General features: G+C 71.6%; 29 protein-coding genes. 14 read left to right on the top strand and 15 right to left on the bottom strand.

The features are described from left to right. Positions 1-123: 123 nt before the first annotated feature. The 6 genes from AB0I89_RS32610 to AB0I89_RS32585 all read right to left on the bottom strand — a co-directional run bounded on the left by AB0I89_RS32610 (position 124) and on the right by AB0I89_RS32585 (position 16,313). Positions 124-1,944: a hypothetical protein gene (locus AB0I89_RS32610; protein ID WP_357134581.1), complete on the bottom strand. Its 1,821-nt coding sequence runs from the start codon at positions 1,942-1,944 to the stop codon at positions 124-126. 55 nt (positions 1,945-1,999) lie between these two features. Then, entirely contained in the window at positions 2,000-2,962 is a 963-nt protein-coding gene (locus AB0I89_RS32605) for a sulfotransferase domain-containing protein (protein ID WP_357134580.1), read from the bottom strand. 26 nt (positions 2,963-2,988) lie between these two features. Continuing rightward, positions 2,989-3,825, bottom strand: a complete 837-nt coding sequence (locus AB0I89_RS32600) for an alpha/beta hydrolase (RefSeq protein WP_357134578.1) — start codon at positions 3,823-3,825, stop codon at positions 2,989-2,991. A gap of 2 nt (positions 3,826-3,827) precedes the next feature. Next, positions 3,828-4,139: an acyl carrier protein gene (locus AB0I89_RS32595; RefSeq protein ID WP_357134577.1), complete on the bottom strand. Its 312-nt coding sequence runs from the start codon at positions 4,137-4,139 to the stop codon at positions 3,828-3,830. 38 nt (positions 4,140-4,177) lie between these two features. After that, a complete protein-coding gene (locus tag AB0I89_RS32590; protein ID WP_357134576.1) occupies positions 4,178-8,980 on the bottom strand; it encodes a beta-ketoacyl synthase N-terminal-like domain-containing protein in 4,803 nt (1,600 codons plus the stop codon). A gap of 73 nt (positions 8,981-9,053) precedes the next feature. Beyond that, positions 9,054-16,313: an SDR family NAD(P)-dependent oxidoreductase gene (locus tag AB0I89_RS32585; RefSeq protein ID WP_357134574.1), complete on the bottom strand. Its 7,260-nt coding sequence runs from the start codon at positions 16,311-16,313 to the stop codon at positions 9,054-9,056. A gap of 918 nt (positions 16,314-17,231) precedes the next feature. On the opposite strand from AB0I89_RS32585, the gene AB0I89_RS32580 reads away from it, so the two are divergent. After that, a complete protein-coding gene (locus AB0I89_RS32580; protein ID WP_357134572.1) occupies positions 17,232-18,125 on the top strand; it encodes a sulfite exporter TauE/SafE family protein in 894 nt (297 codons plus the stop codon). Between the two features lie 254 nt (positions 18,126-18,379). Here the strand turns inward: AB0I89_RS32580 and AB0I89_RS32575 are convergent, their stop codons facing one another. After that, complete coding sequence (locus tag AB0I89_RS32575) at positions 18,380-19,072, bottom strand: WYL domain-containing protein (RefSeq protein WP_357134570.1); 693 nt, start codon at positions 19,070-19,072, stop codon at positions 18,380-18,382. Further along, positions 19,021-21,825, bottom strand: a complete 2,805-nt coding sequence (locus tag AB0I89_RS32570) for a tetratricopeptide repeat protein (protein WP_357134568.1) — start codon at positions 21,823-21,825, stop codon at positions 19,021-19,023. Before AB0I89_RS32570 ends, AB0I89_RS32575 begins: the two co-directional genes overlap by 52 nt. Positions 21,826-22,123: 298 nt before the next feature. On the opposite strand from AB0I89_RS32570, the gene AB0I89_RS32565 reads away from it, so the two are divergent. Beyond that, complete coding sequence (locus AB0I89_RS32565) at positions 22,124-23,242, top strand: ThiF family adenylyltransferase (RefSeq protein ID WP_357134566.1); 1,119 nt, start codon at positions 22,124-22,126, stop codon at positions 23,240-23,242. After that, complete coding sequence (locus AB0I89_RS32560) at positions 23,239-24,414, top strand: hypothetical protein (protein ID WP_357134565.1); 1,176 nt, start codon at positions 23,239-23,241, stop codon at positions 24,412-24,414. The genes AB0I89_RS32565 and AB0I89_RS32560 overlap by 4 nt, the downstream gene beginning before the upstream one ends. A 48-nt stretch (positions 24,415-24,462) precedes the next feature. Here the strand turns inward: AB0I89_RS32560 and AB0I89_RS32555 are convergent, their stop codons facing one another. The 5 genes from AB0I89_RS32555 to AB0I89_RS32535 are packed head-to-tail and all read right to left on the bottom strand — an operon-like array spanning position 24,463 to position 31,235. Further along, entirely contained in the window at positions 24,463-25,854 is a 1,392-nt protein-coding gene (locus AB0I89_RS32555) for a nitrate/nitrite transporter (protein ID WP_357134564.1), read from the bottom strand. Positions 25,855-25,908: 54 nt separating this feature from the next. After that, positions 25,909-26,238 carry a Rieske (2Fe-2S) protein gene (locus AB0I89_RS32550; protein ID WP_357134562.1) on the bottom strand — a complete coding sequence of 110 codons (330 nt, stop codon included), beginning with the start codon at positions 26,236-26,238 and terminating at the stop codon, positions 25,909-25,911. Beyond that, the gene (nirB, locus tag AB0I89_RS32545; RefSeq protein WP_357134560.1) at positions 26,238-28,745 is read right to left on the bottom strand and encodes a nitrite reductase large subunit NirB; all 2,508 of its coding nucleotides are present in this window, start codon (positions 28,743-28,745) and stop codon (positions 26,238-26,240) included. Before nirB ends, AB0I89_RS32550 begins: the two co-directional genes overlap by 1 nt. Further along, a complete protein-coding gene (locus AB0I89_RS32540) occupies positions 28,745-29,092 on the bottom strand; it encodes a molybdopterin oxidoreductase (protein ID WP_357134558.1) in 348 nt (115 codons plus the stop codon). The genes nirB and AB0I89_RS32540 overlap by 1 nt, the downstream gene beginning before the upstream one ends. 16 nt (positions 29,093-29,108) lie before the next feature. Next, on the bottom strand, positions 29,109-31,235 hold the full coding sequence (locus tag AB0I89_RS32535) for a molybdopterin oxidoreductase family protein (protein ID WP_357134582.1): 2,127 nt from the start codon (positions 31,233-31,235) through the stop codon (positions 29,109-29,111). Positions 31,236-31,570: 335 nt separating this feature from the next. On the opposite strand from AB0I89_RS32535, the gene AB0I89_RS32530 reads away from it, so the two are divergent. The 11 genes from AB0I89_RS32530 (at position 31,571) to AB0I89_RS32480 (ending at position 42,393) form a co-directional block, all read left to right on the top strand. Continuing rightward, entirely contained in the window at positions 31,571-32,143 is a 573-nt protein-coding gene (locus tag AB0I89_RS32530; protein ID WP_357134557.1) for a sigma-70 family RNA polymerase sigma factor, read from the top strand. After that, on the top strand, positions 32,140-33,282 hold the full coding sequence (locus AB0I89_RS32525) for a hypothetical protein (protein WP_357134556.1): 1,143 nt from the start codon (positions 32,140-32,142) through the stop codon (positions 33,280-33,282). Before AB0I89_RS32530 ends, AB0I89_RS32525 begins: the two co-directional genes overlap by 4 nt. A 140-nt stretch (positions 33,283-33,422) precedes the next feature. Further along, positions 33,423-33,857 carry a hypothetical protein gene (locus AB0I89_RS32520; RefSeq protein WP_357134555.1) on the top strand — a complete coding sequence of 145 codons (435 nt, stop codon included), beginning with the start codon at positions 33,423-33,425 and terminating at the stop codon, positions 33,855-33,857. A 310-nt stretch (positions 33,858-34,167) separates the two neighbouring features. Continuing rightward, a complete protein-coding gene (locus tag AB0I89_RS32515) occupies positions 34,168-35,337 on the top strand; it encodes a S8/S53 family peptidase (RefSeq protein ID WP_357134554.1) in 1,170 nt (389 codons plus the stop codon). Between the two features lie 4 nt (positions 35,338-35,341). After that, a complete protein-coding gene (locus AB0I89_RS32510) occupies positions 35,342-35,953 on the top strand; it encodes a sigma-70 family RNA polymerase sigma factor (protein WP_357134551.1) in 612 nt (203 codons plus the stop codon). Further along, positions 35,950-36,438 carry a hypothetical protein gene (locus AB0I89_RS32505; RefSeq protein ID WP_357134549.1) on the top strand — a complete coding sequence of 163 codons (489 nt, stop codon included), beginning with the start codon at positions 35,950-35,952 and terminating at the stop codon, positions 36,436-36,438. Before AB0I89_RS32510 ends, AB0I89_RS32505 begins: the two co-directional genes overlap by 4 nt. 1 nt (position 36,439) lies before the next feature. Further along, complete coding sequence (locus tag AB0I89_RS32500) at positions 36,440-38,971, top strand: CHAT domain-containing protein (protein ID WP_357134548.1); 2,532 nt, start codon at positions 36,440-36,442, stop codon at positions 38,969-38,971. A 65-nt stretch (positions 38,972-39,036) separates the two neighbouring features. Further along, positions 39,037-39,993: a hypothetical protein gene (locus tag AB0I89_RS32495; RefSeq protein WP_357134546.1), complete on the top strand. Its 957-nt coding sequence runs from the start codon at positions 39,037-39,039 to the stop codon at positions 39,991-39,993. Between the two features lie 203 nt (positions 39,994-40,196). After that, the gene (locus tag AB0I89_RS32490) at positions 40,197-40,427 is read left to right on the top strand and encodes a hypothetical protein (protein WP_355047752.1); all 231 of its coding nucleotides are present in this window, start codon (positions 40,197-40,199) and stop codon (positions 40,425-40,427) included. A gap of 93 nt (positions 40,428-40,520) precedes the next feature. Continuing rightward, positions 40,521-41,705 carry a radical SAM protein gene (locus AB0I89_RS32485; RefSeq protein WP_357134544.1) on the top strand — a complete coding sequence of 395 codons (1,185 nt, stop codon included), beginning with the start codon at positions 40,521-40,523 and terminating at the stop codon, positions 41,703-41,705. Positions 41,706-41,829: 124 nt separating this feature from the next. Next, on the top strand, positions 41,830-42,393 hold the full coding sequence (locus AB0I89_RS32480) for an RICIN domain-containing protein (RefSeq protein WP_357134543.1): 564 nt from the start codon (positions 41,830-41,832) through the stop codon (positions 42,391-42,393). 146 nt (positions 42,394-42,539) lie between these two features. Here the strand turns inward: AB0I89_RS32480 and AB0I89_RS32475 are convergent, their stop codons facing one another. Then, positions 42,540-43,718: a GDSL-type esterase/lipase family protein gene (locus AB0I89_RS32475; RefSeq protein WP_357134541.1), complete on the bottom strand. Its 1,179-nt coding sequence runs from the start codon at positions 43,716-43,718 to the stop codon at positions 42,540-42,542. 84 nt (positions 43,719-43,802) lie between these two features. Beyond that, a complete protein-coding gene (locus AB0I89_RS32470; protein WP_357134539.1) occupies positions 43,803-44,372 on the bottom strand; it encodes a WHG domain-containing protein in 570 nt (189 codons plus the stop codon). Between the last annotated feature and the right edge of the window lie 366 nt (positions 44,373-44,738).

Here is a 44,738-nt window from a genome sequence, read left to right as displayed (position 1 = left end):
CGCCCGCCGCCGGGGGGCGGGGCGGTGGCGCCCGTAACCCCCCCCGTCCCCCGCCCCCCACCGCGCCCTGCCGGATCGCCGCCCGGACTCCGCCTCGGCTCGACCGCCCTCATGAAACAGGCCCTAACAGTGCTGCACGCTGAGTCGGATCAGTTCCCAGCCGCCCTCGGGAACATCGTCGTCCGGGTCCGTACGCAGGTTCATCGGATTGGCCATGCCCAGGTAGAGGGTCGACCCGTCGGCGATCATGTTGCGGATCCCGTAGTTCAGGTAGTTGCCGAGCCCACTGTTGTCCACCACCGTGGCCGGCCTGCTGGTCGAGTCGAAGACGAACAGGTCGCCGCCGTAGACCGGGGCCGGCGGGGGGTCGTCGGCCAGTACCGAGGCCTTGCCGAACTCGGCCGCGGCGGGGCCGGTGACACCCAACAGCCGGGCGGTGTCCTGGCCCAGGTCCTTGGAGATGTAGCTCCAGTCCATGGTGCCCACGTACAGTTTCCCGCCCGCCACCGCCATCTTCCAGGTGTAGTTGTTGTAGGGGTTGCCCATGCCCGACGGGCCGTACAACGGGGTGTATCCGGTCGAGGCGGCGGCCCAGAGGCCCGCTCCGCCGTTGCCCGCCGGGTCGTAGGCGGGCAACTGGGATGCGCCGTACAGCAGGTCCACCCGCTGGTGACGGTCGCCGAAGCTCTTACCTCGGAAGATGCTGATCGCCCGCTGCGTGCTGCGGACCGTGGACCGCAGCGCGGCCTCGTCCGCCGGTGGGTAGGTCGCGATGTGCACCGTGGTCGCCTTCATCGGCACGTGCATCGTGCCCCAGTACAGGTAGCCGTTGAAGGAGGCGAGCCCACCCAGGGCGTAGGTGCGGGCCACGACCGGGTCGGGCTCGTACCCGTCGACCGACCAGACCTGGGTCCAGTTGTCGGCGTCGGCCGGCGTGAGGCCGCGTTCCCCCTGCGACAGCTTCGGGCTCATCCACACCCCGGCGACCCCGGACAGCGGCTCGTCGGTCGTGCCGGGCACGGCCGCTGCCAGGGCGTCGTCACCGGAACCCGTCCAGGTCGTCACGAAGATCCGCCCCTCGTGCACGGTGAGATCCGCCGCCTGGGCCGGTAGGTTCGCGACCTCGACGAAGCTGAACGGATTGCTCTTGGAGCCGGTCCAGCGCAGCACGTGCCCCCGGTTGCCGCCGTTCGCGCCCACCCCGACACCCGCGTAGAGCGCGCCGTCGGCCACCACGAAGTGGCGGATGTTGCCGTACGCCGGCAGGTTGATCGAGCCGAGGAAGGCGCCGGTGTCGGTGTCGAAGGCGAACAGGTTGATGCTCTCGCCCAGGGCGGGCCCGCCCAGGAACGCCACCCCCTGATGGGTGCCGGCGGCCCGGATTCCGGCGGTCGTGCTCAGCCGGTTGGCGTCGGTGGTGGAGGCGGCCTTCACCGCCTCGGTCTTCTCCGTCAATCGCCCCGAACGTTTGTCGTACGTGTACAGGCGGGGCGGGCGATGGTCGCCCAGGGTGGGAGGCAGAGTCGGGTTACGTTTCGCGATCTGGCTCTCGCCGTACTCGCACACCCAGTCGTCGTTCAGGTTCGGTGTCGTGTTGCGCAGGTTGCGCCCGCTGGTCATGCAGTTGACGTTCGCTCCGGTCCCGAACCACAGGCTCTGCGCGGTCTGGGTCATGCCCCACAGGTAGGACTGGTTCACCTTCGGCTGGCCGGTGGCGCATGGCGGACCGGGTGGATAGGCCACACCGATACCGGCGAAGCACTCGTCCGGGGTGCCCTTCCCGATCAGCTTCCGCTCGTATTTTGGCTGATGTCCGGCCGTACCCGGCGCATCCGCCCCGATCGGGGTGGCGGCGGCTGACGCCGGCGCCGCGAGGACGTACAACAGTCCCAGTACGGCGGCCGCGGCGAGCGGTCGCCGGCCCGACATCCGGAGTGGTTTCACGAATGGTTCCTCTCGTTCGACGGAGTCCTGCGGGTCGGTGGGGCACGATCGCGGGTCAGGCCGCGGCGACCTCGCGGGACCGGGCGGGGCTGACCACCCGTGGGGCGACCCGCCGTGCCCAGTCCTCCCAGTCCTCGAACTCCAGGAACCGGGCCAGCAGGCCGAGCTGCCCGATCGGGTCGGCGACCAGGTCCTCGTAGCTCATCCGGTGCAGGTGGCGCGGCGGCAGGTCGGTGAGCGCCTGCTCGGCCTGGCTGGTCAGGAACGCGCTCAGACCGAGGTAGCGGCGCAGGTCCTGGCCCCGATCCCGGAGCAGGTCGGCGCTGAGCCGGTCCGGCAGGTAACGCTCCAGGTCCTCGGGCACCGACTGGCCGGGCTCGATCCGGAACGGATCCAGCCCGCACCGGCCGAGGAACTCCACCCGCAGCTGAATCAGCTGGAACGACGAGTGCTGGCTCATCGAGCGGGCGGTCGCCTCCCGGTCGCGGGTCAGATACACCACCTTCGCCTCGGGAAATGCCCGCAGAAGGTACGGAGCGACGTGGCTGGACCCGCCGGAACGCTCGACCCAGCGCCGCTTGCCGGTCATCACGGCCAGCAGGTCGAGGAACATCCGGTGGTGGTCGCCGACCGACTGCGTCGGGAAGTCCGGCACCCGCTCGGCGAGCTGGTCGAAGAGGCGGTCCGGGTCGGGGGTCAGCTTCGACAGGGTGATGGCGAGGATCCGCGGCAACTCGGTCATCCGGTCGGCCCACCTCCCGGTCGCGGGATACCGCACCTCCTTCGGCGGCAACCCGATCCGGAAGAGAGTGGCGAGTTCCGCCTTGGGGCTGCTCAGCACCGCCCAGTACGCGGCCCCGGTCAGCACCTCGGAACTGCGTGCCCAGGGTGCGACCGACATGAAGAACTCCTGCGCCGAGAGAGTCTCGGGCTGCTCCGCGATCAGGTCCGAGAGCAGCGTCGAGCCGCACCGGCCGTTACTGATGATGATCGACCTGCCGGTGACCGGGGTGTCCATCCGAGGACCTCCTGCACGTTGGGTTGTCACGGGGCGGTGGCCACCTCGGCCACCTCGACGGAGCACTCCTCGCGGAGCCACGCCAGGACGAGCCGGCGGACCGCCTCCGGCCGGTCGACCAGGACTGTGTGTTTCTCGCCGGGTAGGACCACGGTCCGCGTCTGCGGCAGCAGCCGGACCACCGCCGGTGCCAGCTCGACGACCGCGGAGTTCGCGCCGTAGAGGCAGAGCACCGGTACGTCGATCGCGCTGATCTGCGCGGCACTGGGCAGGGCACTCGCCGGTAGGTCCCGGGCCAGCGTGGTCGCCATGAGCAGCTCGCCGGTATCCCGGGCCCGGCGGGCCACCCGGGCCCCCCGGCCGGCGACGATCTGCGCCAGCGCCTCCGGTCGGGGCAGAAGGTCGGCGGCCCGGTCCAGCCGGCGCGCGACCCGGGCCATCCACGCCGGGGTCGGCGGCGAGGATTCGACCGCCGCGACGGAGGCGACCCGGTCGGGGTGCCGGGCCGCGTAGGCGAACGCGATGGTGCCGCCGAACGAGTTGCCGAGCAGGTGCACCGGAGCGGTGACGTCAAGTGCGGTCAGCATCGCCGACAGGTCGTCGACGAAGTCGTCGAGGGTGTAGCCGGTGGGCGGGCGCTCGCTGTGGCCGTGCCCCCGCAGGTCGTACATCACCACCCGCAGCCCGGCGTCGGCGAAGGGCTTGGCCAGGGTGAAGTACCAGCTCGCGAGGCTGTCGGAGGCCATTCCGTGGATCATCACGAGGGTCGGCCCCGCACCCCGGTCAGCGCCGACCTCGTCCGGCTCACCGGCCGGTGGTTCGAGGTGTTCGACGTGCACGTCGATCCCGTTGGCCCGGATCATCGTCACGAGTGGACCGCCTCGACGACGGTGGGGCTCGCGTCGAGGGAGCGTGCGATGTGCTCAACCAGCTGCCCGACCCGCAGCTCGCCCACGGTCTCCAGATCGAGTTTGGCGACGAAGTGCGCGAAGTTGACGGTGTTGCCGTACCGGGCCTGCAGCCGGCCGGCGAGGGAGACGACGTCGATGCTCTCCATGCCGAGGTCGTCGCGGAAGGTGGTGTCCACGGTGATGGGTTCGTCGGCGGCGAAGTCGCCGAGGACCGCGTGGATGATCCCGGTGAGCTCGGCGAGGATGTCGGCGTGCGTGGCGGCCATGGGAGGTGCTCCTTCGGATGGTCGGGAGTGGATGCCGGTCACGGCTGATCGGTCCCGGTCCGCGGGCCCCAGGTCCAGGCGACCACGTACCGTCGAGGTGGTAGGTCTTCGGGATTTCTGACCTCGCGGTACTGGACCGGGTAGCTCCGGTCGTCGACGTGGACCGTCAGCACCGTGTCCGTGGCGCCGGTCACCACGAACCGGCGCGGGCGGCCGTCGAGTCCGGTCCCCTCCGCCTTGCCGACGGCCTCCTTGGCGGCCCAGAACCGGGTGAACCACTGCCGCCGGTCCTCGGCGTCGCCGCCGAGCGAGTCCAACAGGGCGGTCTCCCCGTCGGTCAGGGCGAAGCGCAGGGTGCTCTCCGGATGGTCGGTGATCTCGGCGACGTCGATGCCGACGCCGGGCGCGTCGGACGGCGACGCCGGCCCGCGGGGTTTCGCGATCGCGACGCCGATCTCCGCGCAGTGCGCCAGCGAGACATCGCACTCACGCAGGTCACGGCCCGGACGTCCGTGCACCCGGGGTCGCCCGTCCGGATCGTTGCCGACCGTCAGTTCGATGGGGTAGATGTCGCGGTGCCCGTCCTCCCACAACCGGAACCGGACGGCGTCCTTCACCGCGATCCGGCCCAACAGCCACTGTTTGCGGGATCTGGCGGGCTGCCGCTCGTAGTCCTGGTACGCGGCCGAGCCCAGGATGCCGCGGGCGGCCATGCCCTGGGTGACCAGGTCGGTCCAGCAGTCGAAGGCCATCGTCCAGCCCTCGGGTTGGATCAGCGACATCGGATGCCGCTCGGGGAACCGTTCCGCCGGCCGGGCCTGCGGATGGCTGTCGAAGCGCCGGTCCACCGCGCCCTCGATCTGTGCCCACACCCGGCCGTCGACCACCAGTTGGGTGTCCGCGACGAGTTGTGCGTCGTCGATCGAGCGCACCCGGGCGACACACTCGAAGTCCGTACCGGGTGCCGGCGGGGGGCCGAAGTAGCGGATGTGGCCGAGGCCCACGGGCAACGCGACAGTACGGAACGGCTGTGTGGTGATGAGCCAGTTGCCGATCAGCTGCAGCGCGTTGTCCAGCAGGGCGCCCGGCGGCACGGGTGCGCGGACCACCCCCCGTACGTGCATGTCGCCGAGGGCGTGTACGGCGGTGATGCCCTGGAACTGGGGGCCGTGGAACATCAGCCGCTCGGCGTACATCTCCTCGGCGCTGATCCGTGGCGGCCGTTCGGTCGCGGGATCGTGCCGCCACACCTCGGGCGGGTCGGCCGGATAGTCCGCGGCGAGTTCCACGGTCGACCGGGCGTACGGGCCGAAGGTGACCGAGACCAGGCCGTCACCGGTCGGCTTCACCGCGATCTCGACGTCCTGACCCGGCTCGGCTATCAGCCAACGGTTGAACCGGGCGTCGCGTACGGCCACCGCCCGCATGCCCGGCATGGCCTGCTCCGCCGCGTCGACCATGTGCTGCACCAGGGTGGTGGCCGGCACCACCGGCCACCGGTCCTCCATCTTCGGCCAGTCCGGTGGCTGGACGAAGAAGCAGTGGTCTTTCAGGTACGGCATGTTCTCGACGGAGACCCGCAACGTGATCCGCCGAACCGGACCCGGGTCGCCGTTGCTGGCGCTGGCGCTGACCGCCTTGCCGGTGTCGACCCCGTTGGCCGAACCGACCCCGTTGCCCGCGACGCCGTTGCCACGGCCTCCGGGCGCGGCGGTTCGGGAGGGTCCGGCAGGCGGGGCGACCGGGGGTTGTCCGACAACCGGGCGCGGCGGTACCGGCGGAGCCGGTCGGGCGGCCGCGTCCAGAACGTTGACCGCGTCCCGAGCCGTGTCCTGCAACAGCGCGGCGAGTTCCGCGGCCGCGCTGGACCGTCCGGTCAACCTGTGCAGGGCGGCAAGCGCCGCCGCCGGGTTGGTGCCGTTACCCGCCGGCTCGGGCTGCCGCCCCGCTCCGACTGCCGGCGAGGCGCCGACCGGAACGGCCGAACCGTGCTTTGGCGGACCCGCGGCCAGGTGGTTCGGCGCAGTGCCGCCCGCTGACACGCCGAGCAGACCGGCGGCGCCCGCCCCGAGCCGGACCAGTGGTCCACCGAGATCCAGCGGAATCGACGGGCCACGGCGTACCGGTTTCGCGGCTGCCTTCGCCAACGGCGGATCGAGCGCGGTCAGGTTCGGGCTGCCGCCCTCCACCCAGATCGCGGTGGCGACCCGGCGGAGCTGGTCCAGCCCGCTGCGGTGCTTCACGTTCACCGGCATCGCGAGATGCTCACGCCCGCGCAGGTTGTCGCTGATCAGCGAGGCGAGCTGTCCCGCACCGACCTGGAGGAAGACCCGTACCCCGGCGTCGTACATCGCCGCGACGGTCTGACGGAACCAGACCGGCTCCATCATGTGTCTGACGAACAGGGCGTTGACCTGCGCCTCGTCAGCGGGGAACGGTGCCGCCAGGGTCGCCGACCAGACCGGTATCCGGGTCGGGTGTACCTCCCACCGCCGCAGCGCCGCGCCGATCGACTGCAGGCCGTCGACGAACACGGGAGTGTGGAAGGCCGACCGGAACGGCAACTTCTGACACAGCACGTTCTCCGTACGCAGGGCCTCGACCAGCCGGTCCACCTGGGGTTCGGGGCCGTTCACCACCGACTGCCCCGGGGCGTTGTCGTGCGAGAGCACCACCCCCGGAAAGTCACCCAGCATCGGGGTGACCCGGTCCGCGCCAGCTCCCACGGCGGCGAACACGTATCCGGAGACCTCGACCGAGTCGGCGTGGAACAGTTCCAGAAAGTCGTCCATCGCCGCCGTGCTGATCTGCCCGCTGGTCGCCGCCGCAGTCCACTCGCCGATGCTGTGTCCGGCGACCGCGTCCGGTAGCACGCCGAGGTGGCGCAGCGCCCTGTCGAGGAGTTTGCCGACCTCGATCAGCCCGGCGCCGTGCCGGCCCAGGTCCGAGGCGGACCACTGCCGGTCCGGCAGTCCGAGGTGCGCGGCGATGTCCGCGGTACGGGGCGCGAACTCCGCCTCCAGGCCGGGGAAGACGAAGGCGAGGCGTCCGGTGCCGGCGGCCAGCAGCGGTGACGGGCTGAACCAGATGTCCCGTCCGCCCCGCCAGGCCTGACCGCGGGCGACCGTCTTGCGGGCGACGGCCAGCAGCTTGTCGGTCGGGCTGACGATGCCGAGTCGGCACGCCTCGGCCCCGTTGGCGGGCCGGTTGCTCCGGGCCCGTTCGACGCCGAAGGCCCGCACCTCGTGGTCGCTGCGGGCCAGCAGGCCGGCCAACTGGGCGGGGTCCGGCGCGGCGAGCCAGAGCACCTGGTCCGGTTCGGTCACCGCAACCGTCGAGCTGCCCGTGGTCGGCGCGGTGTCTCGTCCGACACTCGCTCCACCCACCGCCAACGGCTGCCCGGCGGTCGGCCGCTGCCGTACACCGGCGGGTTCGGGCGCCTGCTCGATGATGACGTGTGCGTTGATGCCGCCGAAGCCGAAGGCGTTCACCCCGGCCCGACGCGGCCCGTCGCTCTCCCACGGGCGGGCGGTGGGGATCGGGGCGAACCGGGTCGCGGCCATCTCCGAGCGTGGATCGTCGCAGTGCAGCGTGGGCGGCAGGACTCCCCGGTACACCGCGAGCGTCGCCTTGATCAGGCCGGCGATGCCGGCGGCCGGCATGGTGTGCCCGATCATCGACTTGACCGATCCGATCACCGGGCGTGGCCCGTCGCCCGAATGCGGTCCGAAGACCTCGGCGACCGAGACCAGTTCGGCCGCGTCGCCGGTGGGTGTGCCGGTGCCGTGCGCCTCCAGCAACCCCAGCGCGTCCGGCGCGGTCGGGTCCAGCCCCGCCGCCTCCCAGGCCCGCCGGATGGCCAGCACCTGTCCGGAGGAGGCCGGGTTGAACATGCTCGCCGAGCGGCCGTCGCTGGACATCCCGCTGCCCCGGATGACGGAGTACACCCGGTCGCCGTCCCGGACAGCGTCGGACCACCGCTTGAGTACGACCACACCCGTGCCCTCGCCGATCAGCAGGCCGTCGGACTCCCGGTGGAAGGGCCGGCTCTCACCGCGCCTGGACAGCGCCCGCAACTGGTTGAACACCGACCAGAAGCTGATGTCGTGCACGTGGTGCACTCCACCGGCCAGGACGGCGTCCAACCGTCCGCTGCGCAGCTCGGTGATCGCCTGGTCGACCGCGATCAGCGACGAGGCGCAGGCCGCGTCCAGGGTGTACGCCGGACCGCGTAGGTTGAGCCGGTTGGCCACCCGGGACGCGGCCAGGTTCGGCACCAGTCCGATCGTCCCCTCCGGCTGGTACGGGCCGAGCCGCTCGTCGAACTTCTCGCGCACCAGGTCGAGCCGGCTCTGGTCCAGCTCCGGAATCAGCTCCCGCAGCACCTGGATGACCTGGCTCGACATCCGCACCCGTTGGGCGTAGCGGGCCTGAGCCGGACTGAGGATGCCGCCCCGCCCGAGGATCACTCCGACCCGGTCGCCGCCGGGCAGTCGGTCCGCGCCGCCGGCATCGTCGATCGCGGCGGCGGCCACGTTCAGGGCGATGAGCTGGTCCGGTTCGATGTCCGCGACCGAGGCGGGCATGATGCCGAACCGCAGCGGCTCGAAGGTCGCGAACTCGTCGACGAATCCGCCGCGCCGGCAGTACATCCGGTCCGGCCGGTGGGCCTGCTCCGGGTCGTAGAACTCCTCGTCCCACCGGTTCGCCGGCACGTCGGTGATCGCGTCCACCCCGTCGACGAGATTGCGCCAGTAGCTCTCCAGGTTGCCGGCGCCGGGCATCACCGCCGCCATCCCGACGATCGCGATCGGGTCGCTCCGATCGGTACTCGTGTTCATTTTCGGCCTCTCGCTCCACCGTCGACGGGCGTACCGGGTGTGCGGCGCGGGTGCCGCCGCATCCGCTGGACGATCACCAGCCGGAGGCGGTGTAGACCACGGAATTGATCTTCGGGTCGCCCCACGCCAACTCGCTCAGCAGGCTGAAGGCACCCGCTTCGGGGTCGATCAGATCGATGCCGCGGCGCGCGTACTCCCGACTCAGCTCGTCGCTGACCATCCCGCCATGCCCGGCGCCAGGTGCCCACGGCCCCCAGTGCACGGTCAGACAGCGGTTGCCGGTGCTGGCCGCCCAGCGGGCGCCGATCGCGTCGACCGCGTCGTTCGCCGCGGCGTAGTCGCTCTGACCTCGATTGCCGTATGCCGCGGCGATGCTGCCGAACAGCACCACGAACCGAGGCGGCGAGTTCAGCTCGTCCAGGCCGCCCAGTACCGAACGGGCACCGTCGACCTTGGTGCCGAACACCCGGGCGAACGACTGTGGGTCCTTCTGCGCGATCAGCTTGTCCTCGATCACGCCGGCCGCGTAGACCACGCCGTCGACCCGACCGTGCGTACGCTCGACGTCCAGCAGCAGGCGGCGGATCGCCGACGCGTCCCGTACGTCGAGGGCGTGGTAGCGCACCTCGCTGCCCAGTTCCCGCAGTTCGGCGAGGGTCGTCCCGACCTCGCGGGCGGCCAGGATCGCCTGCGCGGTGTGTTCGATCTGCGCCGGTGACCGCAGACCCCGGCCGGCGAGCGCGGCACGCAACGACGCCTTGTCCCGGGCCGACACCAGGTCCGGATCCTCCGGCCCGGTCGGCAGCGGTGTGCGGCCGACCAGCTCGATCCGGCAGCGGCTCGCCATGGCCACCGCGCGGGCGAACCAGGGCGTGATCCCGCGAGCCCCGCCGACCAGCACCACCACCGAATCCCGGTCGAGGCCGATCGCGGCGGCCTCGGAGGCGCCGTCACCGGCCGGCCCGGCACCGCTGGTCGCCACCGCGCCCAGCGCCACCGGGGTGAGGGAGACAGTTGTCCGCTCGGTCTCGCGCCGCACGACGGCCGGGGTCTCCCCGGGGACCAGCAGCTCGTCGATCAGGTGTCGGGCGATCTGCTGCGGTTCGGCGGCACCGTCCACCTGGACGTACCTGGCCGCCACCTGTGGGTACTCCCTGGAAATGGTACGGAACAGGCCGGCCAGGCCGTCGCTACGTTCGGTGCCGCCGACCGGTCCTGCCGCGAGCAGCCAGCGGGGACCGGCGGCGAGCGCCTGCTTGAGGAACGGGAAGACGTCGGGCAGCAGGGGTGCTCCGGCGCCGTCCAGACCGTCCAGCAGGATCAGCCCGTCGAAGCCGGCGAGCTGGTCGGCCTGCCTCTCGTCCAGCACACCCGTCTGCCCGGCCGCGCCCTGCTTCTGGAGCAGTTCGGCGAGGTACGGCAGCGCCGGGCTGGCGCCGGTGATGAGGAAACGCGTTCCGGCGAGCACGTCGGCCGGCTGCCCGGCCGGTGGGGCGCCGGTGTCCGCGCCGGAAGGTCCCGCGACCACCGTCGCCAGGGGCAGCAGCCGCTTCGGTGTGATCCCGGCCGGACCGCTGGCGGTGACCGACACGGTGGGGACCGGCGCGGGTGCGATGGCCGGGCTCATGGTGGCCAGGGCCGAGGGCGCTCCGGCGGGTGGTGCCACCATCGGTGTCGGTGCGGTGAGGGCCAGCGCGCCGTTACTCGGCGACGGCGCCGGGGCGGTCACCTCCTGCGTCTTCTGGTTGAGCCAGTCGACCATGGTGCGTACGGTGCGGGCCTTGACGAGGTCTTCGAGTTCGGCTTCGTCGCCGTCGACGGCGAGGCCGAGTCGTGCGGCGACCTCGCCGGCGACTTCGGCGCGTTTGATGGAGTCGATGCTGAGGTCGGCTTCGAGGTCCAGGTCGAGTTCGATCAGGTCCACCGGGTAGCCGGTGCGTTCGCTGATCACGTCGAGGATCGCGCTCTGGAAGTCGGGACGGGTCATCACGGCAGTGCCGGTCGTGACGACAGTGGTGGAGTGCGCCACCCCGTTCGCCGGGCCGAGTACGGAGGTCGCGTGGATCACGGTCGTACCCGTCGTCGACCGGATCTTCTGGTTGAGCCAGTCGACCATGGTGCGTACGGTGCGGGCCTTGACGAGGTCTTCGAGTTCGGCTTCGTCGCCGTCGACGGCGAGGCCGAGTCGTGCGGCGACCTCGCCGGCGACTTCGGCGCGTTTGATGGAGTCGATGCTGAGGTCGGCTTCGAGGTCGAGGTCGAGTTCGATGAGGTCCACCGGGTAGCCGGTGCGTTCGCTGATCACGTCGAGGATCGCGGTCTGGAAATCAGGACCGGACGAGGTGACCGCCACAGCGGCCACCTCGACCCCGCCCGTCGGTGCGGCCGGGGGAGCGGCCACCACCACCGCCGTCGTCGTCGCGACCGCGTCGACCTCGGTCCCGTGACCCGGCAGCACCACCGGCGGGTACGCCTGCGAGGGCTGCCACACGAGTCGCCCACCCGCGCCGTCGCCGAAGTACGCGAGCATCACGTCCCGCTGCGAGGCGATCATGTCCCGGCTGGTGCGGAGGAACTCGCTCAGCAACTCGTCGCGGCCGTCCCGACCACTGAAGGCGGTCCCGTTCGAAGCGGTCATCGACAACTCCTTGATCCGTCGTGGGGGCGTCATTCCGCCGGGCAGGCTGTTCCCGGACTGATCTCGTACGAGCTGGCCGTCCACGGTCCAGAACGGACGCTGGCCCGTCTTGACCGCCCCGACGTCCGCCGTGTCGCGGCCCTGGAACAACCAGCCGGTCCGAACCGGGACGCCGGCACAGGCCAGTTGCGCGACAGTGACGAGGAAGCCGCGCAGCCCCTCGTCGGGACGCGGCTCGGTGGCGACCGCGAGGTGCGGCCGGTCGCCGAGGATGGCCCGGACCAGCTTGGTGAGGACCTGACCGGGGCCGGCCTCCACGAAGGTCCGAGCGCCGCTGGCGTACATCGCCTCGATCTGTTCGACGAACCGCACGGGCGCGCCGATCTGCGCGGCGAGCCGGTCACGTACCCGGTCGGCGTCCCCGTCGTACGGGGCTGCCGTGTGGTTCGACCAGACCTGGATGGCCGGCTCCCGTACCGTGCTGGACGCCAGCGCCTCGGCGAAACGTGTGGTGCCGCCGGCCACCACCGGGCTGTGGAACGCGCACGCGACGGAGAGCTGACGGGCCGACAGCCCGCCCTCGCGCAGCGCCGCCACCGCCGACCCGACCGCGGGAGTCGGCCCGGAGATCACGACCTGCGTCGGGGTGTTCCGGTTGGCCAGCACGATGTCGCCAGCCAGCCCCGATGCGGTGAGCACCTGGCTCACCTGCTCGGCGGTGCCGGTGACCGCCGCCATGGTGCCCGGGTCGTCGCCGGTGGCGGTCAGGATCGCCTCGGCCCGTTGCCGGCTCAGCGCGAGCAGGGTCTCGGGGTCGAACGCGTCGGCTACGCAGAGCGCGACGAGCTCCCCGTAGCTGTGTCCGCCGGTCAGGTCGGGCCGGACGCCCAGCCGACGTAGCAGGTGGTCGACCGCGAGGCCGCCGATGCCCAGGACGGGTTGGGCGACCCGAGTGTCGCGTACCCGGTCCTCCTGCTCGCGGGCCGTCTCCGGGTCGAACGCCGACGGCGGGAAGAGGAGGTCCGCCCACTCGGCGCCGAGGCGCAGGTAGTGCCGCAGCTCGGGGAACGCGACGAACAGTTCGGCGAGCGCACCCGGCCGCTGGCTGCCCTGACCGGGGAAGAGGAAGGCCACCTTGCCCGGCTCCGGGTCGTTCGGCGGTTGGACCAGCCCGCGTGCCGGGTCGTGCTCGCCGGCGACGGCCCGGCCCAACAGCTCGGCGAGTTCGTTCCGGTTACGGGCGACGATGGCAATCTGGACCGCGCCGGCCCGGTGGTCGGCCTCGTCGGACAGCGACGCGGCCAGGTCCCGCAACGACCACGGTCGGCCCAGCTCGTCGCGGTTCGACAGCATCTCCTGCAGCCGGCGTACCCGCAGCTGTGCCGCGGGCCGATCGGCGCCGCGGAAGCAGAACAGCTCCGCCGGCCAGGACTGCCGGGTGTGCCGTGGCTCGGGGCTGTTCGCATACGCGCCGAGCACGGTGTGGAAATTCGTCCCGCCAAACCCGAACGCGCTCACCCCGGCCAGCCGCTCGGCCGCCGGCGCGATCCACGGGCGAACGCCGGTGTAGAACGCGAAGGGACTGCGGGCCGGATTCCACGCGGGGTTGGGGCGGGTCAGGTGGATCGTGGGTGGCTTGACTCCGGTGTAGAGCGCGAGGCTCGCCTTGATCACGCCGGCCAGGCCGGCCGCGCACTTGGTGTGCCCGATCTGCGACTTCACCGAGCCCAGCGTGCAACTACCGGGCTCCGCGCCGGCCTCGTCGAAGAACCGGGTCAGGGTCTCCAATTCGGTACGGTCGCCCACCACCGTGCCGGTGCCGTGCGCCTCGACCAGACCGACCTGTCGGGGCGAGACCCCGGTGCGGTGGTAGGCCCGGTCGAGGGCGCGTCGCTGCCCGCTCGCCCTCGGGGCGGTGAGCCCGAGCGCACGTCCGTCGCTGGAGCTTCCGATGCCCTTGATCACGGCGTAGATCCGGTCGCCGTCGCGCTCGGCGTCGGCCAACCGCTTCAGTACGACGCACGCCACCCCCTCGCCGAGGGCGATACCGTCGCCGGTGCTGTCGAACGTGCGGCACCGTCCGGTGGGGGAGAGGGCGTGCGCGGAGGTGAACATCAGGTAGTCGTTGATGCCGTTGTGCAGGTCGGCGCCGCCGCAGATCATCAGGTCGCTGCTGCCGGCGCTGAGTTCCTTGCAGGCGGCGTCCATCGCGGCGAGCGACGAGGCGCAGGCGGCGTCGATGGTGTAGTTGGGACCGCCGAGGTCGAGACGGTTGGCGATCCGGCCGGCGATGACGTTGGCCAACACGCCGGGGAAGCTGTCCTCGGTGACCGTGGGGAGTTGGTCCTCCAACTCGGGCGGCACGTCCCCGAGGTAGGCCGGGAGCATGGTCCGCAGCGTCTGGGCGTGACCCATGTCGCTGCCGGCCTCGGCCCCGAACACCACCCCGGTCGAACGGTGGTCCGCGCCGGCCGCGTCGTACGGATATCCGGCGTCGACGAGCGCCCGATGCGCCACCTCGAGCGCGAGCAACTGGGTCGGGTCGATGCTGCTCAGCGCCGCCGGGGGTATCCCGTACCGGATCGCGTCGAACGGGACCGGCTCGATGAACCCACCCCACCGGGAGACGCTGATCCGACCGGCCTGACCCGGCTCCACCTCGGGCGCGTAGTACGTGTCGACGTCCCACCGGTCGGCAGGCACCTCGGTGACCGCGTCGGTGCCGCTGAGTACGGTCTGCCAGAAACTGTGCAGGTCGGGGGAGCCGGGCAGCACGCAGGACATGCCGACGATGGCGATGTCCAGCGGCGCGACCGGCTCGTCCACCGGCGCGGTCGGCGGGACGAGTTCGGCGCGCAGCGCGGCGGTCCGTACCGCGAGGAACTCCTGTGCCTCGGTGGTGACCTGCGCGTGCAGCTCCGCGACCGTGGTCGGTGCGTGGCGCAGCACCGCGACCTGGCCGGCCATGAACATCCCCTCGACGGCCTGCACCGCCTCGTCGACCTCCACCAGGCCGTCGTTCTCCCGGCGTACGCCCTTGCTGGCGATCCGCAGCCGACCGACGTTCAACAGCTCCAGGTGCTCCCAGACCTGGCGGTTCTCCACCCCGGCCGACTCCAGCTCCTCCCGTACGCTGTGGAAGTCGTCCACGAACGGGCTGGGCAGGCAGCGGGTCGCGTGTCCGGGGGCGGTCTCCAGCAGCGACGTGCTGGTGGCGGCGATGGCCGTACGGTGGAACAGGGGCTGGATGGCGCCCTCCTGCACCGCTTCGCTGGTGAAGAGGTAGGCGGTCCCCATCAGCAGCCCGATCTGCGCCCCCCGGCCGGTCAGCGGGGCCGCCATCGCGGCGACCATCGCCGCCGACCGGGCGTCGTGGATGCCGCCCGCGAACAGCAGTTGCAGCCGCCCGGCGTCGTCCGGCGTCTCCGCCAGGAACTCCTCGAGCACCAGCAGCTGCGCCTCCCACAGGGGAAAGCTGGCCCGTGGCCCCACATGCCCGCCGCACTCCGCGCCCTCGAAGACGAACTTGCGCGCGCCCGCCCGCAGGAACTGCCGAAGCAACCCCGGTGACGGTACGTGCAGGAAGGTGGTGATCCCGTCCTGCTCCAACGCCGTGGCCTGGGACGGACGGCCGCCCGCGATGATCGCGCACGCGGGTCTGATCTCCCGGATCGCCTCAAGTTGTGCCGCACGCAGCTCGTCGGGCGCGAAGCCGAGCACCCCGACGCCCCAGGGCCGCTCGCCCAGTCGATCGGCGGTCTCCCGGAGCACCCGGCGGGACTGTTCCGCGCCGGCCAACGCGAGCGCGACGAAGGGCAGCGCGCCGTCGGCGGCGACCGCGGCCGCGAACGGGGCCTCGTCGCTGACCCTGGTCATCGGGCCCTGTACCACCGGTATCCGGACGTTGAGGGCGTCGGCGAGAGCGGCGCCCGGCGCCAGGGCGTCCCCGGCAGACGATTCGGCGAGCGCTTCGAGAAGGTGGGCACGGATTCCGCGTACGGCGGCGGCGGTGTCGGGCCAGCGCCGGGCGAAGACGGCGGCGAGCCAACCGTCCTGGCCGATCGGCAGCAGTTGTGAGGCGCTGTCGTGCGGACCGCCCCGGCGGATCCCGCGTACTCCGTCGACCAGGACCGTCTCGGATCCGTCCAGCCGACGGACCGCGCCCCGCGCGTCCGCCGGGAGCTCCGACTCCGGCATGAGGGTGAGCTGGCTGTCCAGGACGACGCCGGCCGCGCCGCCGATGACACAGGCGACGGCGGTGCGGGGGCCGATGCCGCCGGCGACCCAGATCGGCAGGTCGATGTCGTCGGCAGCGGCCAGTTGCTGGAGCAGGACGAACGAGCTGAGCTCGCTGACTGTGCCGCCACCCTCCATGCCGCGCGCGATGAGCCCGTGCGCTCCGGCGGCGGCGGCGTACCGGGCGTCGTCGAGGCTGGTCACCTCGACGAGCACTCGGTACCTGTCGACCACGTCGGCCAGTGGCCAGGGCGTATCCGGCGGTAGGACCAGGAGATCGACCCGGCCGTGGCCCGCCCGCTCCACGTCGGCCGGCGTGGCGGTGCAGCCGGCCGGTACGCGTACGCCGATCGGTCCGCTCGACCCGGCGGCGGCCTGGGCCAGGGCGGTGAGTGTCCAGCTGTCGCCGGAGGCGAGGTCCAGGACGCCGTGACCGCCGCCGTGGCGGGCGGCGGTCACGATCCCGGGACTGGGTTCGAGGGGGCTACCGACGCTGATCACGATTACGAGATCGCGCGTGTTCGGTGCAGGACTCATCGGACTCCCACTTCATTGGGCGCCCGGGTCTCGAGCGCGACCGAATGAATCAGATGATCAACCGAGGTTGCCGCCCGCAGCTTATTGTCGCCTATCGATCTCGGGCTCCGATTAAGTTAGGCCAGCTTAGTTACGGCTCAGTTAACTTTCCCAAAATAGCCCGCTGGCCTGCGGTTCTTCCGATCGCATCGATGAGACGCGGGACATCTTCCGTCCGCCAAGCCGTGACGGCCTGACCTCGGTTGGGCGGCCGGCGGCTTCGCTCCGGCCGCGAGGCGCGGTGTTAACTATCGACGTACTTTGAATTCAGAAGTGTTACTAGCCCGGCAGAGAAAGTGATGTCTATCACTATCGTCTTGCAGATCCGGCTTATAAAAGCACTCTTATCTGGTCGGTTTGGTGGGGCCGGAACCATTCCTATCTCCTGAGTATGGAATTGGTCCCGGTCGGCCCTCGCTTAATGTTCGTAATGCCTATCGGAGAGGGGGAGAATCAACCGGCAAAATGCCATGTCATCGAGCGGGGCAACCCGCTCGTCGCTCAACCGACCACCGCCGGGGAGGCCCCGGTCAGCCGCACCGGGTCGCGCCGGTTCGAGCCGGGCGCGGCGTGCTTCGCGAGCCCTCCACGGCGGTGGCTCCACGCCACCCCTCCGTACGTCCGTTCCTCGACACCCGCGGGGTCGACGGGTCGCCACGCCCGCTGTGCCCGGCGGCACCGCCGGATGCCCGCCGGCCAACCCGGACCGGCAGGACCTCGCCCACGGGCCGCCCACCCGCCCGTCCAACCCGAGCGGTCCGCTTCCCCTTCCACCTGCCCCCAACGAACTGGTGGTCCCTCATGCGCAAGATTCTCCTGCTGGCCCTGGTCGGTCTCGGCGCCCAACTGGTCGACGGCAGTCTCGGCATGGCCTACGGCGTGACCTCGACGACCCTGCTGCTCGCCGTCGGCGTCCATGCCGCCGCCGCCTCCGCCACCGTGCACCTCGCCGAGATCGGCACGACCCTCGCCTCGGGTGCCGCCCACTGGCGATTCGGCAACGTCGACGCGAAGGTCGTCGCGCGGATCGGCATTCCGGGGGCGGTCGGCGCCTTCGCCGGCGCGACCTTCCTGTCCAGCCTCTCCACCGATGCGGCGGCACCGATCATGTCGCTGATCCTGCTCACCCTCGGTAGCTACCTCCTGGTCCGCTTCACCACCTTCGGGTTGGCGAAGGGCAACATGGGCAAGCCGCTGCGCAAGCGATTCCTCGGTCCACTGGGCCTGCTCGCCGGCTTCGTCGACGCCACCGGTGGCGGCGGCTGGGGACCCATCGGCACCCCGGCGATCCTGGCCAGCGGCAGGCTCGAACCACGCAAGGTCATTGGGTCGATCGACACCAGTGAGTTCCTGGTCGCCGTCGCGGCGAGCCTCGGCTTCCTCGTCGGTATCGGTGCGGAGAACATCAACGTCGGCTGGGTCATCGCGCTGCTCGTCGGCGGGGTGGTCGCCGCGCCGGTGGCGGCCTGGCTCGTACGCCTGGTCCCGCCCCGGGTGCTCGGCTCGGCGGTCGGCGGCATGATCGTGCTGACCAACAGCCGAACCCTGCTCCGCAGTGACTGGTTCGATGCCTCGGCCACCCTGCGTTATGGCTGCTACGCGGTCGTCTGCGGGATCTGGGCGGCCGCCGTGACGTACTCGATCCGTCAACACCGGAGGGAGCAGCACCAAATCGTCCCGATCGGTAACAGCTGACCGGCCCCGATCCAGGTGACCAACAATGCCGGCACCTCCCGGCCGTGCTCCGAGAGGTGCCGGCGGGCGACCGCGCAGCGCCGCTGGGCTAAGTTGTCGGGTTGCGGCGCGCCGCCTTCGACGCCGGCGGTTCGGCGGACTCGGGCGCCTCGTCGGCCGCGCCGCGACGCCGGACCTGGCGGTCACCCTCGCGGCGACCCGCACGGGCGGAGGTCGCAAGCCGGTCGGCGAGCGCGATGACGAGACCGCGGAGGTCATCCGGTTGCTCGATGACAAATGGCCTGTCGAGTGACGCGAGCACCGGAGGCAACCAGTCGAGGCGCTCCGCCCACAGCTCGACGCGGAGCCAGCGCTCGGTCTCCGGATCTGCGTCTTGCCCGGCCGGCGGCTCCTGCGACGCTGGCGACGCTGGCGACGCTGGCGGGAAGTCGGGCGCGGATCTGCTCGACCGTCCCCTGGATCCACAGTGTCACCTGATGCTGGTACGGAGCCTTGGCGAGCCCGGAGAGGACGCGCTGCGCCGGATCGAGTCCGGCGGGCGGCTCGAACGCGCCGGGCAGGGTCCTCGCGTCTGCGATGCGATCCAACCGGAACGTCCGGTCTTCGCCGATCTCGGGATCCACGCCCGTGACGTACCACCGGCCCGAATGGGCGACGAGCCCGTATGGGTGCAGCGTGCGTTCGCTGTGCCGCCCGTCGGCGGCGGTGTACCTGATCGAGACCGGCCGGCGGTGGTGCACGGCATCGGCGAGAGTGAGCAGGAGCCCGGCCTCCGGGACGGCGAACTCGCCGGGCGGCGCCGTGAAGGTGAGGGATTCGAGCACCGTGTCGAGCCGGTGGGCGAGCCGCTCGGGCAGTACCCGCCGGATCTTCGCCGCCGCCGTCGGCGCACGGACTACGCCGAGGAAGGCAGGGCGTCGAGGCGGGCGCGGACCGACTCGCTCCATGGATGGTCGAGGTCGGTGAGGATGCTCAGGGCCTGCTGCCACACCGCCCGCGCGGCGCCCGTGTCGCCCGCGGCGAGGTGGGTGTCGCCGAGGTGGGTGAGGGTGTCCGCCTCGTGGGCGCGGTAGCCGAGTTCTCGGAACAGTCCGAGGGCCTGCCGGTAACAGTCGACGGCCCGACCGTGCTGGCCGAGGTGGTGTCGGGCGTGGCCGAGGCTGTCCCAGGTGGCGGCCGTACCGCCGCGGTCGCCCACCCGCCGCAGGAGGCTGAGCGCGTGTTCGCAGTATTCGACGGCCGTGGCGTGGTCGCCGAGCAGCGTGTGGCACCAGCCGACAGCGTTGAGCGCGAACGCCTCCCCGCGTTCGTGCCCGGCCGTGCGGTAGAGCAGGACGGCGCGGCGGGCGTGCTCCAGGGCGCTGGGCAAGTCCTTCCGGTGCTCGTGCAGGTAGGCGAAGAGGCGGTGGATGAACGCCTGCCCGGCCGTGTCGTCGCTGCCCACATAGAGGTCGAGGGCGCGGTGCAGGTGCTCCTGCGCGTCGTCGAGCCGCTGCAACCGCAGGTCGGTGTGGGCGAGGCTGAGGTGGGCGCCGGCACGCGCGGCCGGGACGCCGAGCCGGTCCGTGCACTCGAGCGCGGTCCGCCAGGCGACGGCGCGGTCGTACCAGTACCCACGGCGTTCCAGGTACGTGTCGAGGGCCCAGGCGAGCTGCCAGGCCTCCCGGTCGAGGCCGGACTCGGCGGCGAGGCGCAGCGTGGCGAGCAGGGCGGCGCGCTCGGCGTGGAACCACGCCGTCGCCTGGCGCGAATCCGCCAGGTGCTCCGGCGTGTCGGCGGCCGGCGGCGGGTCGAGCGGGAGCGCAATGGGGTCCCGCTGGGCGTGTACGAGCCGGTTCGCGGCGTGCGCGGCGTGCGTGTAGTGGCCGACCAGGCGCGACCGCGCGGCCCGCCGGTCGTCGGGGGCGACCTCCTCGGCGGCGTACGCGCGCAGGAGGTCGTGCAGGGCGTACCGGCCGGGCGCCGGTTCGGCGACCAGGTTGGCGCGGACCAGTTCGGCCAGCAGACCGCGGGTGGGGGACAGCGGTTGCCCGGCGAGGCTCGCCACGGCGTGCGCGCCGACGTCCGGGCCCGGGTGCAGGCTGATCAGGTGGAACAGCCGCCGCGCGTCGGCGCTCAGCGCGGCCTCGGACCAGGAGAAGACGGCGCGTACCCGGGTGGTCGGATCGCCGGCGTCGAGGGCGTCGAGGCGGCCGTGCACGTCGGCGAGTTCGGCGGCGATCGCGGTCAGCGGGAACGCGGTCTGCTGTGCGCGGGCGCAGACGATGGCGAGGGCGAGCGGCAGCCGCGCGCAGGCGGCGATGATCTGTTGCACGGCGGCTGGCTCGGCGACCACCCGGTCGACGCCCAGGCGGCGGGCCAGCAGGAGCCGGGCCTCGTCGGGATCGAGGACGCCGACGGCGAGCGGGTGGGCGCCGTGCGCGGTCACCAGGGGAGCGAGCCGGTCGCGGCTGGTGACCACGGTGGCCGACGTGGGTGCGCCGGGCAGCAGGAGCCGGACCTGGTCGGCGTCGCGGGCGTTGTCGAGCACGACGAGGATCCGCTTGCCGGCCAGCAGGCTGCGGTAGCGCGCCGCCTGCACGTCCGGGTCGGCGGGAATCCGCTCGGGCGGTAGGCCGAGGGATTCGAGCAGGCCGCGCAGCGCGGTGGCCGGCCGGACCGGCACCCCGCCGGGGTCGAAGCCGCGCAGGTCGGCGTAGAGCTGGCCGTCGGGAAACCGGTGGGCCACCTGGTGCGCCCAGTGCACGGCCAGGGTGGTCTTGCCGACCCCGGCGGTGCCGGAGACCACCGCGATCACGCCGCCGGTCGCCACCCCGGTGGGCTCGGCCAGCAGCTTGTCGAGGCCGGCCAGGGCGTCGGTGCGCCCCACGAAGCCGCGGACGTCGGTGGGCAGCTCCGCCGGCACCGGGGCCGGCGTACCGGCGGCCGGCGCGGCCCGGGGTTGCGGGGGTGCGCCCTGCAACAGCGCCTGGTGGAGCATCTGGAGGTTCGGTTCCGGGTCGACTCCGAGCGCTTCGGCCAGCCGGGTCCGCAGTGCGGCGTACTCCCGCAACGCGTCGGCGGTGCGCCCGAGCGCGTGCTGGGCCCGCATCAGCGCGGCGGTGAGCGACTCCACGAGCGGGTGTTCCGCCGTCAGCTCGGCCAGCGGCCCGATGGTGACGGCCGGGTTGTGCGCACCCAGCTCGGCGTCCGCCCACGCCACCACGGCGTCCAGGTGCTCCCGGGTCCAGCTCTCCCGCATCCGGGCGGCCCAGTCCCCGGCGATGCCGGCCAGCGGTACGCCCTGCCGCAGCCCGATCGCCGCGCGCAGGGTGGCCAGCCGTTCCCGGTCGTCAGCGATGTCCCCGGCGCGCAGCAGCAACCGACGGAACCGGTGCAGGTCGACCAGTTCCTCGTCGATCTCCAGCAGGTACCCGCCGGAGCGGTGTACGAGCGGCGGCGGGTCGGCGTCACCGGCCGCCTCGCGCAACACCTGCCGGATCCGGGTGACGTGCGCCCGCAGGCTGCCCCGTGCGTCGGCGGGGGCGTGCTCGCCCCACACCCGGTCGACCAGCGCGGCCTGTTCGACGACCCGGCCCGCGTCGACCAGCAACGCCGCCAACACCGCCCGCTGTCGCGGTGGCCCCGGGTCGACCGGTCGTGCCCCGGCGAGGACCTGCACCGGGCCGAGCAGACGGTATCCGACCGGTTTGGCGCGCACGTTCACCACGAGACCCGCACAGCATCAGCCACCTTCGGCATCGCAACGATTCCACAACGTACCGGCCCATCGTCGGTTGCCATTCTCTTCGTGCCCGACCGCAACGGCACCCCCGGGGGTCCGGAGGTGGTCGGTCGAGCCGAGAGGGGAGGGAGGCAGCCATGAAGATCGTCGTTCGCGCCGTGGAGTCGGTGAAGACCACGCAGTACCCCGATTCCTGATCAAGCCGGGTGGTCGGCCGTCGCTCGCCGGCGGCCGCCCACCCCGGTGAAACCATCCTCGGACCCGGAGGTTTGTCATGCGCGTCGGCCTCAAGCCCTGCGAGTGGGAGCGTGTCGGCGACGGTCTGGTCGTCGTCTGCGACCCGAGCCGCTCGGTGCAGCTCGACGACCCGGACGGCCAGGTGGAACGGCTGCTCACCGTACTGTCCAATCAGCCCGGAACGGTCGCCGAGCTACGTGCCGCCCTCGCCGCCGACGGGGTCGAGGTGAGCACCGACGACCTCAGTGGCGCCCTGGCGGCGCTCGACGGCCTTCGGTTGCTGCGGGACCTCGACCGGCACGTCGACCGCGCCCGGGTCGGCCGAGACTTCAGCAACCTCGCCTTCTTCGAGCTGTACGCGACCCTGGAGACCAGCGAGGCCGACCTGCAGCGGCGGGTGCGCGACGCCCACGTCCTGCAACTGGGCACCGGCGGGCTCGGCTCCAACGTGCTGCAGAACCTGGCCGGCCTCGGCGTCGGCCGGCTCACCCTGGTCGACGCCGACGAGGTGGAGCCGCGCAACCTCGCCCGGCAGTTCCTGTACCGGGAGGCGGACCTCGGCGCCACCAAGGTCGACCGCGCCGCCGACTGGGTGCGCGCCTTCCACTCCGGCATCACCGTCGAGGCGGTACGCCGCTGGATCGGCGGCCCCGACGACATCGCGGACCTGCTGCCCGGCGTCGACCTGGTGGTGTCCGGCGTCGACCAGGGCGAACGGATCGACAACTGGGTCAACGAGGCGTGCCTGCGCGCCGGGGTGCCCTGGATCCGGGGCGGCATGGTCGGCTCCCAGCTCATCTACTTCTCCGTCGATCCGGGCCGCAGTGCCTGCTACGAATGCCGGGTCCGCGCCTACGGCGATGGCCGGGACGTCCCGGCGTCGGTGCTGGAGCCGGCCGCCATGACCGCGCAACGGCTCAGCGCCCGCATCTCCCGCCTCAACCGGGCCAACGGGCCGTCGGCCGCGCTGGTCGGGTCCCTCGTGGCGTTCGAGGCGCTGCGCTACCTGACCGGCTACGAACCGCCGTACGCGGCGGGCGCCGAGGTGCTGGTGGACCTCTCGGCGGGCTGCCGACCCAGCCGCGAGCCGTGGCCACGCGACGCGGACTGCGCGATGTGCGCGACGGCCGGCGCCCGCACCGCCGCCGCGTCATGACCGACACCACGAGCACGGTACGGCTGCGCCCGCTGACGGTCGTCGAGGAGGGCACTGACGTCCTCGTCGGCGACCCGGAGCGGGGCACCTACGTCGCGATGCCCGCGGTGGGTGGCGTCGTCATCCGGGCGCTGCTGGAGGGGGCCACGCTCGCCGAGGCCGCCGAACGGGGCGAGGCGTTCGCGGGCGAGCCGGTGGACGTGGACGACTTCGTCGCCGTCCTGACCGAGCTGGGGTTCGTGGACAGCGACCAGGCGCCCGTGCCGGTGCCGACCGCCGCCGTGCAGCAACGCTCCTGGACCGGCGGCCCTCCGGCGGCACTGGTTCGGCCGCTGTTCTCCCGGGTGGCGTGGGTGGTCTACGCCGCCGCCGCGATCGGGGTGGTGGCGTGCCTCCTGGTACGCCCGGACCTCTGGCCCCGACCGGCCGATCTCCTGCTCACCGGTGACGTCGGCACCAGCCTGCTGATCATGCTGCCGGTCACGTACGCCCTGGTCGCCGTGCACGAGGCGTGGCACTGGCTGGCCGCGCGCGCCCTGGACCTGCGGACCCGCTTCGGCATCGACCGGCGGTTGTTCTTCCTGGTCTTCGAGACCGACCTGTCGCAACTGTGGAGCGTGCCGCGCCGCCAACGCTACGGCCCACAGCTCGCCGGGCTGGCCGTCGACATGGTCCTGCTCGCGGCGTTACTGGTCGGGCAGCTCGTCCTCGGGCCGGTACGCCCGCTCCCGGCGCTGGTCTTCGTCCTGGTGGCCAGCACGCTCTGGCAGTGCATGATCTTCCTGCGCACCGACCTGTACGCCGTCCTGGTCACCGCGATCGGCTGCCGTGACCTGTGGCGGGTCAAGTCCCTGCTGCTGCGGCGGGCCTTCGGCCGGCTCGACGAGCGGCAGCGCGCCGAGCTGGACCGGGCCGACCCGCACGACGTGCGGGTGGGCACCTGGTTCCGCTGGGTCTGGCTCGCCGGGTGCCTGCTCGCCGCCGGCTACTTCGTGCTGTTCTACCTGCCGCTGCTGCGCTACGTCGCCACCTGGGCGGCCGACGGGTTCGCCGCCGGGGTGGGCAGCGCGAGGCTGTGGTGGGGTCTGGTGACGGCCCTGCTGGTCTACGCGCCGATCGTGGCGACGCTGGTGCTGGCCGTCCGGGCGGTACGCACCCGAGCGGGTCGGTGAACCGACCGACAGCTCCGGTCAGGGCGACGACCGCCCGGGTCGTCGCCGTCAGACGCCCTGGAGCCGAGCGGACGACGGGCGCAGGTACACGAACCAGGTGATGACGAAGCAGATCGCGTAGAAGGCGATGAAGGCGATGTAGGCCGCATCCGCGGTCTGGTAGGTCAGGAACGACTGCCGGAAGGCAAGATTGACGAGGACTCCGCCGAACGCGCCGATGGCACCGGCGACGCCGATGAGCGCGCCGGAGAGGCGCCGCGCCTCGTGCTCCGCCACCCGGTCGTGCGGGTCGGCCGCGCCGGCGGCGGTCAACTGCACACCGCACCTGGCCCGGAAGATCGCCGGGATCATCTTGTACGTCGAGCCGTTGCCGACGCCGCTGAACACGAAGAGTGCGATGAAACCGACCAGGTACAACGGCAGCGAGTGTCGCTGGGAGGCGAGCAGGACGATCGACGCGCCGACCGCCATCGCCACGAAGTTCACGAAGGTGACCCGGGCCCCGCCGAGCCGGTCGGCCAGGACACCGCCCACGGGACGGATGAGCGAGCCGAGCAGCGGTCCGAGGAACGTCAGGTACGCGGCCTTCACCGGGGTGTCGAAGGTGTCGGCGAACTGCACCTGAAGCACCTGGCCGAAGGCGAACCCGAAGCCGATGAACGACCCGAACGTGCCGATGTAGAGCAGGGACATGATCCAGGTGTGCGGTTCGCGGGTGACGTCGCGCATGGCCCGTTTCTCGTTGCGGGCATGGCTGAGGTTGTCCATGAACATCGCGGATCCGAGTGCGGCCAGCACGATCGCCGGAAGGTAGATGCCGGCGACGATGCCGGGACTGCCCGCCCCCAGGACCGCCAGCACGAACAGGCCGACGAGTTGGACCGCGGCGACGCCGAGGTTGCCGCCGCCGGCGTTGACGCCGAGCGCCCAGCCCTTGAGCCGGTCCGGGTAGAACGCGTTGATGTTCGCCATCGAGCTGGCGAAGTTCCCGCCGCCGACGCCGGCCAGCGCGGCGATGAGCAGCAGCGTCGAGTACGAGACGCCGGGCTGGATCAGGAGAGCGCCGAGCAGGCTCGGGATCAGCAGCAGCGACGCGCTGATGATCGTCCAGTTGCGGCCGCCGAACCGGGCCACGGCAAGGGTGTACGGGATCCGCAGCACCGACCCGACCAGCGCGGGCACGGCGGTGAGCAGGAATTTCCCGGCCGGGTCGATGCCGTACTGCGGCCCAAGGAAGAGCACCAGCACCGACCACATGGTCCAGATGGAGAAGCCGATGTGTTCCGAGTAGATCGAGAAGATCAGGTTGCGTCGGGCGATGCGGGATCCCCGGCGCTCCCAGAAGACGGGATCCTCGGGCCGCCAGTCGTCGATCCAGTGTCCGCGAAGGGTCAGGCTGCGCCGGTCCTGCTCGATGCTGCCGGGAACGGTCGTGGTCATGGTTCCTCCCGGTGAAGGTCGTCGGTCGGCTCGACACCCTGGTCGATCGGTCGCTCAGGTGGGCGGCAGGCCCACCACCAGGCGTCCGTCGGGGTCGGCACGGACCGGGTACACGGTGAGTGGGGACTGCCCGGTGGTTGAACAGCCGGTCGCCAGGTCGAAGCTGTTCTGATGCAGAGGGCAGACGACGACCTTCGTATCCACCAGGCCGTCCGCGAGCGGTCCGCCGGCGTGCGGGCAGACCGCCGACACCGCGCGGAGGCTGCCGTCACGCAGCCGGAAGACGGCGATCATGTCGGCCCCCACGGCGTAGGCGCGCCCCTCCCCGTGGGGGATCTCGTCCACCGGCCCGAGCCGGTGTTCCACGGCGACGAGCTTGGCCATCACGCCCGCCTCGCGGATGCCGGACCGGCGCCGTTGACCGGCACCTGGGGCAGGACCGCCAATGGCAGGGAGGTACGGAACTGCCCGGGAGTGACCGGGTCGCGCCGCTCCAGCCACGGGTCGCGGTAGGCGGCCACGGCGGCGTCCATGGTCGCGTCGAGCCGCGCCGCGATGCCGTCGCTGTCGTCGACGACCACGGCCCGGATGTGGTCGATGCCGAGCCGGGGAACCCACGCGTACGTGCGTTCCAACCAGTTCGCGCTCTCCCGGTAGTACTGCAGGAACCGGCCGGTCAGCGTGATGACCTCGGCGGGCGAGTCGACGACGGCGAGCAGGTCACCCTTGCGTACGTGGGCGCCGGCGGCCCCGCCGACGTAGATCTCCCACCGGCCGCCGTCGATGGCGACAACACCAAGATCTTTGACGTACGCTTCGGCGCAGTTACGGGGGCAGCCGGTGACGGCGAGCTTCATCTTGCCGGGGCCCTCGATGCCCTTGAACCGGTCCTCGATCGCGATGCCGAGAGCGGTGGAGTCGCCGACGCCGAAGCGGCAGAAGTCCGAGCCGACGCAGGTCTTCACCGTCCGGAAGCTCTTGCCGTAGGCGTACCCGGACGGCATGTCGAGGTCCGCCCACACCCCCGGCAGGTCCTCCTTGCGGATGCCGAGCAGGTCGAGGCGCTGGCCGCCGGTGATCTTGACCAGGGGTACGGAGTACTTCTCGGCCACCTCGGCGATCCGCTTGAGCTGCGCCGGGGTGGTCACGCCGCCCTTGATCTGGGGGACGACCGAGAAGGTCCCGTCTCGCTGGATGTTGGCGTGGACCCGGTCGTTGATGAAGCGGGCGTCGCGTTCGTCGACGTACTCGTCGCCCCACATCATCTTCAACAGCGAGGCCAGGCCCATCTTGCTCTTCGCGTCCTCCGCGCCGCCGGGCACGAGGGTGGCGAACACCGCGGAGACGGATTTCAGGCCGTGTTCGCGGATCACCGCCATCAGCTCCGCCTTGGGCATCGGCACACCGGGGACATACCAGCTCGCGGCCGGGTCGTCCTCGACCTTGCCGTCAGCGGCCCACTCGACGATCTGGGCGACCAGGCCCTTGCACGACCCGCAGCCCTTGCCGGCACGGGTGGCGTCCATGACACCGGTGAGCGTCTTCACGCCGCCCTGCACGGTGTCGACCAGCGCCCGCTTGGTGACGCCGTTGCAGTTGCACACCTGCACGTCGTCGCCGAGCTCCGCGGCACTCACGTCGGCCGATGGTGCGCCGAGGTCGAACAACATCTCGACCCGCTCCTTCGGCAGGGCGAGCCCACGGTCGAAGGCCTGCACGAGGAACGCGACCTTCCGCACGTCGCCGAGGAGAGTCGCGCCGACAAGCCGGTCGTCGCGGATGATGATGCTCTTGTAGACGCCCTTGCGCGGCTCGGCGAAGACGACCGTCTCGTCGTCGTCCCGTTCCGCCTCCTTCAGGCCCATCGACGCGACGTCCACCCCCGCCACCTTGAGCTTCGTGGCCAGTCGAGAGCCGTGGTACGCCGCGTGCGGGTTCGCTCCGGTGATGTGGTCGGCGAGCACCCGAGCCTGCTCCCACAGCGGAGCCACCAGGCCGTACGTCTCGCCGCGGTGCTGGGCGCACTCGCCGACCGAGTAGATGTCGACCTCGTCCTGGACGCGCATCTGGTCGTCCACCACGATGCCCCGCTCCACCGGCAGCCCGCTGGTCGCGGCCACCTCGGCGTTCGCCCGGATGCCGGCGGCCACGACGACGACGTCGCAGGCGATGGTCCGGCCATCCTTGAGTTTGACCCCGGTCACGGCGTGCTTGCCGAGCACCTCGGTGGTGTGCGCGCCGAGGACGACCTCGATGCCGAGTCGCTCGATGCTGCGCCGCAGGATCGCGCCCGCCTGGGCGTCCAACTGGGCGTTCATCAGATGGTCGCCGGCGTGCACCAGGGTCACGTGGGGCAGGTGGTTCTGCAGGCCGCGCGCGGCCTCCAGACCGAGCAGACCGCCGCCGATCACCACCGCGCGCTCGTGCTCGCGGGCGTACCGGATCATGTTGCGGGTGTCGTCGATGGTGCGGAACGCGAACACGCCCTGGTGGTAGCCGCGTCCAGGGCGGTGGATGCCGGGAATCGGCGGGACGAACGCCCGGCTGCCGGTGGCGATGATCAGCTTGTCGTACGGCGTCTCGGTGCCGTCGTCCGCGTAGATCCGTCGGGCGAAGCGGTCGATGCGGGTGACCCGGGTGCCGGCGTGCAGGGTGATGCCGTTCTCGGCGTACCAGGAGAAGTCGTTGAGGAAGATGCCCGCCTCGTCGTCGGCCCCGGCGAGCACGTTGGAGAGCATGATGCGGTTGTAGTTGCCGTACGGCTCCTCGCCGAACATCGTGATGGCGAACTGATCGCCCCCGCCGCGTTCGAGGATCTCCTCGACCGTGCGGGCGCCGGCCATCCCGTTGCCCACCACGACGAGGCGTCGGCGCTGGTCGACGACGTCCATCAGACCTCGACCAGACCCAGGTCGACGATCACGGTGCCGGACACCCCGGCGGGCGCCGCCACGTGTACCTCGATACTGGTGCCGGAGTCGAGGTCCTCGACCACCCGCAGGGGCACGTGGACGTCGGACTTGGCGCCGATCGGGAAGTACCGCATCGGCTGGCCGTCGCGCATGAGCAGGACACAGATCAGCTCAGCACTGGCATTGCCGCCGCGGAAGTAGACCGGCTGGGCCACGACGCCGCCCGGCACCACGTAGCTGAGCGTGCCGTCGACGAGGCCGGGCCGGTCGAGACCCTTGCCCTCAAAGCTGTAGACGCCTTGCAGGAAACGGGGAGTGGTGTGCACAGCAATGCTCCCTTGATCATTGAGACGCTGGGTTGGGCGGTCGGGTGGTCAGCAGGTCGGTGTCGTCCGGGCCGCCCGCGCGCACGATCGACACCGCGCAGGCCTTGAAGGCCGGCATCCGCGAATGGCGGTCCAGCGCCGGGTCGGTCAGCGCGTTCACGGCGGAGCTGCCGCCCCAGTGGAACGGTGCGAAAATGGTGTCGCGGCGGATGCCGTTGGTGAGGCGCGCCCGGAAGAAGGCCCGCCCGCGCCGGCTGCGCAGTTCCACCACGTCGTTGTCGGCGATGCCGTGCCGGCGGGCGAGGTCCGGGTGCAGCTCCGCCCGGGCGTCGGGCAGCGCCATGGTCAGCGCACCGACCCGGCGGGTCTGGTTGCCGCTCTGGTACTGCTGCATGTTGCGGCCGGTGGTCAGCACATACGGGTAGTCGGCGTCGGGCAGTTCCGCCGGATCGCGGTGCTCCACCCGGAAGAACTTCGCCCGCCCATCGGCGGTTGGGAACCGGTCGGTGAACAGCCGCGGCGTACCCGGGTGGTCCTCGCTCGGGCATGGCCAGAAGACCCCCTGCTCAGCCTCGATGCGTTCGTAGGTGATTCCGGCGTAGTCGGCTGTCCCGCCGGCGCTGGCTCGGCGCAACTCGTCGAAGACGCGGCGCGGATCGTCGTCGAAGTAGCGGCCGCGGCCGAGCCGGCCGGCGAGGTCGGCGAGCATCCGCAGATCAGTGCGGACCTGCGGCGGCGGTGACATGACCCGCCTACGGCGGATGACGCGTCCCTCGAGATTCGTCATCGTGCCGTCCTCCTCCGCCCACTGTGTCGTGGGCAGCACCACGTCGGCCATGGCTGCGGTCTCGGAGAGGAAGATGTCGGAGACGACGAGCAGGTCCAGCGCCCGCAGCCGGTCCATCACCCGGTTGGCGTGTGGCGCCGACACGGCGATGTTGCTGGCGAACACGAGCAGCACACGTACTCCGTCGTCGGTCCCGAGCCGGTCGAGCATCTCCCAGGCCGACCGGCCCGGCCGGGGCAGCTCGTCCGGGTCGATGCCCCAGACGGCCGCGACGTGCGCGCGCGCCGCAGGGTCGTCCAGGCGCCGGTAGCCGGGCAGTTGGTCGGCCTTCTGCCCATGCTCACGCCCACCCTGCCCGTTGCCCTGCCCGGTGATCGTGCCGTAGCCGGAAAAAGGCCGTCCGGGCAGTCCCAGGGCGAGGGCCAGATTGAGGTACGCCTGCGCCGTGTCAGTGCCGTTGCTGTGCTGCTCGGCGCCACGGGCGGTGAGCACCATCGCCGACGTGGCGGCCGCCAGCAGCCGTACCGTCTCCCGCAGGTCCCGTTCCGGTACCCCGGTCATCCGCTCCACCCGGTCCGGCCAGTACGCCGCGACGGTGGCCCGGACCGCGTCGAAGCCGCTCGTGCGGTCGCGCACGTACGTCTCGTCGACCAGGCCCTCGCGAATCGCGACGTGCAGCAGCCCATTCGCCAGTGCGAGGTCCGTGCCCGGCAGTGGCTGCAGGTGGAGATGAGCGCCGCCCGCGGTGGTCGTACGGCGGGGGTCGACGACGATGTGCCGGGCGCCGGCGGCCCGTCCGGCGTCGAAGTACTGCATCGACGGCGGCAGCGCGTCGGCCGGATTGGCACCGACCAACAGCACAGCCTGCGCCTGGGCGATGTCGGCCAGCGGGAACGGCAGGCCACGGTCGATCCCGAGGGATCGGTTCGAAGCGGTCGCCGCGGACGACATGCAGAACCGGCCGTTGTAGTCGATCGACGCCGACCGCAGCGCCACCCGGACGAACTTGCCCAGCGCGTACGCCTTCTCGTTGGTCAGCCCGCCGCCACCGAAGGCCCCGACGCTGTCCGGGCCGTACCGGTGCTGGCCGGCGCGGATGGCGTCGACGATACGGTCGAGGGCCTCGTCCCAGTCTGCCGGTCGCAACGGGCTGGTGCGATCGCCGGGATCCTTGCGGACGAGCGGGCTCAGCAGCCGGTCGCCGTGGTCGAGAAGCTCGGCGGCCGTCCATCCCTTGGCGCACAGCCCGCCCCTGTTGACCGGGAATTCGGTGGGCGCCAGCTGAGGCGGACCGTCGCCGATCGTCAGCGATACCCCGCACTGCATGGCGCAGTAGGGGCAGTGCGTATCGATCATGGACGATGCGCTCACCCGTCCGATGCTTGCCCGGCACTGTTTCCGATCCATGCCGAGGCCGTAACGCTCTGCGACCCTCGGGCTGCGTCATGGTCGTGGCTGTGGCTCGCCGTCCGCCACCTCTGTCCGGGCCGCCCGCCGGGAGGCTGCCGATGTGGGCTGGCAGCCGCGCCCCCGGGCACCGTCATCAAGATCCGCGCAACTTCGGGGATGCTGCTGCTTCCGCCGCGGCTGAGGCAACAACATCCCCGAAGGTGTGAGGATCTTGGCGCCTGAACACTTTTTCGCCGGATCGGCAATGTCAGGGTGGAGCGCGGACTGTGCCGAGGAGGGCCATGGCTTCGGATGCCGATTTGATAGGCCGGTCGCTGGATGGCGATGTCGACGCCTTCGTCGAGGTGGTCGAGCGTCATGAGGCCGCCGTCGGTTCGTACCTCGTTCGCCGGGCGGGGCGGGATGCGGCTGAGGATCTCCTGGGCGAGGTTTGGGTTGCGGCGTTCGAGTCGCGGCGATCGTACGACCGGTCGTACAACGATGCGCGGCCGTGGCTGTACGGGGTGGCGTTGAACCGCTTGCGGCGCTACTGGCGGTCCCGGCCCGCCGAGGACCTGGTAGCTGACGTGCCGGACACGGCTACCGGGTGGGATCCGTGGTCGGCGGTGGACCTCGGGGTGGACGCCCGGGCGGTGCTCCGGTCCGCCCTGACGCGGCTCAAACCAGAAGAGCGGGAGGTCCTGAGGCTCGTCGCCTGGGAGGACCTGACGGCAGCCGACGCCGCGCGGGCACTCGGCATACCGGCCGGCACCGCGCGGCGGCTGCTGAGCCAGGCCAGGACGGCACTGCGCGACGCGCCCGGGGTGTCCGCGCTTCTGAAGGACCGCAACAGCGCGAAGGAGAGACACCGGTGACCGACGAGCTCGATCTGGTCGGTGCGTTGGGCAGCGCGGAACCACTACGCCCGGAGGCGTATCAGCGGGCGCGGGCGGTGCTGCGGGCGGCCATGGCCGACCCCGCAACCGTGCGGCTGGGCGCGATATCAGCGGAGGACACGACTGTGGAGGCACCTTCAACCATGCGAACGACGACAACCACGCGGGACGACGCATCCAGCCCGGCGCTTCAGCGCCGCCGCCGGATCGGTATCGCGGGCCGATGGGGTATCGGCGCCGGGGTGGGGGTTGCCGCCGCAGCGGCGGTCGTCGCTGTGGTGCTCAACTCCTCGGCGACCGGAGGCACCGAGGCCAGCCAGGCTTCGTCGGCCGCCACCTCGGGCTCGACCACCGCCGACGGGTCCGCTGAGCGCGCGCCACTGATGACCCTGGCCGGTTCCATCAAGACGGTCACCCCGCCGGCCGGCGACGCGTGGCTGGTGAAGGCGACGCAGGTCAACGGCACCAAGACCATGCAGGTCGTCTACACGCTGTACACCGACCGTCACGAGATCTATACCGGCAACAGCGTGAAGGACATCAAGCGTGCGATCGCCCGTCACCAGGACCAGATGACGGACGGCGGCTACGCACCGCTGCTCAAGGCAGCCGTCGCCGCAGCGGACAGCAGCCCCGCCGACGGCCGGACCCGGATGCTCAAGGCAGCCAAGGATCCGCTGGTGGGCCTCGACCCCGCAGCGCAGCAGGCGGCGTGGGACAAGCAGCAGGCGGACGCCCAGGTGATCATCAAGCAGAAGGGCGGCCACGCCAAGCCGAAGCCGTACAGCCCGCAGGCCGTTCAGCGGCACTTCGACAACGCCCTGTGGACGTACAGCACCCAAGCGCTGTCCGCTGGCGACGGCAACACCCAGGTCCGGGCCGGTGTGCTACGTCTGCTGTCCACCATCCCCGCGGTCAGCGTCGAGAACTCCACCACCCAGGGCAGGGCCACGTTGACGATCACCGCCGGCCCCGAGGTGTTCGGCGGCGAGGGCAGCGAGGTGCTGACCGTTGACGCCACGACCGGCATGCTGGTCAAGGACGTATCCACCGTGCCGGGCCTACCCCGGGCCTCCACGACGTACGAATCCTCCCGCGTGACGAAGGCCCGCCTCTAGGCCGGGGACTTCCACCCACCAGCATCCCGGCACGGGCGTGACGCGCCCAGCGTTCGGTCGATGGTGCGGGCCGCCTTCAGGCGGCTCGCACCGTCGTTCGGTTGTTCGCACGGCCGGTGCCCGACTGCGATGATCGACGCGTGACGTACATTCCGGACCTGGCGCCCTATGACTACTACCCGGGCGCCCCGGACGCCATTGCCGTCGGTTGGCTGGATTCGAGCATGCCCTTCACCGAAGGAGCGTGCCCGCGAGACGTTCGAGATCGCCTGGCGCGGCTCGGCGCTGAACCAGTGCGGCTCATGCGGGGGCACCACTACTGCCAGTTCTGCCCGGGAGCGGCCGAGCCTCTGCGCCTGATTCGGGCCGACATCCGCCTTCACGAAGCTCCCGATGTCGCGCGCGGAAACGGCGAGATCTGGCTCACCGCCGTGGACGGGACGAACTTCGCCGCACCGGCCCTGATCGGCCACTACGTCGAAGAGCATCGCTACCTGCCACCTGATGCCTTCATCGAGGCGGTTCGGACCGGGGTCCCCACCCCTGTCACCAACGTCCATGGACAGAACACCTAGCGGGGATCCGGCTTCTGCCGTATTCGGTTGGCAGGTGTGGGGCACCTCAAGGTCGGACTTCAGCCCGGCGGGGGCGTCCCGCGCCGACGCCGCAGGCGCAGGCCCATCCGTGATAAGGGAGCGGGTTGATCCCCGAGATACACGTCGGATGGCTATCGTCGATGCGCCGGCCGGGCCATTGGCTGCGGCAGCGGAACGTGCTCAACTGGGCTGGTGACCACCGACCCGCGCCGCGCGCGGGGCGGCCCTGAGTGAGTCGGCTGTAGTACCGGGAGGACAGGTGTCGCGCCCCCCTTACCGTCCTGACGTCGTGCTCGTGCCGGCGTGGGTGGTGGAGCGCCCGGAGACAGTCGAGCGACTCAACGGGCTGCTGGCCGAGGCCGGTTTGGGCCGGCCGTTGTCCCCGCCGGCCGCCCCCACACCGCCCGCTGTCGACCTGGTCGAACTGCCCGTTCAGGGTGACCCGGTGGCCGTGGCCCGGGCCAGCCGCCGACTGGCCGGCCGATCCGACGCCGACGCCGACGTGCCGGAGTGTCTGCCCGACTACGAGTGCACGGCCGCCACCGTGGAGGACGACGCCCGGGTGGAGGCGAATCTCTACCCGTACTTCGGGGCCAGCGGCTGCAAGAGCGGGCACGGGACCATCGCCTGGCTCGCGGCGCCCGAGCACGTGATGCCGCCGAAGCCCGCCCGGCGCCCGGCCAGCCAGTTTCCGGCCGGGCGACCCGTGGTGGCGCTGCTCGACACCGGGGTACGCGAGCACGACTGGCTGGCCGAGGCCGGCGGCGAGCCGTACTGGGAGGAGGCGCAGGGATGGACGCCGCCGCGCGCCATTCCGGCGGTTGCCGGGCAGGAGAGCCGCGGCGAGGAGACAGAGCAGCCGGACTTCGGTAGTCATTGGGGGCACGGGACCTTCCTCGCCGGACTGGTCCGCCTTGAGGCGCCCGACGCGCGGATCCTCTCGTTGCGGGTAATGAGCGACGCCGGTCGGGTCAGCGACCTGAACGCGGCGCACGCGATGAACTGGCTGGCGGACCGGGTCGACGACGGTCAGCGGGTCGACGTCGTGCTGACCGCGTTCGGCCGTCCGGGTGCCGGTGAGGACGAAGAGTTGGAGCCCGTCCGCCAGGCGCTCAAACGGTTGGCGGACCGGGGCGTTCCGGTGGTCGCCTCGGCCGGTAACGACGGTACGGACAGCCCGGTCTATCCGGCTGCCTTCGCGGCCGACCCGACTCTTACGGTGATCAGCGTCGGGGCCCAGGCCTCGCCGACCACCCGGGCGCCATACAGCAACCACGGGGTGTGGGTGCGCCAGTGGCGCGCGGGCACCAACACGGTGAGCCTCATGCCCTTGTCCACGGCGCCGGTCACCGCGCTGGGCGCGTACGCCTACTGGAGCGGTACGTCGTTCGCGGCGGCCCGGTACGCGGGTCAGCTCGCCCAGAGGCTGGCGCCGGCTCCCATGCGGCTGCCGGACTGACGCCATGTCCAATCTGCCAAAGACCCCGGTGGAGCGCGCGGGCGCGTCGACCGACCGCGCGGCACGCCTCGGCGAGCGCCTCGACCGAGCCAGGGCGGGCGACCGGAACGCCCTCGACGAGGTGGTTCGGGACCTCAACCCGCTGCTGTGGCACGTCGCCAGGGCACAGGGCCTCGACGCCGACGAGGCCGCCGACGTCGTCCAGACGACCTGGCTGGAGTTGGTACGCGGACTGCACACCATACGGTCTTCGAACGCGCTCACCGCGTGGCTGGTGACCACCACCCGCCGGGAGTCCTGGCGGGTGCGTGGGCTCGCCCAGCGGCAGACGCCGCACGATGCGGCGAGGCTGGAGTCCTCGCCCGACCCGGATCCCGGCCCGGCCGACCTGCTGCTGTCCGACGAACGTGACCGGGCGCTGTGGCGGCACGTCGCGCGGCTGCCACAGCGGTGCCGGGCGCTGCTGCGGATCGTCGCGCACGTCGAGCGCCCGGACTACACAGTGGTGGCCGAGGCGTTGGGCATGCCGCGCGGCAGCATCGGGCCGACCCGCGGCCGGTGCCTGGCGAAGCTGCGGGAGATGCTGACCGCCGACTCGACGTGGAGCCCGACATGACCGCCCCGGACCCCGCCGACCAGCCGTTCGACGACCTGGACCAGGCGATTCTGGACCAGCTCGCCGCGGTGCTCACCCGGCTCGACCCGCCGCCGTCCGACCTCGACGACCGGGTACGCCTTGTGCTGGCCCTCGACGACGTCGACCGGGAGGTTGCTCGGCTGCGCGAAGAGCAACTGGTCGGCGCGGTGCGGGGCACGGAACGGACCCGCACCCTGACGTTCGACGCGCAGAGCCGGACCGTGATGATCACGATCGTGGACCGGTCCGACGGCATGGTCCGGATCGACGGCTGGCTCGCGCCGGGCGCCGCCGTACGGGTCGAGCTGCGGTACCCCGCGCCCGACCCGCCCCGGACGGTGGAGTCCGACGCGTCGGGCCGGTTTGTGCTGGACGGCGTGCCGCACGGTCTGGCGCAGGTGGTGGTGCACCCGGCGCGGGGTGAGCACGCGCCGCAGGTGGTCACGCCGGCCCTCACCCTGTGACATGCGCCCGGCCACCCTCGCCCGGCGGGCCATCCGCTGGCACGCGGCGGGCCTGGCGTCGAGCGACGCCGGTCAGCCGGGGCGGGCTGCCCGCGAACTGCGGGCGGGCCTACGGCTGGCCAAGCGCCACCCGGCCCTGCGTGACATCCACGTCCGCCTGCTGATCAGCCTCGCCTGGGCGGAGTCCGAGCGAGGCCGGGTGGAGCTGGGCTTTCGGCTGCTGGACGAGGCCGAGGCACTCGCGGCTGCGCCGCAGCGGCCGATCCTGCTCGGCCAGCGGGCCCTGCTCCTCAAGCGCAGCGGCCGTAACGCGGAGGCGCTTAGTCAGTACGACGAGTCCATCGACCTGTTGAGCGACCTCACCTACCCGCTTGATCTGGTCAAGGCGCTCAACAATCGCGGCCTCGTGCACGTGGAGGCGGGCAACGTCCGGCTCGCCCGCGCCGACCTGCGGCGTTGCGCGGAGGTCGCCGCCCGGTACGGGCTCGGTCTGCACGTGGCCATGGCGCGGACGAACCTGGGTTGTCTGGACGTGATCGCCGGTGACCTGCCCGCCGCGCTGCGTGCCTTCGCCCAGTCCGACGCCGACTACCAGGTGCTCGCGCCGGGCCGGCTCGCCAACCTGGCCGTGGAACGGGCTCGCGCGCTGGTCGCGGCCGGGCTGTACCGCGAGGCCGAACGGCAACTCGCCAGCGCGGTGGAGCGGGCGGCGCAGCAGCAGCTCGGACACACGTACGCCGATGCCCTTCAGGTTCGTGCGGAGGCGGCCCTGCTTGCCGGCGAACCGGTCGCTGCCGCGCGGTGGGCCCGACGTGCCCGGGTCGCTTTCCTCGGCCGTACGAACGTCCGCCGTGCGGCCCTGGCTGCCCTGTTCGAGCTCCGCGCCGACCAGGCGGTCGGCGAGGTCGACCAGGCGACGGTGGCCCGGCGCGCCGGGGTGCTGGCCGGCCGGTTGGCCCGGCTCGGGCTGCCGGAGGATGCTCGGGTCGCCGGTCTGGTCAAGGCCCGGGCGCTGGTGGCCGCGGGCCGACCCCGCCGGGCGGCGGAGCTGATCGGGCGACAGTCCGGACCGCGACGGACCGATCGGCTCGACACGCGCCTGCTCTGGCACATGGCCCGTGCGGAGGTGGCGGCCTCGGCCGGCCGGTCGGCCGAGGCGCGGCGGAGTCTGTTGGCCGGAATGGCTGCTCTGCACCGGCACCGCGCCCGGTTCGGCTGCGCCGACCTGCAGACCGGGGCCGCGGTGCACGGCCGCGACCTGGCCCGGGCGGGGCTCGCCGCAGCGTTGGCAGAGGGCTCCGCCATCGCCGTCTACCGGTGGTCCGAGCGGGCGCGGGCCCAGGCGCTGCTGCTGCCGCCGGTGCGGCCGCCCGACGACCCGGTCGCCGCCGAGGCGCTGGAAGAGCTGCGCCAGCTACAGCACCGCGTCCGGCAGGCAGAACTCACGGGGCGCCCGACCTTGGCCTTCCACAGTCGGTTGGAGGCGCTCCAGCGGATGATCCGGGAGCGCGCCTGGGCGACGCCGGGCCCCCGGGACGCGGCGCCGACGACGCCGGCGCCGCTGAGCGCCGTGACGGCGGAGCTGGCTGGCGCGGCGCTCGTGGTGTACGTGGCCGCCGGGGACATCCTGCGCGCGCTGGTGGTCACTGACCGGGCGACCTCGGTGGTGGTACTTGGCGACCGCGGCCTGGCCGAGGAGGCGGTACGACGACTACGCGCCGACCTGGACGCGCAGGCGGGCCGGTCCATGCCCGCCCGGCTGGCGGCGGTGGTCCGCGCCGCTACGCGGCAGGACGCCGACCACGTGGAGTCGATGCTGCTCGACCCGGTGCTTGCGCTGGTCGGCGACCGGGACCTGGTGCTGGTCCCGACCGGGCTGTTGCTGACCACGCCGTGGCATGCCCTGCCAGCGTGCGTGTCCCGGCCGGTCACGGTGACGCCGTCGGTCGGGGTCTGGCTGGCCGCCCGGCGTCGCCTGAAGGCAGGCGGGCCCACGGCCGGGTCGGCGGCGGTGACGGTGGTGGCGGGACCGGGAATCCCCCGGGGGCAGGCGGAGGCGCGGGTCGTGGCGTCGCTGCACCCGGGCGCCGTTCTGCTCGCCGGGGCGGAGGCGACCCCGGCGGCGACCCTCGCGGCGATGGCCGGCGCCGGCCTCGCCCATGTGGCGGCGCATGGGCAGCACCAGACCGAGAACCCGCTGTTCTCCACGCTGGAGCTGGCCGGCGGCCCGTTGCTGGGATACGACGTGCAGGAACTGCGGAACGCGCCGCGTACCGTGGTCCTGTCCTGCTGCGACCTGGGCCTGACCGACGTGCGGCACGGCGACGAGGCGCTCGGCATGCCGACCGCCCTGCTCGCCGCAGGCACCGCCACGGTCGTCGCGAGCGTCAGCCGGGTCGCCGACGAGGCGGCCATGGAGATCATGGCGGCCTATCATCGGGCGGTCGTCGCGGGCCGATTGCCGGCGGCAGCACTGGCTGAGGCCGTACGCGGCAATCAGCCCTCGAGCTTCGTCTGTTTCGGTGCCGGCTGAGCCGACCGCGCCAGAGTCGCACCGACGGCAGGTATCCAGGATGCCGTCCGGCCCCCCATCCAGGCATGACTGACCACACTGTGAAGAAGCGCCATCGCCGGGCGGGTCTCGCCGCCGGCCTCGCCGTGCTCGCCCTGGCGGCCGGTCTCCTGACGGCATGCCGCACGAACGGCGGCGCGGCGAGCAGCGGTGCCGAGAACCGCCCGGGTACGGCCGACGGCCTCGCGAAGATCGCCGGAGGCGGCGGCTGCCCGCCGGCCGGCACCCGCAGCGGCGGACTGCTTCCGCAGCTGGACGAGGCAAGCTACGCCTCGGTCGAAAACCCCTGCCTGCCGTACGTCGACCTGGTCAGTGAGGTGACCCGACGGATCGTGCCGGGGCAACGGCCCCGGGTCGACCAGTTCCTCGACAACCTCGGCCGCTTCGCCGACCGGCTCGGGCAGGTCAACGACGCCGTCCAATGCGCCTACCAGACCGACCGGCTGGCGGTGCGGATCTACCAGAGCCGGCGCGACTCCTGGGCGGTCGGCGTGGTGGCGGTCGTCCGTGGCCGCCTCGGCGCGGTCGCCGACACGGCCGCCTGCTTCCTGATCAAACAGATTCCGCTCCTGAATCTGGCCACCCAGGGCATCGGACCGGATCAGGACAGCCCCGCGTACTGCTTCGACACCAGCCACCAGCGACGTGCCGGCGAGGACTACACCATCATGTGGATCGGCTCGTCGGCGCTCACCTGCCGGGGGCTCCAGGACGGCCTGGTTCCCGGCGAGGGGCGGCTCGTCGCGGTGAAGGCCCGCCCCGACGCGTCGCTGCGCGCCGGCCCGTCCACGGGTGACCGGGTGCTGCGCAAGGTGCCCGACGGCACGCTGGGCCGGGTGACCTGCTACCGCACCGGGGAAGCCGTCAAGGGCGACAACGCGTGGGCCCGGACGACCGTCCTCGGCGACACCGGCTGGATAGCTGCGGCCTATCTGGACAGCGCTCAGCCGGTCCGGGCTACCGGATTGTGCCCGGACAACTGAGGCGGCCCCGTGCGCGGTCCCACGGGGGCCGGCGGGGACGCCTGCGCCGCAGATCCGCAGACCTCCATCGCGGACACCGTCGCTGACCGGCGGCACTCGGTCGGGAGAGAGTCCGACGGATCGGTATCTGCTACCGGCCCTGCCGCCACGTATTCACCAAGACCGGCGGGAAGCCGTTCCGGCCGGAGAAGGGAGCAGGCCAGATGTGCGGTATTCAGATCGGTGCCGAGGAGCTGGAGGGCATTCTCGTCAACCGGGGGCCGGACGTCTCCGTTGAGGAGGCCGCCGCCTGCGGCGTCCAGATCGGGGCGCCGGAGGTGAGCCGGGTTCTCGCCAACCGCAGCGCGGCGCAGATCGCGGACGCCTCCTGCGGGATCCAGATCGGCGCGCCGGAGAACGTCACGTTGCAGCGCGACGCCGGCCCGAACGCCTAGCCGGGGGCAGCACCGCGGGGCCTGTCGGCGACTGTGAACGACCGACAGGCCCCGCTGACCCGACGATCAGGACCAACGCTGGAAGGAAGAGCCATGATCGGTACCCGCCTGGATGACATCGACGCACCGCGGCTGATCCGCAGCGAACACGGCTGGTGGTTCATCGGCAACCAGACCTGGACCCTGCTGCGCCCGGAGTGTGTGGGGTCGGACGGCACGGTGGACGCTGCCACCACGGGCTTCCTCCGCCGCACGGGGGCGTTCGAGCCGCGCGTGCCGGTCTCGTTCTCGCTGACCGTGCTCACCACGACCACCTGCAACCTCGGCTGCGCCTACTGCTTCCAGAACACCGGGGTGGACGACACGGGCGGCGCACGGCCGCCGCGGATCCGGCGGGCCTGGCTGGACACTGACACCGTCGATCGCATCATCACCTTCGCCCGGGACCGGATGCGTCAGTGCGAGCTGGATCGCCTGTACCTGCTGCTGTTCGGGGGTGAGCCGCTGCTCAATCCCCGGGGCTGCCGCACCCTGCTGGACCGAGCGCGCGCGATCGGGCTCGACCAGTGCGCGATGACCACGAACGGCGTTCTGCTGACCCCGAGGTTGGCCCGTGAGCTGTACGCGGCGGGTCTCAACGGCGTGCAGGTGACGTTCGACGGCAGCCGGGCGGATCATGACCAGATCCGGGTCAAGCGGTCCGGCGCGCCCACCTTCGACACCATCGTTCGCAACGTCGCTTGTGCGACAGAGGTCACCGGGCTGAACTGGAACCTGCGGGTGAACGTGTCGCACCACAATTTCGACCGGATCGCCGACCTCGTCGGGGAACTGGCCACCGGCCTGAGCCCCGACCGGTGCACGGTGACGTTCGCCTGGGTGGGCGACGCGGGCTTCGGATACCACAACACCATGCGGCACATCGACACCGTGAGCGACGCGTTCGCGAGTTGGAGTATCGCCGCGTTGGAGGCGGGTTTCCGGGTGGTCCGACCCAGCATGAGAACCACCTGCCACATCTGCTCGGTGCCCGGAGGCCGGCACGGCGCCGTGGTCAACGCCGACGGTCAACTCTTCAGCTGCTGGCAGTCGGCCGGGAAGCCCGGCTTCGAGGTGGGCAGCATCGACGAGGGGTACCTGGACGTGGCCAGCGTCCCGGAACGCTGGGTGCGCTGCGGTTACGAGTACGAACAACCGGAAGCGGCGGTGGCCGACACCTTCCAGGACCGGGTCGACGGACGGTTGCTGGACTACCTCTACACCAGTGGGCGCCTGTAACCCTGCCGATCGGCACCCCTTCCCCACCTGAGGCCGGTCCTCGCCCGCGCTGTAGCGGACGTATCTGATGCCGACCGGCCGCCCCTTCATCGATGTCGTCCCCCTCCAGCCGAGAGGAATGCTCATGAACATCCTCAACCGGACGTCCACGGTGCTCGCGGTGTGCGTCGGACTCGTAGCCGCCAACCTGGTGGCCGTCTCACCTGCGAGCGCCGCCGCCGAATACTCATTCAGATCCCAGAGCTCGGCTACCAGCGAGTACCCCTTCGGCAGCCTGTGCATCGACGTGTCGTACTCCAGTACTGCCAACGGCACGGCGATCAAGCAGTGGCCCTGCTACGACGGCCCGGCCCAGAAGTGGACGATGGTCTACGAGGGAAGGTGGAACGGCGTCGTCTACTACCAGCTTGTCAGCTCGCTCTGGTCGGCAGAGGGCCCCAAGTGTCTCGACGTGCCCTGGGGTAACCCGGCAGCGGGCCAGACGCTACAACTGTGGGACTGCCTGGGCGTCGCGCGGCAGCTCTGGTCCGCTACGCAGGTACCGGGAGCGAATGGGTACGCGCTACGGAACCTCCAGACCGGGCAGTGCGTCGATGTTCCCTGGGGCGACCCCGTCGCAGGCAACGCCGTGTGGCAATGGCCCTGTAACAGCACCCCCGCCCAGCAGTGGGTCTTGCGCGCCTGGTAGTGGGTGACCGGGGCGGACGAGGTCTGGCGGGGTCAGGGTCCGGCAGGCTGGGCACGGGCGCAGACGTCGCCCGAGTTGGCCTCGTGGGGGAGCGCCCGCGGGTACGCCGCCACCTCGTCCGCCGCTGCTCGGCGCGCGACAGGCGGTCAGCCGGTCTTGGTGGCGAAGGGGCCGCCGTCGCCGAACGCGAGCCGCGCGAAGTTCTCGGCGATACGGCGGTGTCCGGCGGAATCGGGGTGCACCTCGTCGGGGAGTGGGAGTTCGGCGTAGTCCGCCTCGCCGTAGAGGTCACGTCCGTCGAGGTAGTGCAGGTTCGGGTCTTCGGCCGAGCGCTGTTCGACGATCCGGGCGAGTTCGTCACGGATGACGTTGAGGGTCAGCCGCCCAGCGCTGCGTTCGGCCGGATCGCCGGTGGCCTTGAAGCGCAGCGTCCCGCCCTCGAAGTCCGGCACGAGGGGACCGGGCGTGTCCTCCTGCACCGGGCACAGGATGGCGGACACGACCAGCAGTGGTGTGGTCGGGTGCCCCTCGCGGACCGTGTCGAGGAAGCCGTGGACCGCAGGGGTGAAGGCGCGCAGACGCATCACGTCGCTGTTGACGATGTTGATGCCGATCTTGACACTGATCAGGTCAGCGGGGATGTCCCGCATGGCGCGGGCGGTGAACGGGTCGAGCAGCGCGCTCCCGCCGAATCCCAGGTTGACCAACTCCACGCCGCCCTCGGCCGCGGCCAGGGCTGGCCAGATGGCGGTGGGATGAGTGGCGTTCGAGCCGTGGCTGATGGAACTGCCGTGGTGCAGCCACGTCCTGCTTCCGGTGGGCGGGGTCCGCTCAACGGGCGCGTCGGTGCGCAGCGCGATCAACTCGGTGATCTCCGTGTGTGGAAGCCAGATCTCGATGTCTTTCTCACCCTCCGGCAGACCCGCGAAGCGGGCGGTGCCGGACGGCCCTTCGGTCAGCACGGAAGTCTGGGTGAACATGTTGGTAACCGTCCGGACGTTGCCTTCGGGCACCGACGCCTGCGCGGCCAGGCGCCCGTTGATCAGCAGGTCGTAGACGCCGTCCGGTGGGGCCGGGAAGCCTTGGTAGACCCGCTTGGTGGGCAGGGTGTCCAGTTCGATGGTGGTGGCCCGGGTACGGAAGGCCAGCCGTACGCCGGACGGCTGGGCCTCGGCCATGGCCAGTTGGTCGTCGGGGATCTGCTGGCGGGCCCGGGCGGTCAGTCGGTGCGGCAGTAGACCGCGCGCGGTCGCCTCCAGATCGACAAACCCGCGCACCAGGCCCGCGGTGACCGGGGTGGTGATCCACTGGTGTTCGGTGGGCATTGCCTCAAGCCTCTCGATCGAGATCTCGATGTTCATCGGCGCGCCGCGCTGCGAAGCGCTGGCGGTGGTGCGGCCGTCGTCGGGTCAGCGAGTGCTGCGGGTGCGTAACACCGCGTCGAGCGAATCCACGATCCATTCCCAGGATTCCAGCGCGTCGGGAGCGCTGTGTTCGAAACCGCCGGCCAGCTCCAAGCTGACGTAGCCGTGGAACACGCTGCCCAACATGCGGACCGCGTGGGTCGCGTCCGGCTCGTCCAACCCGTAACCCCGCAAGATCGCCCGAGCCATCTGCGCGTGCTGGACACCGGCACTGGCGGCCGCCGTTTCCCGATCGAGCCGGAGCCGGGTGGCGGCATAGCGGCCCGGGTGTTCCCTGGCGTAGTCGCGGTAGGCGTCAGCGAACGCGGCTAGCGCGTCCCTGCCGGCTCGACCGGCGACGGCATCGGCGACGCGGTCAGCGAGTTCCTTGAGCGCGAACAGCGCGATGCGGATCCTGAGGTCCTGTGAGTTCTTCAGGTGCGAGTACAGGCTCGGGACCTTGACGTCGAACCGTCGAGCGAGCGCCGAGACGGTGACCTGGTCGAAGCCGACCTCGTCGGCCAGTTCCGCCCCCGCTCGGGTCAGACGCTCCGGCGTCAGTCCTGGTCTATCCATCACGCTCCCCTATCTGCCTACAGATATTATGCTTCTACCTAATACCTGTAGGCAAATCGGTCGTGAGGTTGCGACTGACGCACCATTCCGCCTGGTCGTCTGCGCGTCAGCGCAACGGGGAGTGCCAGGAGCGGTTCAGGGATCGTGGGCGCACACGAGGATGAGCCCTCGCAGCGATTCGCCGAGTTGGGCGACGACACTGGCTGGTCTGGCCGCCCCCCGCCCTGGAGCGCCGGTCGCTACGAGCCAGAGCAGCCGCCGTGCTGGCGGACTAGGGCCTGTTTCATAAGAACTGGCCGGCCTGCGGCGGGCCCGGACGACGACCGGCGGCGTTGCGGTTTCGTCCGGATACAACACCGGTATCCG

The sequence above is a fragment of the Micromonospora sp. NPDC049801 genome (assembly GCF_040656575.1).
GTDB lineage: Bacteria > Actinomycetota > Actinomycetes > Mycobacteriales > Micromonosporaceae > Micromonospora.
The sequence above is the reverse complement of the archived record's forward strand: the minus strand, read 5'-3'. Positions and strand labels throughout refer to the sequence as shown.

Bases quoted from the DNA above. Each gene is read 5' to 3' on its own strand.
- AB0I89_RS32605 (WP_357134580.1), bottom strand. From the start codon at position 2,962: ATGGACACCCCGGTCACCGGCAGGTCGATCATCATCAGTAACGGCCGG.
- AB0I89_RS32600 (WP_357134578.1), bottom strand. From the start codon at position 3,825: ATGATCCGGGCCAACGGGATCGACGTGCACGTCGAACACCTCGAACCA.
- AB0I89_RS32595 (WP_357134577.1), bottom strand. From the start codon at position 4,139: ATGGCCGCCACGCACGCCGACATCCTCGCCGAGCTCACCGGGATCATC.
- AB0I89_RS32590 (WP_357134576.1), bottom strand. From the start codon at position 8,980: ATGAACACGAGTACCGATCGGAGCGACCCGATCGCGATCGTCGGGATG.
- AB0I89_RS32580 (WP_357134572.1), top strand. From the start codon at position 17,232: ATGCGCAAGATTCTCCTGCTGGCCCTGGTCGGTCTCGGCGCCCAACTG.
- AB0I89_RS32575 (WP_357134570.1), bottom strand. From the start codon at position 19,072: ATGGAGCGAGTCGGTCCGCGCCCGCCTCGACGCCCTGCCTTCCTCGGC.
- AB0I89_RS32565 (WP_357134566.1), top strand. From the start codon at position 22,124: ATGCGCGTCGGCCTCAAGCCCTGCGAGTGGGAGCGTGTCGGCGACGGT.
- AB0I89_RS32560 (WP_357134565.1), top strand. From the start codon at position 23,239: ATGACCGACACCACGAGCACGGTACGGCTGCGCCCGCTGACGGTCGTC.
- AB0I89_RS32555 (WP_357134564.1), bottom strand. From the start codon at position 25,854: ATGACCACGACCGTTCCCGGCAGCATCGAGCAGGACCGGCGCAGCCTG.
- AB0I89_RS32550 (WP_357134562.1), bottom strand. From the start codon at position 26,238: ATGGCCAAGCTCGTCGCCGTGGAACACCGGCTCGGGCCGGTGGACGAG.
- nirB (WP_357134560.1), bottom strand. From the start codon at position 28,745: ATGGACGTCGTCGACCAGCGCCGACGCCTCGTCGTGGTGGGCAACGGG.
- AB0I89_RS32535 (WP_357134582.1), bottom strand. From the start codon at position 31,235: ATGATCGATACGCACTGCCCCTACTGCGCCATGCAGTGCGGGGTATCG.
- AB0I89_RS32530 (WP_357134557.1), top strand. From the start codon at position 31,571: ATGGCTTCGGATGCCGATTTGATAGGCCGGTCGCTGGATGGCGATGTC.
- AB0I89_RS32510 (WP_357134551.1), top strand. From the start codon at position 35,342: ATGTCCAATCTGCCAAAGACCCCGGTGGAGCGCGCGGGCGCGTCGACC.
- AB0I89_RS32505 (WP_357134549.1), top strand. From the start codon at position 35,950: ATGACCGCCCCGGACCCCGCCGACCAGCCGTTCGACGACCTGGACCAG.
- AB0I89_RS32500 (WP_357134548.1), top strand. From the start codon at position 36,440: ATGCGCCCGGCCACCCTCGCCCGGCGGGCCATCCGCTGGCACGCGGCG.
- AB0I89_RS32495 (WP_357134546.1), top strand. From the start codon at position 39,037: ATGACTGACCACACTGTGAAGAAGCGCCATCGCCGGGCGGGTCTCGCC.
- AB0I89_RS32490 (WP_355047752.1), top strand. From the start codon at position 40,197: ATGTGCGGTATTCAGATCGGTGCCGAGGAGCTGGAGGGCATTCTCGTC.
- AB0I89_RS32485 (WP_357134544.1), top strand. From the start codon at position 40,521: ATGATCGGTACCCGCCTGGATGACATCGACGCACCGCGGCTGATCCGC.
- AB0I89_RS32480 (WP_357134543.1), top strand. From the start codon at position 41,830: ATGAACATCCTCAACCGGACGTCCACGGTGCTCGCGGTGTGCGTCGGA.
- AB0I89_RS32475 (WP_357134541.1), bottom strand. From the start codon at position 43,718: ATGCCCACCGAACACCAGTGGATCACCACCCCGGTCACCGCGGGCCTG.
- AB0I89_RS32470 (WP_357134539.1), bottom strand. From the start codon at position 44,372: ATGGATAGACCAGGACTGACGCCGGAGCGTCTGACCCGAGCGGGGGCG.